Here is a 57,671-nt window from a genome sequence, read left to right on the forward strand (position 1 = left end):
TATATTGGGGCCTTAGCTCAGCTGGGAGAGCGCCTGCCTTGCACGCAGGAGGTCAGCGGTTCGATCCCGCTAGGCTCCACCAATTAAAAAACTCTAACCATTTATTATTTTATCATGGCGGCCTAGCTCAGCTGGCTAGAGCGTACGGTTCATACCCGTAAGGTCGGGGGTTCGATCCCCTCGGCCGCCATACTGAAGGACCTTTAGCTCAGTTGGTTAGAGCAGACGGCTCATAACCGTCCGGTCGCAGGTTCGAGTCCTGCAAGGTCCACCATACTTATTTATATAATATTTGGAGGAATACCCAAGTCTGGCTGAAGGGATCGGTCTTGAAAACCGACAGGCGGGTCAAACCGCGCGGGGGTTCGAATCCCTCTTCCTCCTCCATTTAAAGCACTTAAATGGTTGTATAATAATTAAATTTATAATATCATCGCGGGGTGGAGCAGTTCGGTAGCTCGTCGGGCTCATAACCCGAAGGTCGCAGGTTCAAATCCTGTCCCCGCAACCAATGGTTCGGTAGTTCAGCTGGTTAGAATGCCTGCCTGTCACGCAGGAGGTCGCGGGTTCGAGTCCCGTCCGAACCGCCATTCTTTATAATATATGAATTTATTGTGGGTCGGTAGCTCAGTTGGTAGAGCATTAGATTGAAGCTCTAAGTGTCGGCAGTTCGATTCTGTCCCGACCCACCATATTATGCGGGTGTAGTTTAGTGGTAAAACCACAGCCTTCCAAGCTGTTGTCGGGAGTTCGATTCTCCTCACCCGCTTTCCATGTAAGGGCCTATAGCTCAGCTGGTTAGAGCGCACGCCTGATAAGCGTGAGGTCGATGGTTCAAGTCCATTTAGGCCCACCATTTATTATTCCGAAGTAGCTCAGTTGGTAGTAGCATCTGACTGTTAATCAGAGGGTCGTAGGTTCGAGTCCTACCTTCGGAGCCATATGGAGAAGTACTCAAGTGGCTGAAGAGGCGCCCCTGCTAAGGGTGTAGGTCGGGTAACCGGCGCGAGGGTTCAAATCCCTCCTTCTCCGCCATATGTTTGGCCCCTTGGTCAAGTGGTTAAGACACCTCCCTTTCACGGAGGTAACATGGGTTCGAATCCCGTAGGGGTCATAAGAAAAGGCTAGAACGAGAACTAGCTGAATAACTGAAAATGGTTCTAATCATTGAAACTGATGATTGGAGCCATTTTTTTGTTGGATTATTTTCATTATCTATTAGTATTGCTAAATGAGACATCGTAGAGGTATATTTTCTGGCTCTGTGTAAATAGTTGGGGGATACAATTCTCCACCCTTATCCTATTGTGTTACCTACATCTTTATATTGAGGTTCTATACTAATTGCTTGATAACCCTAACAATTGGTATAGAACCTATTTTCTTCAATTTCCACCATGAGCGCAAATATTTTAATAGATGGGGATAATAGTATTGAAAAAGATGAACAGTTATTTGTTTTGCAAATTTTTAAGAAAATTTTGGTTGATCCCGCTTTAACGGGCAGTATGACCCCTATCCAGGATTTAGAGAGAAAGTTAGATGGGGGATTAACTGCCCGTAAAAGTCCAATTGGTTCAGCTAACCATCAGTGAGGGATGAAGAAAACCCCCACTGATGGAAGCTTCACTTTATTAGAGAATCTGATTTTATTTAGCAAATGAAATAATTGATTGAATGAAAGAAAGGACATTATTTAAACGAGGTAATTATTCAAATTGATCATTATTTTATCCCGCTTTAACGAGCAGTAAGATCCTCATTTCAAGATTTAGAGAGAAGCAAAAAAGATAGATGGGGGATCAACTGCCTATAAAAGTCCGATTGGTTCGGGCCAACAAGATGTTGGTCCCTCAGGTGTTGTCACAGGACGTGGTGTTTTTAACCTGAGTTTCTCTATTTCAGTGGGGGATGAAGAAAAATCCCTACTGATGGAGTTTCACTTTATCATTAAAACAGTGGGGAATATTTTGATACGAAAAATGTTTGACTTTAACGTTGCGTCAATCTGTATAGTGAGTTTCAGAGGGGGGTGATTAAGATGGAATATACGATTCAGCAGCTTGCTAAGCTTTCAGGTGTTACTACTAGAACACTACGATATTATGATGAAATTGATTTACTTAAACCATTTAGACTGACTGATTCAGGTTATCGCATCTATGGGGAGTGGGAAGTTCAACTCTTGCAACAAATTTTATTGTATCGTGAATTAGGTTTGAAATTGGAGGAAATCAAAGAAATACTATGTAGTTCAAATTTTGATATCAAAAGTGCTTTGCTAGAACATCGAAAAAAATTACTAAAAGAACGAACAAGAATCGAAAAGATGCTACTGAACGTGGAAAAGACAATTCAATCAATGAAGGGAGAGTATGAAATGATGGATAAAGAGCGTTTTGAAGGACTAAAGGATAAAATGGTCCAAGAAAATGAGAAACAATATGGTGATGAAATTCGCAAAAAATATGGTGAAAATGTAATAGATGCTTCGAATGCAAAATTACGTGGAATGAATGAAGAACAATTTAAAGAAAATCAAATTTTGGAACAGCGAATCATCGATTTGTTGAAAGAAGCTATGCAAAAAGGAGATATTCACGATGTGAAAGCTAAGGAGGCAGTAGCGTGCCATAAGAAGTGGTTAAAACAATATTGGCCATCTTATTCTATAGAAGCTCATAAAGGACTTGCAGATATGTATGTGGCGGATGAGAGGTTTACAGCATATTATGATCAACATCGAAAAGGGATGGCGCAATTTTTACGTGAAGCAATATATGCCAATATTTAGATGAAGATAATGAAAATTGGTGCAAAGTAAAAGTAGTATGCTGGAGAACATTCTAGCATACTATTTTTGTTTAGACAGTTAAGGAATAATCGCGTAAATCCACAAAAAGCAGGGGTATAAAAAACAAAGCCAATTTTATACATAGTTATACAAGCATTTAGGTATATATAACGATCACCTCTAATGACATAAAAAGATAGCAAAGATCATCTCATTTTTATAAATGTAGTGGAATATGTGCTTTGAAAAGAATTATTTGGGGAATAATAAGAAAGAATGGAGGTTGAAATAATGACAGATCAACAGTTACAAACATTAAAGAAAGCATTGCAGGATGAAAGAAAAAAGATTGAAGAAAGACCAGATAATGATGAAATATTTGAGTCGATGGAGCTTTCTAACTATGATAATCATCCAGCAGATCAAGCAACGGATATGACAGATTCGGCGACGGAACTGGCGATGGATAAATTTCATGAAGTTCAATTAGATAACATTGAGAAAGCTTTAAAGGCGATAGATGATGGCACGTATGGCTATTGTACTGTGTGTGGGGAAGAAATTCCTTATGAGCGTTTAGAGGCAATACCGACTGCACTAACTTGTATTAAGCACTCTGAAAGGAAAATGGGGACACAGGAGCGTCCTATAGAAGAGGGAATTTTAAATGCGACAACATCTGATCCAAGTAATTTGAAGGATTATCGAATTGACGGAGAAGACAGTTTCCTTGTTGTAGAAGAGTATGGTTCTTCTGATACCCCGTCTGATGTTGGATATGATTAGAATCCTATGTGTTGAGTGGAAGAAACTACGATAAATATTTTCCCTAGTATTTTAATGTGAATAGAACATATTGCAACAGTTTTTAGCAGATAAAGTGAAGATCGTTATAAATAGAAAAATTTATTGATATATTGAAACACAAGGCATGTAGAAATTTTTTCTACATGCTTTTTTCATACGAAATATAAAGTAAATAAGTGATGAAATTGAAAGAAAGATGTATGATAGTATAGGACATTATGGACGGTAGATAATTTTATCTCTATATCTACTGACGGAGGGAATTTTCATGAATCGTAAGTTGTCGACAACAACCGACGAACAAATTGAAACAGAAAAGTCGACACTGCAATTTTTTTCGGAAACAATTGAAGTGAATCGATTGTCAGCAATGGCATTTTTTGAAGCAGGGGAAGGATCCTTTGTAAATCAGCGATACTATTGGCAAAATCGTGAGAAAACGTTTACCTTAGTCGGTCTAGGTCATGCGTATACCATAACAAGTCAGTCAAAAGATCAGCGCTTTGACGATGTTGAGCAACAATGGAAAAGGCTGACGCAGCATATTGTAACAAATGAAAAAACACTACACCCCATTCTATTTGGTGGTTTCACTTTTGATCCTGAAAATGGTATTTTGGATGAATGGGGAGATATGCCATCGGCTTTTTTCACAGTTGCTACATATCAACTAGTTATACGCAATAACCATATATATATTAGTACAAACTATGTTGCGGAACGGGAAAACTCAGATTTATTAAAGAGACTTACTATAAAACGTGATGAGCTTATAGATAGAGCACAAGTAAAAGCATTAAAAACTTACGTAAAACCAAAAGTAAAAAGTAGTTTTGAACCCTATAAAAAAGAATATTTGGAATCTATTCATCAAGTGACATCTCTCATTCGTCGAAAAGAAGCAGAAAAAGTAGTGATTGCTCGCTCACTCGTTCTAAAATTTGAAGAAGCTGTTTCATCATCCAATATATTATCTCAAATTATCTCAGAACAGCCTGAAAGTTATTTATTTGGTTTAGAATACAAAGGTAAATTGTTTTTTGGAGCTTCACCTGAACGATTAGTGAAGGTTGAGAACTCTTATGCCCATTCTTCTTGTGTAGCGGGTTCTGTGAAACGTGGTAAAACGCCTGAGGAGGATGAAGCATTAGGAAAGGATTTACTAAATGATGCTAAAAATCGTGTTGAGCATCAATATGTTGTAGAGATGATTGGACATACATTTAAAGAAAATTGTGCAAGCTATCATATTCCATCAGAACCGCAGCTTTTGAAAATAAGAGATATCCAGCATTTATATACGCCAGTAGAAGGTCAATTAAAAGATGATGCAACCATTTTGAAATTAGTAAAAACATTGCACCCAACACCAGCTTTAGGCGGTGTGCCACGTATGAAAGCAATGGAAGTCATTCGTAAGTATGAACCTATAAATCGAGGCTTATATGCGGCACCAATCGGTTGGTTAGATACAGCTGGCAATGGGGAATTTGCAGTTGCCATTCGATCTGCCCTATTACATCAAGATGAAGCCTTTTTATATGCTGGTGGGGGAATTGTTGCAGATTCAGAGCCGCAAAGTGAATATGAAGAAACACTTGTGAAATTCCGTCCGATGATTCGTGCTTTAGGAGGACAATTACATGAATAATAAAGAGATTCTAACGAGCTATGTATATAAGCTTGTAGCGTCTTTATACCAGGCAGGAGTGAAGGATGTAGTGGTGAGTCCAGGTTCACGATCTACACCTTTAGCGTATGCCTTTGCACATACAAAAGAATTTACAATGTATAGACAAGTTGATGAAAGATCAGCAGCATTTTTGGCTTTAGGAATAGCAAAAGCGAGTGGACAACCGGTTGTTCTTGTTTGTACATCTGGTACAGCAGCTGCCAATTATTTTCCTGCAATTGTTGAAGCCAAATTAGCTCGTATACCACTAATCGTATTAACGGCAGATCGCCCACATGAACTGCGTGAGGTGGGGGCACCACAAGCGATTGCACAACCTAATTTATACGGTCATCAAGTAAAATGGGCAGTCGATTTTCCAATACCTGATGATTTTCCAAACACTTTACCATTCGTCGAGCGGCATATTGCTAGAGCAGTAGCTATCGCTAAAACCGCGCCTGCTGGTCCTGTACATGTAAATGTGCCATTTCGTGAACCATTGATGATTGACTTACAAGAACAGTTGCCAGCTGTTTCATTCAAAGAAAGCATGGTACAAGAATTTCGTCCTCATGAACATGCTATGAATATGCTGGAGTCAGTGATTGAACATGCGAAAAAAGGTATTCTGATTATCGGAGAGTTGCCACAGGATACAGATTTGAAGGTAGTTTGGAATTTTATCCGCCATTTGAGGTGGCCAGTCTTTGTAGAAAGTCTTTCTCATCTACGTGGGAATGTGCCAGATGATTGTAACGATTTCGTGATCGACCAGTATGACGCACTTTTAAAAAATGAAACATTTAAGCGTGTGGTAGCACCTGATACAGTGATTCGTTTTGGCGCACAGCCTGTTTCCAAATCGTTCCTGCAATTTTTGACGAAAGTACAACCATCCATCTATTTAGTTGTGGATGAGGATCCGATGTTCCGTGATTCTTTGGCTATTACAACACACCATATTCAAGCGGTAATCGGTAATTGGCTAGATGATGTACAAATAGCGACTGTAAATATGGATGAAGCTTATGCACAAATATGGATAGAAGCAAATTGTATGGCAACACAGCATGTGAAAACATATGTACAACAGGAATCAGATGAAGGAGCACTTACTGCTATTTTATTTGAGCATTTGCCAGAACATAGCAATTTATTTGCCAGTAATAGCATGCCTATTCGTGATGTTGATACGTTCTTTCAAAAAACAGAAAAAGACGTTCGAATCTATGCAAATCGTGGTGCAAATGGAATTGACGGTGTTGTTTCAACAGCCATCGGTACACAATTGGCGACCAAGCGAGATTCCTATTTATTGATAGGGGATCTGGCGCTTTTACATGATTCCAATGGATTGATTGCTACTCGTTACCAGCATTGTGAAATGACAATTGTCGTGATGAATAATAATGGTGGCGGTATTTTTTCTTACCTTTCACAAGCGACGGTGGAAGACCATTATGAAGAATTATTTGGCACGCCTTCTGGTTTGCAATTTGAGGATTTGGCCAAGATGTATGATGCTCAATATGAAGTGGTCCATTCAAAGCAGGACTTTATAAAAATGCTTGATGCACCTAAGAAAAAACCGCTCTGTATTATTGAAGTGATCACCAATCGAGCAAATAACGTTCAGTCACATCGTAGATTATGGAACTCAATTAGTAAGGAGTTAGATGAAAAATGGTAAGTGTAATGACATCTGTAAGAGGCATAAATGTACATTACCAGATTATCAATCCTAGAGCTGAGAAAACAATCGTTTTCCTGCATGGTTTTACAGGTAGTACTAAAACATGGGATACGGTCATTCAATCATTTCAAAAAGATTATCGTATTTTTGCTATAGATTTAATAGGGCATGGCTTAACGGATTCACCATATAGCGTTCGTCGTTATTCAATGGAAGAACAAGTTGAACTACTGCATGAGTTTTTTGAAGCTAGGCGAGTTCCATCCTTTACACTTGTTGGGTATTCAATGGGAGGGCGTGTCGCACTTGCTTTTGCTGTAAAATATGCGGGTATGATAGAGAAACTTGTTTTAGAAAGTTCTTCACCAGGACTACCAACAGAAGCAGAACGCACAGCTAGAAGGAAAAATGATCGTACGTTAGCCGAAAAAATCGAAAAAAATGGTCTAGATGCCTTTGTGAAAGAATGGGAGAATATTCCTCTCTTCGAATCACAAAAGGCATTACCAACACCAAAACAACTAGTCATCCGGCAAGAAAGACTAAATCAGCGTGCTGTGGGTTTAGCCAACAGTTTGCGAGGGATGGGCACAGGGCAGCAGCCTTCTTATTGGGACGAACTAAAAAAAATGACGAAGCCTGTTTTATTGATAACAGGTGAACTAGATCAAAAATTTCAACAAAAGGCTATTGATATGGAAGAAAAATTTTTATGCTGTGAAAATAAGACTGTCCCAGATGTCGGACATGCCGTACATGTGGAAAATCCACAAATCTTTGCTACAATAATAGAGGAACATTTAGAAACAATATAGGAGGATTTTTTAATGACTCGTGAATGGGTAACTGAACATGTCTATGAAGATATCAAATATGAATCTTATAATGGCATCGCAAAAATTACAATTAACCGTCCAGAAGTACGAAACGCATTCCGTCCCAAAACGACTGCAGAAATGATTGATGCTTTCACTCGTGCTCGTGATAATGCAAAAATCGGCGCCATTATTTTAACAGGCGAAGGTGAAAAAGCATTCTGCTCAGGCGGAGACCAAAAAATACGCGGAAATGGTGGTTACGTGGGGGAAGATAATATTCCTCGCCTAAACGTACTTGACTTACAAACATTAATCCGCAAAACGCCAAAACCAGTAGTAGCAATGGTTGCAGGCTATGCAATCGGTGGTGGACATGTACTACATATTGTATGTGACTTGACGATCGCAGCTGAAAATGCAATTTTTGGACAAACTGGACCAAAAGTTGGTTCATTTGATGCAGGTTACGGTGCAGGTTATTTAGCTCGTATTGTCGGACATAAAAAGGCACGTGAAATTTGGTATTTATGTCGACAATATAATGCACAAGAAGCACTCGATATGGGTCTTGTTAATACGGTTGTTCCGTATGAAAAATTGGAAGATACGACAGTAGAATGGTGCGAGGAAATGCTTACAAAATCACCAACAGCTCTTCGCTTCTTAAAAGCTTCCTTTAACGCAGATACAGACGGCCTTGCTGGTTTGCAACAATTAGGTGGCGATGCAACTTTGCTATACTATACAACTGATGAAGCAAAAGAAGGTCGCGACGCATTCAAAGAAAAACGTGATCCAGACTTCGGTCAATTCCCACGTTTCCCATAAAGAGAAGAGATTAACTAAATATTTTTTTGAAAAGCCAACGAATTTTGTTGGCTTTTTTTTTAGAATTTAGAGGATGAAAGAATAAGTAAAACATCAATCTATCCAATTGACCATTTGAGACTATGCCTATCTGTGAGTTAACGACGAAGTGAAATCATAATTATGCTTTTAGTTGAGGAGGAAAAACTGAATTTATAAGATTGTAGCAGAAAAGATTGACATATTGTAATAGCTTAATAAAATAATATTTCTCTTTCACTTGAATCAATTTCATAAATCATTTTCTTCTTAAAAAATACGAACGTTTAATAATAACTAATTTTGATAGTTGTGGAGCGGAAGACGGCGACTCCTCGAAAATGCATGCGCATTTCCTTCGTGCGGTGTTAGTTCAGGGAGGCTTATTCAAAGTCCTACGGGAAAAGCTTGAGCTGAAAGCCCCGCAGGAACGTTTTAAGGAACAAAGCCTAAGTTCGCCACGTCCTGTGGCAACGGCTTCGGGGTCAACGTCATGTCGACTCGAGGAGATTGAAGCCAAGCCCGTGGAAAGCGCCGTCTGGAGAGGAACAAAAATTTCTGAATATTAATGTTCATGCTGATTTGAAATGTTCGCGTTTTTTATCTGAATTTTGCATTATGAAATTGATTCACTTGTAAAGGTGTTTTTTTATATAATTAAAATATTAGTCTAGTAATATTTTGAATTTACATAGTAACTTAGATTTATTTGCTAAATTTTAATACTAATCTTATATGATTTGCTACTACTATTAAATTGAAAGGAGAGCCAACTTATCTCTCTAAAGACACATCTAAGGAGGAAAAGGTGAATAAAAAACTAAATTTCATAATTTTAGTTCTTTTCATGATAGGGATGACTTGTAGTAATATAGGGTGTTCAAAAGATTCATCTAATGATGAAGAAAAAAAATCAAGCATTGTTGGAATAGTAGCGAAAATAGAAGACAATCAGATATTAGTAGTAAGTGGATTGTCAGTTAAAGAAGTTAGAGGTTTATCTGAACAAGAAGTATTAAAGAAGGCAAAAGGAGCAGCATATTTTGAGATGAAAACAGATATAAAAAATCTAAAAGTCGGAAACAAGGTAAGAATTTTGGTAGAAGACTTAGATACTTCCAATCCTGCGCATGGAACTAGTAGTAAGATAGAAGTTTTAGATTAAATTAATTAGGGAGGAAGAACATCGAAAGAAGTTAAACTATTCTTTACTTTCATCATAAAAGCAGATCATTTAAAATCAAGAAGCAGGAATGTCACGTAAAATTTACATTCCTGCTTTTAATTTTCTGCGTTTTTGGCTATTGTCACTGACAAATCTAAATGATATAAAATTAGGATGTTTTCGAGATGATATAAGTATTTTCAAATTATAATGCGAAAATGCTAAAATAAAAGAGATGATTTTTTATATAAGGGTGACAAGCAAATGATTCCAAACTGGATTATTCAACGTTCAATGTTAACACCAGATCGTATAGCAGTACGTTTCGAGGGGCAAGCATGGACATATAAAGAGATAAATGAGCTAGCATTACAACAAGCAAGTAAATTAGTATCACTTGGGATTAAACCACACGACCGAGTAGCTATCTATGCAACGTCTACTCCGCAAATTATTTTCATGATTTGTGGATGTATGCATTTGCAATGTGAGATGGTGCTATTGAATTTACGCTTAAGCAAACTGGAATTAGCTTATCAGATTGAGGATTCTGAGGTTGTGGCAATTTTAGCAGAAGATTCTTTGCTAGAAAAATTACCAAAAGCAGAAGTGCAGATTTACCCATTTTTTAAAGTTTCGGACACACCTCCTACAAAATTCACACCAATGCTTGAATGGAGTGAAGAGGATACGTTGACGATTATGTATACATCTGGGACAACAGGTTTTCCAAAAGGAGTGCGCCAAACCGTTGGAAATCATGTATCAAACGCGACATCTTCACTTTATAACACAGGACTTATAGAGGATGATGCGTGGTTATGCGCGGTTCCACTTTTTCATATTAGCGGTTTTTCCATGTTGTGTAAATGCTTGCTGCATGGGGTTCGGCTGGAGCTTTATACAAAATTCGATGTTAAGAAAATCGTCGATCAATTGGTTGATGGCACAGTAACACGGATGTCAGTGGTAGCTGTGACACTTGAGCGTATTTTAACGGAACTAGAGCGTCGTGATAAATATGTATCCGATCGATTTCAGACGATGCTTGCTGGTGGTGGACCAGTGCCAATCGATTATTTAAAACGGGCGATCGAACGTAAAATTCGAGTTTCACAAACATATGGTATGACGGAGACCGCTTCCCAAACGTCAACTTTATCGAGTGAAGATGCACTTCGGAAAATCGGCTCAGCAGGGAAACCGCTCTTTTTTAATCAGATACGAATTGATGGTGCCAATCAACCATTTGAACAAGGGGAAATACTCATACGAGGTGCACATGTAACACCAGGATATGTTGGGCGCTTTGCTCATAAGCTCTCTCAGGAAAATGGCTGGCTGCATAGTGGTGATATTGGATATCTTGATGAAGAGGGATACTTATTTGTAGTAGATCGCCGCTCTGATTTGATTATTTCTGGTGGGGAAAACATATATCCGGCTGAAATTGAAAATGTTTTAACCTCTCATCCAAGTGTCCGAGAGGCGGGTGTTTGTGGAATAGAGGATGAAAAATGGGGACAAGTACCAAATGCTTTTGTTGTTTTGAAAAATGATGTAAATACCGAAGAGCTTGTAGTATTTTGTAAAGAACATTTAGCAGCCTACAAGGTACCTAAGAAAATCTATATTGTAAAAGAGCTTCCTCGTAACGGGTCCAATAAATTATTACGTCGTAAATTACAAGAGCTGATATTATGAAACAATTGAGGCTGGGGCAGAACTAAATGAGCATCTCCAGAAGCTGGATTATTGAGTTCTATAGGCATGGTAATAAAAAAAGAAAATCCGAACGAATGGAAAATTTCTATTAGAATTTCTATTCACTGTTCGGATTTTTCATTGGCTAAAATGCTTTTGTCCCAGCCTCGTAAGATTCCCTTCAAGACAAGGCGCTATTGAGAAAGTCAATTCATCTCTAATAACATGACAGAGCAGGATTTTTATCGATAAAAGCAGATGGATTTTCGTCTTTCAGTGGTCGCTTTCAAGACATATGGGCGAGTGCTTCCATTCTATCTACAAAAAGCTTTAACAAGAGGATAAGAGAAAATCCAATGCTTATTAAAGCTTGCTTCATTCAAAGAACATATTGGAGAGTATAGCAAATCCACATTATGTGAAATATTTGTCATAAAATTAGATAAAAGTAGAAATGGATTGGTCGATTTATCAGGAAATTTGTAGAATTAAATATTTCCTCGGAAATAATTGGACGTTTTTTATGAACATAGCTATTGAATCCATTCCATACAGGCTATATCTATAAGGGCAAAGACAATCTTAATCCATTCTTATTTAAAAATCCAATTTAGATAGTCATAAGATTACGGCTTGCTCCATAATCTATTAATGGGAGCGGTCAACTGTATTTCGATAGAAAGCATTGAGGGATGAACTGTGATGTGATCTGTTTAAAAAATAAGCAATTGTCATTGGAGGAGATTCTATCATTAAAAAAATATTCGAATTTCGAAATGAGTTATCTGTACTTGTAATAGGGGCAACCATTCTACTCTTCACAATTATAAAAATCCATCAAATTAGTGCAGCCATCATTTTAGCTACGATTTTCTTGATGATTGTGAACTATATCTGTTTAATAATGGTTCAATCAAAGTATTCACGAGTGAACCTCGAAATCCAAAGCTTTCTTGCCGCTTTTTCCTTCTTTTTATATATTCCGATTTTCACGACCTCAGCAGAATATTTAGTTTATCCTACCCTATTTTACTTTATAAGATTTTGTGCAATCGTTGAACTCTCTTTTGTGCTTGTGACCGTATGCGTTATCTGTGCTGTGAACTATCAGTTTAGAAAAAATCATCTAGCGAAAGAGTCGGATGATGAGATTTCAGACTATTAAAGTGAAAGAGCTATCCGAAAGATAAAAGGGATGAGACTGTGGGATATAAGCCGAGAACTAATTAATTTTAGTACAAATCTTGAAAATAAGACCATATGAAAACAAGGTTTATAAATCTTATTTCATATGGTTTATTTATTTTAAGAAGGCTTTGCTCCAGTCTCGTTTTTTGCTTTTTCGATAGTTACTGTTTTGGGTGAGCATTTTTGGTAGATAACATCTTTTCAATACTTAAGAGTTCGTGAGGGATGAAGAAACTGTTACTGAGTGAAATTTCACTTTACCCCGCTTTAGCAGGCAGTAAGACCCCTATCTCAAGATATAGAGAGAAACGAGAAAGATAGATGGGGGACAACTGCCCGTAAAAGTCCGATTGGTTAGGGCCAACAGGATGTTGTTTCCTCAGGTGTTGCCACAGGACGTGGCGTTCTTAACCTGAGTTCCTCTATTCTAGTGGGAGATGAAGACCCCCCTGATGGAAACTTCACTTTATATAAGCAAGATCATTTAGTAATTGCTCAGAACCCATTCTTGTAAAAAAGGGATAAATTTTTTACTTGAAGGGGAGAGACTTTGGATAGGTGCGTTCGCAAGAATACCGAGACTTCGAACATAATTGCCTTCAATGGGTCTTGCGCAAAGTTCTGTTAGATGTTCTTTAATGAGCAATTCAGAAAGCAAACTAATACCTAGCCCATTTTTAACCATCGCAATAATGGCTTCATCTCCACGAATTTGGTAGGCGATATTAGGGGAGATTTTTTCTTTTTTAAAGATAAATTGTACATCATGATGCGAGTCCTCATAGGGCATAATACAAGGCTCTGTTGTAAAAGCTTTAAGCGGTACTGAGTCAAGGCTTGCTAATGGATGTTCTTTCGGAAGTATAGCGAGCATTCGATCCTGCATTAAAGGGATGAAATGAGGATTTTGATTGACTTGTGTTGTTCCAATGCCAAAGTCGATTTTCCCGCTTTCTAACCATTGTTTAATTTCTTGAGAATTTCCTTCATATAGTTGAATATGAATTTTGGGGTATTTTGAGTTAAATAAACTCAAGACAGTCGGCATCCAGTGAACGCAAACACTTGTATAGGCACCAATCCGTATAGTTCCAATCTCCATACCATTAATTTCATTGACCAATTCCTTCAGAAGCTGAGAGCGTTTCAGAAGATCCTGCATCGCCGGCAAGAGAGCCAATCCATTATCTGTAGGGATTACTCCAGATTTTCCCCTTATTAATAAAGAAAATCCAAAGTCATCCTCTAAACTACTAATCATATGACTAATGCTTGGTTGCGTATAATCAAGTTTTTCGGCAGCCTTTGTTAAACTTCCATATTCCACAGCTGTTACAAATGCTTTTATTTTGTTCATGGACATCATATTCACCATCTATAAATTTTTTCTATAGTTATCATTTAAAACATTCAATTTACTAATGATAAAAATAACATTACAATGGCAACAAATCAATCATGTTGTTAGGAGAAATAATCGTGGGATATGTTATTCAATTTATCATAGGTGGCACTGTGATGATGCTCGCCGCCATGTTAAGTAAATCAAAATACTTATTTTTATCAGGTATCATCACACTTTTACCGATTTTGACCCTAATGAATTTAAATTTACAAGTTCATCATATGACACCTGAAATTTTCCATATTACACAACGTAATGGGATTATAGGTGCGCTAGGTATGGTCGTTTTAGTAGGCGGAATCTATATGCTCACCAACTGGTTCAGGCCAGGCCCATCTGTGCTAATTGCTTTCGGTATATATATCGTGTTTATGGTAGGTTCTAGATATTTAATGCTCTAAAGTGGATTGTTAGTACAATTTTTAAAGATAGATGCACACAGCGCACAGCGTAAATTATGCTTTTTCAGGCAATGGATCCCGGCCGATTTTGGCTCTGCACGTGATGTGTTGAAAGGGAGATTTTCCAGGTAGTGTATCTTTTTCTTTATACTTGTATTTTGAAATGAAGGATATAAAAGAGATTGAGGAAACTTTTGGTTTTCCAATCTTTTTTTGTGAAAAGTGAAACTTCAAATGGGAGGATCTCGTATATGTATAAAAACAAGGAGGCGTTTAAATGCTGGATAAAATTTTTCGTTCTTTGATGAATAATAAGTCGCGCTATCATGGTTCTAGTAGTCGTCGTTATTCCAATCATGATCAATATCATGGTCACAATTATTACAAAGGGAACCGCCACAAGAAAAGTTCCCGTAGTTTCTTTAGTTCCCGTAGTTTTTTTAGCTAATGGATATTCAAAAAAATTGGAACCAATATCGTGAGAAGCACTATGAAATTGTATTTATGCGTTATATTGCAGAGCAGACACCATATAGAGTCATCCGTAAACTTGGCTATGGCTCGTATGGGATTACCTATTTGTTGGAAGAGCGGAAAAGTGAAAAGAAAGTCGTGATGAAAAGATTACGGGCAAGGGGAAAAAAGAAAAGAAAAATACGAAATCACTTCTTTTTTGAAATCGCTACCCTTCAGCATCTAGCAGAGGAAAGTTTTCCAAAGGTGTTCTGTGGAGGCCAAATCGAGGATATTCCATTTTACATCATGGAATATATGGATGGTCAAACATTTGAAGAACTTATTCTTCAGGAAAACAAGCCATTTACGATAAATGAATCGCTAAAAATTGTGGAAGAGCTTTTTGAAATTGTCTCAAAGATTCATAAAGCAGGATATGCACATCGAGATTTACGAATCCCTAACATTTTATCTGTTGATGGCAAACTGCGAATTATTGACTTTGGTTTAGCAGCTCCTCTCCAAAAAAAAGACAAACAACTATGGCGTCATCCAAAGCGATTAAAAACACCTCAAAGTGATCTCTATGCAATAGGCCACTTTTTACTATTTTTGTTGTACTCAACCTACCATCCAACAGAGTCAAAAGAAAGATCTTGGCAAGAAGAATTAAAACTACCTTTTGACATCGAAAACTTTATCGAGAGACTACTGGGCATCAAAGAAATATTTCAAAATATCTCAGAAGCCCAAAACAAACTAAGCCAAATAAGAAATCATTCTATCCAAGCATCCAGAGCGATGTAACAAGAGAATGTAATGTATGGAAAAAGCTACTTCGGAAGGGGTGGCTTTTGGTTTTTGAGAGAAGAAGCCCACTTAGTCTAAAATTATCATTAAAAATTCAAATAATTTCAAATAATGGATTAATAGATATGGTAAAATGTGATTATAAATGGAATATTTTATTAAGATTCTTAGTCATAAAAATAATTTTGTGCTAAGAATTATAGTCATTCTAAAAAACGTACATAAAAAGATAGATCGTAAGAATGGGATGCAAAAACAAAAAGGATGCATCGGCTTAAATATATCAATGCATCCTTCGTAGTTCCACATAGTTTAAGTAAAATTAAAATAAACAGATAATTTACATTCCACATAGTAAATTTATGTTCATTATAGCATATTTCTTTTAATTTCAAAATAAATTGTTGAAAGTATTGACAAATAATGTTCTTTGTAAAATAATTAAACCATATCTATTTATTTTAATAAAAGGAGGTGAATCCATTGAATTTGTTAATTGTATTTCAGCCTGCAAAACTTCCAAAACAGTATAATTTTATGTTTACAAGTATAGTCAAAGCGGCTTTAGAGATTTCCTCACCTGAAACAATAAAAGAATTGTATAGCTATGGGGAAAAGGTAAACAAAAAAGCAAAATCATTTACAGGAAGTATTTTTCTGCAAGATTATGTAATTGAAGAAACTGAAATAAAAGTAAATGGTGAAATAAGAGTGACTATCTCTTCACCAAATCCTGAATTTATTCTGTATCTTTACAATGGGATTGTTCAAAAAAAGATATTTCGATATCAAGCTTATGAAGTGCAGCTTGCCTATGTGAAAGTCTTATCTGAGAAACTTCCAACGAAACGGAAGGTGTTATTTAAAACCAATTCACCTATTGCTGTCAAAAATAAGGAAGGGCGTTTTTTAGATATAAACGATCTATCTTATAGTGAGGATTTTAACTATATTGCCAATGTCATTGTAAAAGCAGTAGCAGGAAGAAATTTGCTGGAACCTTTATCGTTCACACCTGTAATCATGAAGAAAAAAGTCGTCCAATTAAAACACCATTCATTTGCTAAGTTGAATAAGGAATCCATACTATTTGTTAATTGTTTTGAAGGTAGCTTTATGCTAGAAGGGGCTGTAGAGGATTTAGCTATTTTGACGAGTAGCGGTTTGGGAGTTAGAAGATCACAGTTTTTTGGCAGTATACAAATGTTACAAGAATAGGAGGTGTGAACATCAAATGATCAAAGTTACATTAAATGACTTTCTCTACAACAGTGGGATTTTAGGTCTAATTCGAATTCTTGACCATAGCGGAATCAATTATCAAAAAGAGGGAAATCAGTCTATTCTTTTTGAGGAGTCCGCACTTGAAAACTTTGAAAATCATTACTTCAATTATTTAATTGATAAGTATGATTATGATACAAGCTATTCCAAAATGCTGAATTATGAAAGCTTCTTATTGAACTATAAGCAACATCTTAGTGATGATAAGCAGTTGGAACATTTCAATGAAATCATTGACAATATGAAAAGATGGTTGACTTCCAATAGCTATACAAATACGTATAGATTTTTAACCGAAATCGATTATTTTTTTGAAGTAACTGCCAAATCATTAAAAAAAATATCTAAAAAGAAAAACGAAACATTTGAGGATATTGCTGACCAGGTAAAAGAAACTTCTGAAAAATTGTTAACCTGTATTGAAAACTTAAAGCATCCCCAAGCTAGACATTATTTAGTAGCACGTACATTAAGCTATCAAATTGTACAAGGATTTTGGACAAACGTTGCATTCTTAAATAGTACAGCTAGTAAAAAGGATTTATATATAGAATATAAAAATTACTTTACAGATGCTGTTCAAAACTATTTAGAAACGAAAAAGAATGAAAAAAAATACGCTAAAAATAAGTTTCAATGTGCAACCTGCGATAATACAATGGGAAAATTGAATGAAGCATTTGACCTTACCTGGTTGCAAAAAACAGGTGTGGATGCAGCACGAAAGTCTTCACATTACTGGGATCATCAACGTGATATTTTTATTTGTCCCGTTTGTAACTTAATTTATAGCTGCGTGCCGTTAGGATTTACTCTTGTTAAAGGAAAAGGGATTTTTATCAATAATAATCAGTCAATTGAACAATTGATTTCAGCAAACTTAATTCCACTGCGTGATGGTGAAAACGAGTTAACGATGAATGAATTAGAAGAGAAAGCCTATTATCGAATTTTAGATGTTATGGATCAAAACGTTGAATCGAAAAAGCAATTAGAAATCGACAATATCCAAATTGTTAAGTTTGATAAAAATAACGAATCAAGGCCATACACGTTTAATATTCTTTCAAAACAAAAAGCAGCTCTGATCGTAAAAGCGAAAAAGGATTTGAATTATTTAGTAGGCAAGTATTTAAAAGAAGGTAGAGAATATACAGATCTTTACCAAGAAGTAATCAAACGGATTTACAACGGCCAATCTTTTTATGATTTGTTGAATAAATTGATGAAATTATATATTTCAGGAGATTTCAAAAACCTAGCGGCTATTTATAGGATCCTAAATATTACTAATATTCAATTTGAAGGGAGCGTGCATTTTATGAGACAAGTTGAACTTCAAGAAATAAGAAATTTTGGTGAAAAATTAAGGGAGATATATGTAAATGAAAATCAAAAAAATAAGATAAATGGAATATTATATCGTTTATTAAACGCTTTAAAAGTCAAAAATTCAAATAAATTTTTGGAAACATTGATTCAAGCTTATAGCTATAAAAAGATAGAGATTCCAAAAGTTTTTGTAAAAGCATTAAGTGATGAAAAAGTATTTCAAACAATTGGTTATGCATTTTTATTAGGATTTAGTAGTAATAAGCAATCTATAAATAAAGGGGAGGAAAAATAATATGCTAAAAAAAGGATTAACAGTAAGCATCATTTTTGAAGCCGAAAGTGCCAACTATGGAGAAGGGGTAGGGAATGTCGCTTCTTTGAAAAAAATATCTCGTGGTGACCATGAGATGTATTCCTATATTTCAAGACAAGCCCTTCGCTATAACATAGTAGACCAAATGGAAGCTGCAACAACACCAATCGGTAATGATAAAAAGGTGCTACAATTCCACCCAGATGCATCAATTGCAGATTATGCTGAAATTGATTTATTCGGATATATGAAAACAGCAAAACCAACGAGAACAAGAGCAGCTGTTGTGCGCTTATCAAATGCAGTATCTCTTGAAAGCTATAATACAGATTTAGAGTTTTTAACAAATAAAAATTTATTTGATCGTTATAAAAAAGCAACTGGCCAACAAGGTGATGAAATCAGCGGTGGTAATATTGCACAAAGTGAAATTCATAAATCATTTTATGCCTATACAGTAGCAATCGATTTAGACAAAGTTGGCATTGATGAAAATGATGGTGTAGAAATTCCACCTGTCGAACGTGCAAAACGTGTTAATATATTACTTCAAACATTAAAATTCCTTTATCGCGATATTAAAGGACGCCGTGAAAACTTAGCTCCAATATTTGCTATTGGTGGAGTCTATGATATTAAAAATCCATTCTTTGAAAATCGTTTAAAGCTAAAACAAAATCGTCTATCAGTTCAAACCATCCTAAATGTACTAGAAGAAGATACAGTTATTAAAGAAAATACAAAAGTAGGGCTTATTAAAGGAATTCTTGAAAATGATGCGGAGATTGAAGCACAATTACATGCAACATCCATTGCAGAATTCTTTCAATCTTTACAATCAGCAGTTGAATCATATTACCAACAAGCGGGTGAGTAAATGAAGGGAATTCGATTAGAGGCTTATCAGAACTTAGCGAATTATCGAAAACCAACTAGCTTTCAACTAAAAGAATCTTACCCATTACCACCTTATTCAACGGTGATAGGGATGATTCATGCAGCATGTGGATTTACAGAATATGTACCCATGCAAATTAGCATTCAGGGAAAATATCATTCAAAAGTCAATGATCTTTGGACAAGATATGAGTTTGCAGGAAACTCATTTGAAGAGGGAAGACATCAACTGAAAATTGAAGATACAAATGGGAAAACGTATGGTGTTACGAGAGGAGTATCAACGGTTGAATTATTAGTGGATGTTGAACTTGTTATTCATATAGTACCAGAAGATGAAAACTATATTTCGGTCATTCTTCAAGCCCTTCAATCACCAGCAGAATATCTATCACTCGGTAGAAGAGAAGATTTATTGCAAGTTAAAAAGGTGAAAGTGGTGGAGATACAAAAGGAAAGAACGAAGAAAGATATGGTTGAAATTCCTTATGATATTTATGTTCCAATGGACTCAATAATAGAAGATAAAAAATTGTATCAGTCAATTGGGACATACTATAGCCTCAATAAAACATATGAGTTATTTGAAATTGCTAAAGGAAAGACAATTCGACAATGGAAGAAAATCAAAGCCTTCCATATACCTGCAACTAATAATAATAGACTGTTTGCTAGACATATTGTTCAATTCGATGAAGATGATTTGATCGTTTTTCTTGCATGATAATGAAGGAATGGGAGCGATCCCATTCTTTTTTTAGAAAGGAGTAATCAGTGATGTTCAAGGAATTATTAGCAAAATCAAAACAAAAAGATAAGGCTGCTGAAACGATTAAAAAGCATACAGATGAACTTCTATCAAGGCTAGAGATTTTAAAAGAAATGTATCCTAATGCCTTAACTGAACGGGAATGGATATTATTGGGAAAGGCTTGCTATTATCATGATATCGGAAAAGCTAATACGAAATTTCAAAATAAAGTTCGTCCAGTTTCTTTAAGAATAATGGATGAGTTTGAGAATCTGAAAGAAGTATCACATGGATATTTAAGTTGTGCCTATATTCCGATTGATGAATTAGAAGAAGAACTTTCTTATCAAGAATTATGTACCTTGATGAAAGCTGTGTACTATCATCATGAAAGAGAAAAAGAAGATTTTACTGTTAGTGAAACGATAGTAGAAAATGATTTGCCTAAGTATATACCTCTACTTGCAAAGCAAGATTTTACTGTACGAAAAGAACTTGTATTTGACTATGGTGAATTTGTGGATAAGTATTTTCCAGATGATCAATCTTTCTATGATTTTGTGAAAATAAAAGGATTTCTCAATAAAATTGACTTTACGGCAAGTGCTCATACAAAAGTTGAAATAGAACCAGAAAATTTAGTAGAAAAAGTAGATCACTTTTTAAACGAAAATAAACATGATCCCAATGATTTACAAAATTATTTAAAAGAACATCAAGATGAAAATCATGTCATTATCGCATCTACGGGAATTGGAAAAACGGAAGCTGCTTTGTACTGGATAGGTCAAAATAAAGGGATTTTCACGTTACCATTGAAAGTTTCGATTAATGCCATTTATGATCGTTTAACAAACATACTCAACCTAAACAATGTAGGGCTTTTGCATAGTGATACAGTTTCAGAGTATTTAAAGCGATCTGAAGAGCAAGATAATGAGTTCGATCTTAAATTTGTGGAGCAAACAAAGAAATTTTCCAATCCATTAACTGTTTGTACACTCGATCAAATTATTGATTTTGTAGGTTTGTATCCAGGTTTTGAGATGAAACTCGCTATTTTATCTTATAGCAAGTTAGTTATTGATGAGATTCAAATGTACAGTCCAAAATTAGCAGCTTTCATCATTTTAGGGTTAAAACATATTACAAATGTAGGTGGAAGATTTTTAATTATGACAGCTACATTTCCACCACTTTTGGAAGAAGAAATGAAACGATTGAATATTCCTTTTCATAAGCGTGAGGAGCCATTTTTAAAATTAGATGAAAATGGGCAAGTCATGAAGCGACATTATATGAAGATAAAAGAACAAGATATATCAGCGGCAGATATTGTGCAAGAAGGAATTGCTGGAAAAGTACTGATCATAGTAAATACAGTTACAAAAGCACAGAAACTTCAAGATGAATTTGATCATCTAGAGATCAAAACGAATCTTTTACATAGCCGATTCATCAAAAAAGACCGTGATGAAAAAGAAGAGGCTATTAAATTTTTAGGAAGAGAAGACGTGCATGAAGAAGGAATATGGATTACTACGCAATTAGTTGAAGCAAGTGTGGATATTGATTTTGATGTATTATTTACAGAATTATCAGAAGCTACTGGTCTATTCCAACGAATGGGGAGAGTTTATCGTAAGCGAATCTATAGAGATGAAAATCCTAATGTTTTTGTCTATACAGGCAATCCCTATCCTTCAGGAGTATCAAATTCTACAAAATCCGTTGTTGATTTTGATATTTTTAATAAATCAAAGGAAGTTTTGCTGCAATACGACAATCAATTGTTATCTGAACAACACAAAATGGATATCGTCAAGAAAATATATACAACTGAAGCATTAAAAGGTTCAAATTACCTTTCTGAATTTAAAAAAACAATCCAAAGATATTCGCATTTATTGGCTTATGAGGATGATCAAAAGCCATCCCTTAGAGATATCCAAAATGTCAATATCATTCCAACATGTGTTTATGCTGAAAACGAGGCGGCAATTCTCGATATTGTAGACAAGCTTAAGAAAGAAACAAATTGGACGAAAAAGATAAAGTTTTTAGATCAAATCAAAGAATTTGTTGTAGCCATTCCCCATTGGGCGTTTATAAATGCAACCAAAAAACATTTAATAAGTGACCCAGTTCAATTAGATCGAAATAATAAGTATCCGATCATTGCTTTTAAGTATACAAAAGAACGAGGTTTAATCTATGATATCGATTTTGATGCAATGTTTATGTAAAAAATAATAGTTTAAATCATTGAAGAAAAATCAATCTTAATATAGTTATCTATTTTAAAAGAATGGAGGAATAGTATGGTGAGACGATTTGATGAAATGCGAGCAACAGGATTGCAAGTACAGTATTTAAAAGTTTGCAAAAGAAAGCTTTGGCTATACTCTCATCAGATCAATTTTGAAGATGAAAGTGATACGGTATTACAAGGAAAAATATTGCATGAAAATTCTTATAAAAATGCCAAAACAAAAGAATTATTGATAGATGATTTAGTGAAAATTGATATTGTAGATTCACAATATATTGGCGAAGTAAAGTCTAGCAGCAAAATGAGAAATTCAGATGTTGCGCAATTGCTGTATTACCTTTATGTGTTGAAAAAGATGGGCATTGAAAGAAAGGGAAAGCTTCATTATCCAAAAGAAAAAAAGACAGAAGAAATTGAACTAACTACTGAAATGGAAGAAGAAATACCTAAATGGCTGGCAGAAATACAACAAATACTTTCTCTCGATAAGCCACCAGTTAAAGTAAAATATCCCTATTGTAAGAAGTGTTCTTATTATTCCTTTTGTTGGGTGGGTGAAGAATAATGCGAGATCGATATTTGTTTAATAATGGAAGACTTCAGCGTAAAGATTCAACAATCTATTTAATCAAGGAGGATGGAACAAAAAAAGTAGTACCTATTGAACAAATTGAAAATCTGCATGTTTTTGCGGAAATGGATTTTAATACAGCATTTTTTAATCTGTTAAATCAAAAAAATGTGAATCTACATTTTTATAATTATTATGGTTACTATTCCGGAAGTTACACACCAAGAAAGAAAAAGGTTTCTGGATTTGTTGAGATTAAACAAAGTGAGCATGTATTAAATCTAGGGTATCGTTTATATATTGCACAGCAATTTATTTATAGTGCGGTTCATCATATGCTTAGAAATTTAAGGCGGCATAAAGAATATACGGCAGAAATTATTGATGCCATTGTTAAATTAAGAAGTATGATTTCATCAGCATCAGACATTCAAACGCTTATGGGGATTGAGGGGAAAATCAGAAACTATTATTATCAAGGTTTTAACGGAATCATTCGTAATGAAGATTTCTATTTTGAAAAAAGAGAAAAACGACCTCCAACAAATCCGATTAATGCTCTGATTTCTTTTGGCAATAGTTTGATGTACACAGCTGTTTTATCCGAAATTTATAAAACGCAGCTTAATCCGACCATTAGTTTTTTACATGAGCCAGCCGTTCGAAGATTTTCTTTATCTTTGGATATAGCAGAGATCTTTAAGCCACTGATTATGGATAATCTTATTTTTTCTTTAATTAATAATCGAATGATTCGATTAGAACATTTTGAATTTGTTGAAGAAAATGTTTGTTTATTAAATGATACTGGACGAAAAATCTTTATAAAAGAATTTGAAAATAAAATGCAAACTACTATTAAACACCGAAAACTAAAAAGAAACACATCTTATCGATTTTTAATACGATTAGAATGCTATAAGCTGATCAAACATTTCTTGGCGGATGAAGATTATAAAGCTTTGAAAGCATGGTGGTGAAATAGAGGGGGACGAATGTATATGTAGCTATAAAGAATTGAGTCAAACTATTTTCTAATAAAGAAAAGATTAATGTTGAAAGTGAAATTATGGATTAAAATGGAAAGATAAATGTATGAGCTAGGATTCTAAAGGATTAATAGAGAAATATGGAGGTTGGGGATGAAAAATGTATGTATTGGTTGCATATGATGTGGATGTAAAACGTGTATCAAAAATACACAAGATTCTGAAAAAATACCTTTCATGGACGCAGAATTCCTTATTTGAGGGAGAAATAACAGAAGGAAAATTAAAACAGTGTTTAGCTGAGATTGCAAAGAAAGCAAACCCAAACATTGATTCTATTTATGTGTATAAAATTCCAAATCCTAAAAATATCAAAAAAGTCGTCTATGGGATTGAAAAAGACTATGAGAGCATGTTTTTATAGTTTGCAGTGAGGTACAAAATCAGGATATCTAGCATAAAGACCGCCATATCAAGATTTCTATAGGTTTTAAGGATTTTTCAAAAACACATTAGAGGATCACTGCAATTTTTGAAGATTGGTTTTAACTAAAAGTGCCCCAAACCCTTGAAAAATAAGGAGATTTGTGTAGGATAAAAGTAGGGTTATTCATTAACTATGAGGAATGTAAATTTTAAAGTGTCTACACCTCCCGACTCTGTGAATTTGTTATTCATTAACTATGAGGAATGTAAATTTAATGGAATTTGAAGCCATAGACGAGATAATGGACGTTATTCATTAACTATGAGGAATGTAAATTTATTTAAGTCGACTGAAATGCGTCGTAGAACCCCGGTTATTCATTAACTATGAGGAATGTAAATTCATATAATTCCGCCCCCTGTACCGCAAAAACCGTACCAGTTATTCATTAACTATGAGGAATGTAAATTCAATTTTCTTTTATATTGTTTCTGCAAAAATCGTGTTATTCATTAACTATGAGGAATGTAAATAAATCGACCGTCACAGTCACATTCGTTTCGGTATTTTGTTATTCATTAACTATGAGGAATGTAAATCAGGTTGAGGAATTAGAAGCTATATACGAACTATACGTTATTCATTAACTATGAGGAATGTAAATTACGAAGTAACGTAAACCTTCCTCTTCTAAGCGTTCTTCGTTATTCATTAACTATGAGGAATGTAAATGCGTTCCCGCTGCCTTTAATCCCGAACAAATTTTTGTTATTCATTAACTATGAGGAATGTAAATGAATATCAATAGATACTTATCATTTAAATCTTTTCTTGTTATTCATTAACTATGAGGAATGTAAATTTATTTTTTATTTACATAGGTGGCGGATCATCTTCATGTTATTCATTAACTATGAGGAATGTAAATTTTATCAAAGATGCGCAAAAATTACAAGAAACAACTGTTATTCATTAACTATGAGGAATGTAAATTTTATTTCCCCAAATTCTATTGACTTTCCCCTACCCTGTTATTCATTAACTATGAGGAATGTAAATGTGTGTCGCTAACAGTGACATAAAAAACGTTTTTCGTTATTCATTAACTATGAGGAATGTAAATTCGATAAAAAATAAATGCCCCATTTATCTGCGACCTCCGTTATTCATTAACTATGAGGAATGTAAATAATTCAAATAAAAAATAAATCACCAAAGTCGTAACGTTATTCATTAACTATGAGGAATGTAAATAGAAAAAATGACTTGTCTCCTTTCGGTAGATTTTTTGTTATTCATTAACTATGAGGAATGTAAATTTTATTTACCGCCTCCCCGTTATTCGTTTAATGAGCGTTATTCATTAACTATGAGGAATGTAAATTTGCGATACAAATAATATTCAACATTAGAATTAGCGTTATTCATTAACTATGAGGAATGTAAATACGCTTTGACAACGGAGCATCAGCAATCGAACAACCAGTTATTCATTAACTATGAGGAATGTAAATCAATTTTGCAGACGGGACGGCTTTGTAACCCGTCCCGTTATTCATTAACTATGAGGAATGTAAATACGCTTTGACAACGGAGCATCAGCAATCGAACAACCGTTATTCATTAACTATGAGGAATGTAAATACGCTTTGACAACGGAGCATCAGCAATCGAACAACCGTTATTCATTAACTATGAGGAATGTAAATAAATAAATCAAAATAGCTTCAATCATTAAAACACCGTTATTCATTAACTATGAGGAATGTAAATAGAATATTGAGGAAACTAATGATTATCAAGAACAAGTGTTATTCATTAACTATGAGGAATGTAAATGTTGAAGCCGAAGTTGTCTCTAAAGTAATTTCTCGTTATTCATTAACTATGAGGAATGTAAATGTTTTGTTGGGAGTGGAAAATCTTTTGCCGCAACGGGTTATTCATTAACTATGAGGAATGTAAATATGATAATACCTGTCACAACTTTAGTAACAATGTCCCGTTATTCATTAACTATGAGGAATGTAAATTAGCGTAATAGCGTCAATCTCGGATTCCACAATAAAGTTATTCATTAACTATGAGGAATGTAAATCAAAGTTGGCTTTATATGCTTTTGCGTCCTTAGTTCCGTTATTCATTAACTATGAGGAATGTAAATTGATTTTTTATTATGATGGAATATTTTGTTCGTTGGTTATTCATTAACTATGAGGAATGTAAATACAAATGGCGGTCTACAAGATGTGCTATGCATCGAATGTTATTCATTAACTATGAGGAATGTAAATGATGTAACGCAAGATCAAAAATATCAAGAATTTATGGTTATTCATTAACTATGAGGAATGTAAATCACACTAACAGGGGGGCAGGCTGTACAATTAAAAACGTTATTCATTAACTATGAGGAATGTAAATTATAAAAAAAGCTAAAATCAACAATAAGACAGCAAACGTTATTCATTAACTATGAGGAATGTAAATGAGAAACATGTAAATTATCAAGCAAATCACGAATCTTTGTTATTCATTAACTATGAGGAATGTAAATCTCGAAAAGGATGAAAATGGTCGGTGGAAAATATCAGTTATTCATTAACTATGAGGAATGTAAATTTTAGAGTGTCGAAAAGCATTCCGTCAGCATGATATAAGTTATTCATTAACTATGAGGAATGTAAATTACTAAGGAGGAAACAAATATGTTATACGGAAATATAGTTATTCATTAACTATGAGGAATGTAAATCTTGGTGCGGTTGGTTCATCTTCTAAAAATGTTGTATTGTTATTCATTAACTATGAGGAATGTAAATCGTTATAAAGATATAAATGAACTCCCGTCGGATGTGTTGGTTATTCATTAACTATGAGGAATGTAAATGTGCGAATTGTATTAGCCGATGAGGTCGACCGTTTTCCGTTATTCATTAACTATGAGGAATGTAAATCAGATTCTTGGTAGACTTTCGAGTGCTGTTGTTACTGTTATTCATTAACTATGAGGAATGTAAATCATTATGTGCGAGTTCTGATTTTTTCTTCCACAATACGTTATTCATTAACTATGAGGAATGTAAATGAAAGAGTATTGAATTTATTAGAAGTAAACCGTAAAGGTTATTCATTAACTATGAGGAATGTAAATAGGGGTAAATAACAAAGGAAAAGATTACGATTTTGCGTTATTCATTAACTATGAGGAATGTAAATAAATTAACTCGATTTCGAGTAATAAATTTTGTTTTTCTGTTATTCATTAACTATGAGGAATGTAAATATTTTTCGAATTGGACGAGTGGACTAAGCGGATCTGTTATTCATTAACTATGAGGAATGTAAATACTAAACTCCCAGTTAAATCATTATTTACTCATGGGGTTATTCATTAACTATGAGGAATGTAAATGGATGGGATGAAAGTATAGGTGATGTTCCTGGATCATGTTATTCATTAACTATGAGGAATGTAAATTAGGTACCTGGACCAATTCTTAGATGAATTACTTCGTTATTCATTAACTATGAGGAATGTAAATAATAAAACAATAGCAACAACACCGACAGCCGCTAAGTTATTCATTAACTATGAGGAATGTAAATTATATAGACGGTATTACTAGAAGGACTTATCAACCTGGTTATTCATTAACTATGAGGAATGTAAATTCTGCTAGAACCAATACATCTTGTAATTGGATTGCAGTTATTCATTAACTATGAGGAATGTAAATTCAATTGCTTTTCTACTTGTAAAGACTGACACATACCGTTATTCATTAACTATGAGGAATGTAAATTCTAATGCGATTCCATATTTAGGAGCAACTTTGTTTCCGTTATTCATTAACTATGAGGAATGTAAATGAGCCAGCAAGTATCAAGTTAATGGAAATGCCCCTTGGTTATTCATTAACTATGAGGAATGTAAATAATTCGAAGGTAAACAATTTCCAAAATTCAAATTAAAGTTATTCATTAACTATGAGGAATGTAAATGATGGTGGCGAGATTTTCTTAATGGTGCTGGAAAATGTTATTCATTAACTATGAGGAATGTAAATTTATATTCGATTGTTAAAATAGAATTAAAGAGTGGAGTTATTCATTAACTATGAGGAATGTAAATCTTTCTAAGATTTATAGATATGATTTACAGCGTTCTGGTTATTCATTAACTATGAGGAATGTAAATCGGGAAATGGATTGTAGTGCAGTCGGTTGCAAAAAATGTTATTCATTAACTATGAGGAATGTAAATTTAAATAAAATCGTAGAAAAAGATAAACCCATATCGTTATTCATTAACTATGAGGAATGTAAATCGTCATTGGCTATGAAAGTGTTTCAAACGAATTATCGTTATTCATTAACTATGAGGAATGTAAATTTACTCAAATAGATAACGAGATTGCTAACAACGAGAGTTATTCATTAACTATGAGGAATGTAAATTTTAAAAATGAGGGAGAGCAGCAAGCGGACTTTATCGTTATTCATTAACTATGAGGAATGTAAATGAAAATCCGAAAGAAGGAGACCTGTGGTTTGTTTATAGTTATTCATTAACTATGAGGAATGTAAATAAAAGAACTTAACAAAATGATTGAAGGGCTTAGTGATGTTATTCATTAACTATGAGGAATGTAAATTGATAACCGCTGTACCAAATTATCACAATATCATCGTTATTCATTAACTATGAGGAATGTAAATCCAGACCATCGCGACAATTCTTTTTTATTTCGGTCGTTATTCATTAACTATGAGGAATGTAAATACTCCTTTTATGTCAAAACAAGAGCGAGGAGTTTAAGGTTATTCATTAACTATGAGGAATGTAAATGAGCAAGCTCGGCGAGTGGCTACATGTTTAACTAGTTATTCATTAACTATGAGGAATGTAAATGTTCGGCAAGCCAAAACGCTACGCTGGCGACGCGGGTTATTCATTAACTATGAGGAATGTAAATGAATTGACTGGTAGTTACAAGACTGGTTGGGCATTTAGTTATTCATTAACTATGAGGAATGTAAATTTTTAACATGGGAACCAAATCCAGCTGATTGCATAATTGTTATTCATTAACTATGAGGAATGTAAATGGAAATGTTGCAACTAGTTTTGCTAAGGAGTCAACGTTATTCATTAACTATGAGGAATGTAAATACAGGATACTAGGCTAGCGTCAAAATGACGTTTAGCGTTATTCATTAACTATGAGGAATGTAAATAAGTCAGAGAAATTTGCGTTATGCCAAGAAATCAAACAGTTATTCATTAACTATGAGGAATGTAAATAAAATTAGAGCCATCCGAAAAATCAACACGAGCAACAGTTATTCATTAACTATGAGGAATGTAAATTCACATAAAGTATTAGATGATTTATTTATGTGGGCAGGTTATTCATTAACTATGAGGAATGTAAATAAAAATGTCAAGACTCGTAAAGGGTTTAAGACTCTCAGTTATTCATTAACTATGAGGAATGTAAATGAGCAACTTGGCATTAGAAGTGTCGGAGCAAAGATGCGTTATTCATTAACTATGAGGAATGTAAATATGATAAGAAGGGAGAAGGAAGTCATATGAGCAACTTCGTTATTCATTAACTATGAGGAATGTAAATGCGTACTTTATTTCGCTACATTCTTCAAGCCAAACAAGTTATTCATTAACTATGAGGAATGTAAATTTCGTGAATTGATTCTTTGGATTGCCACGGTAAGGTGTTATTCATTAACTATGAGGAATGTAAATTTATAAACGAAGTAACTGTCAATATTTCAGTAAAAGTTATTCATTAACTATGAGGAATGTAAATCACGCTTGTCTTTGTCAAACTTGACTGCTTTGTAAGCGTTATTCATTAACTATGAGGAATGTAAATTTGAACGCATGGGATGACGACAAACTACGAGAAGCTTGTTATTCATTAACTATGAGGAATGTAAATCAAACATCCGAGGGCATTGTATTGAGCGGCGAGTAGTTATTCATTAACTATGAGGAATGTAAATTAGACTTCTGAACGTCTTAATCCAGCAGTGATCATTGTTATTCATTAACTATGAGGAATGTAAATTGCTTTAAAAAATGAATCATATCTTTAAACTTAAAAAAGTTATTCATTAACTATGAGGAATGTAAATCGTGGCTTTGACATCTTCAAACGCACCAGTGATAGCGTTATTCATTAACTATGAGGAATGTAAATAGTACAAAATTGAACGGTATAAAAGGCGCAAACATTGTTATTCATTAACTATGAGGAATGTAAATGATCTTGAATCGTTTATCGAATCTCGGTCAAACCTTGTTATTCATTAACTATGAGGAATGTAAATGAAAAATATAGAGATAAAAAGTAGGTGGAATATGTGGGTTATTCATTAACTATGAGGAATGTAAATTGCATAACAGCTTTAGCAAACTCATCAGCGTTTAGGTTATTCATTAACTATGAGGAATGTAAATCTTGTTCAGTCTGCTCAAGATTTGACTGAACGCTTTCGTTATTCATTAACTATGAGGAATGTAAATTCTTTAACAATCATGACTTATTTACCACTCCAATCAGTTATTCATTAACTATGAGGAATGTAAATCAAAACAGGCTACAGCTATCAACGGAAGACGGTTCGGGTTATTCATTAACTATGAGGAATGTAAATATACTCATAAAATATCTCGAATTGTTCTAAAGCATCTAAGTTATTCATTAACTATGAGGAATGTAAATCTAATGCCTGCAATTTTCCCTTTGTCCGTATACTGGTGTTATTCATTAACTATGAGGAATGTAAATATGGCTACTTACTATGCAGTACGTTTACCAATAACTGTTATTCATTGACTATGAGGAATGTAAATCGCAACCCATATACGACCATTCGCTAATCCGTTGATTGTTATTCATTAACCATGAAAAATGTAATTTCGAGTAAATAAGTATTCGTCATCAATTTTAAAAACAAATCATGAATTAGAGACGATACCACGATGGATTTAGGAGAACTAAAGCAGAACTAAAGCAAAAAAGGAATCCTTGCATATGATGAGGTGAACAGTTGAATCGATGCAGGGAGGATAGTATGCATTGGATTACGATTATTTTAATCGGTATCGCAGCGAATTTAGATAATTTGGGGATTGGGCTTGCTTATGGCGTGAAAAAGACGAAGATTCCCTTTTCTTCTAATCTAACCATCGCAGTGGTGTCGATGATCGTTACTTATGTATCGGTAGTGATCGGCAGTATATTGATTGAGTATATAACACTTGAAAAGGCAAACTTTGTGGGGAGCCTTTTGTTATGCGTAATAGGAGCCTATACGATCGTGTTGCACATATTTTCCTGTACAAAGTCCATTAAAAATTTAGAGGGCATTGATAAAGATCGCAATAATGTTATTTCGATTCGAGAGGCTGTTGTTTTAGGTCTTGTCTTATCTATGAATTGCTTAGGGGGAGGCATTGCCATAGGGGCAAATGGAATTTCAGCCATTTGGACAGTGCTTTCGATCGGTATTTTCTCCATTGTCACATTTAGTATTGGTGGCCGTTTTGGACTGTTGCTTTCCGAAACGTTTATTGGAAGATATTCGGCTGTTATTTCAGGGATAATCCTTATTTTTATAGGGATTTTAGAAATGCATATATAACAAAATCATTTTTAAATCGTATAAATAGGTAGCTCTTTACATCAAAATCAGGAGCAACTATTGCATTTAGCTTGTCAAGGCATCACACGAAAAGAAGAAATCAATTGGCTACTAGCTTAAGATTCCGACTAGTTTAACTTCACACAATTTGGGAAAGAAACTCCATGTTGTGTGAAGTTTTCTTTTTAGACAGAGTGGAGAATATTATGGACAAATTTCAAATTTTGGATTTCTCGGCACTTTTCAAGTTGACAAAATGTTTAGCTTATAGTGAAATGGGAATAGTAAGAAAGAGTAAAATAAACTAGAACATAGTAGGAGTGTGGTTCTTTATGTCAAATTTACAAAAAGAATTAAATCAACTTGTTGCATCATGGTCTGTATTATACACAAAGCTTCATAATTTTCATTGGTATGTAAAAGGACCTTCCTTTTTCACATTGCATATAAAATTTGAAGAACTTTATAATGAGGCAGCCTTAAATTTAGATAATATCGCTGAACGTTTATTAGCTTTAGGTGGACAACCCGTTGCAACGTTGAAGGAACATTTAGAAATATCAGAGATCAAAGAAGCTGAAGGTCATGAAACAGCTGAGCAAATGGTTGAAACTTTGATCCAAGATTTTGATATCGTTAAGAAAAATTTAAGAAGTGGTATGATTGAAGCTGCTAATGAAAATGATGATATGACACAAGATTTATTAAATGCGATCAATCAAAGTTTGGAAAAACACGTATGGATGCTTAAAGCGTTTATCTCATAAGCAAGCGAAAAGTATTAATTAAGTAATTCCTATTATTTTTGAACAACATAGAAAGTGTCGAAATCTGGAGGTCACTGAAAAAATCGGCTTATCCTGATAAGAATCAGTTTTTTGGCTCTGAAAAGATGGGTTTTTATTATAAACAGAATAATGTTATTGTCTTATTGGCCTTTAAAATACTCTTTCTCCGGTACTTTATATCAATAAAAGCAGTTGGATAAGAAAGATCTCTTTCTTTCATCCAACTGCTTTTTTGATGGCTTATTTTGTTAGGGCTTTTTCAAGTATTTGAATATTCTTATGCATCAATGTAAAGTAATCATCATTGTTTTGGATATTGTCATTTGTTAGCACACTTAAGTTGTTTAAAGTAAGGGCCTCGGCGCCAATATCTTTTTCAACTACTTTGGCAAGATTTGATGATACATTTTGCTCAAAAAGGATGTAATGGATATGATCCTTCTTTGCCTGTGCGACGATTTTTGTAAGTTCTTTTTGGGATGGCTCATCTTGCGAGTTTAGACCGGCTACTGAGATTTGCCTTAGTCCGTATGTTCCTGCAATATAGCCAAATGCTGCGTGAGAAACGAAGAATGTTTTCTGCTCCGTCTTATCTGCCATTGTTTTAAAATCACTATCCAAGTCTTTCAAATCTTTAATCAGTGATTGGTAGTTTTTTTCGAATTCTTTTTTGTTATCAGGTTGTGTTTTTACAAGTGTATCTTTTATAGAAAGAGCTAGATCTTGGCTAATGATGGGTGATAGCCATACATGTGGATCGAATTGAGAATCATGATGATGTTCCTCTTCTGCTCCATGTTCTTCATCTTCATCATGGTCATGCCCTGTACTGACAGAAAGCTTATCTTTCGATACATTAGCTGCGGTTTCAACGAATTTGACGTTTTCGCTTTGTAATGATTTTTTTGCATTTTCAACGAAGCCTTCAAGACCAAGGCCAATATAGAAGAAGTAATCTGCATCAGCTACTTTCATCATATCTTGTTGAGTAGGTTCAAAAGTATGTTCATTTGATCCTGGTGGATAAATTGAAGACACTTCTACATGTTTGCCACCAATACGTTGTGCAAAATACTCAAGTGGATAGACAGTTGTATAAATTTTTAGTTTGTCATTTTTGCTTTTGGTTGTTCCAGTTTCTTTGCTTGCACCACAAGCTGTAGTAAAAACAGCTAGGAGGGTGATTAGAAAAATGGAAAAGATTTTTTTCATTTTTTCACCTCGTAAATAGTAACTATTACTATTTATTTTTAGACAATAGTTACTATACAAGATTTCTATGAAAAAAACAATAGAAAAACCTTCGAAAATTATTTCTTTTTCGAAGGCCATTCTTCAGGAACAGGATCATATCCACCTTTGCAAAAGGGTTGGCAACGCAGGATCCTTTTAATGGTTAGGTATCCGCCTTTTAAAACACCATGCTTTTCAATCGCTTCAATCCCATAGTTGGAACATGTAGGATAGAACCGGCAACTTGGGGGTTTTAAGGGTGAGATCACTTTTTGATAGAAACGAATAGGGAATATGAATAGCTTTTTCATTTCATTTCTTCTCTTCCTTTTTAGAATCATCATTAAAATTCTCAGTTGGTTTTGGGTCGATTGTTTTATGTGAATTTTTCTGATTGTTTTTAGCTACAAAGTATATTAATACAATCGCTAATACGATGGTCAGTATGACAACCGGCATAATTGCAATCCATGCGACGGACATTTTATTCACTCCATTATTGAATTATCTTTATTGTACTAAAATTTTATTGATAGTTATAGTATAGTGCTTCACGAAGAATAAGAACTGTGAACGTTTCATGACAGCTCTTTAGCTGGTCGCTTCGAAATGATCCTGAAAGATGGATTTTAAAGTGGATATGTTGATGAGGTGAAAATTAAGATGAATGTTTGGCATAACCAAAAAATCCTGTATTTTTAGCAATATCTAAATCAATTTCATAAATTACTTTCTTCTTAATTCTGCATTATGAAATTGATTCATATATGGATTAGGGAGAAAAATTGTTCAAGTCTTGTAGAAAAGTAATCTCTGACAGAAATTAGTTGAGGATACCTACTTTATTGGATAAAATTAGATGAAGAACATATGTGATTGTTCATACATATTTTAATTTGAAAACTGGAACAGTGAAATGAGTTTGATGGAAAAAGAAGGCGTATTTGATGAAAATAACAAAATCACTAATCGCTAGTTGTCTAAGTTTTACATTATTATTGGGAGGGGTTGATCAGGTAATGGTTCCATCGACAACTGCAAAAGCAGCAACCATACAAAAGGTCGAAAAAACGTTGAAGGCAACGGCACAATTGAATATTCGTAAAGGTGCTGGGGTAAAATATTCAAAAATCGGTCAAATCGATCCAGGTGTTTTTGTAAAATCAACGCAATTTTATAAAGGGTGGTACAAGATAAGTTATAACGGTCAAATAGGTTGGGCTTCTGGAAAATATTTAAAAAAAGCACCTGCTCATTATAAAGAAGCTGGATTGGTAGAGTTGACTGAAAAGGACGGCTTTGTGATCGACTTACAGTATGCTACAAAGAAAAATTTTATGGGCTATCGATTATATCCTAAAAAAGCAAAAGCATTATTAACCAAATCAACAGCCAAAAAATTGAAAAAGGCAAATAAATTGGCCAACAAAAAAGGCTATAAAATAAAAATTTGGGATGCTTATCGTCCACTTAGTGTGCAATGGGAGATGTGGTACAAAATTCAAAACCATATGTATGTAGCATATCCATTATTGGATTCAAAACACAGTAAAGGAGTAAGTGTAGATGTAACGCTTGTTGACCAAAAGGGCAAAGAGCTCACAATGCCAACAAAGTTTGATTCCTTTTCTAAAAAAGCAGGTCGCAGCTACAAAAAGAATTCCAAGAAAGCACAAAAAAATATGGAACTTTTAACAAAAATCATGAAAGAGGCTCATTTTACAACCATTGATTCTGAATGGTGGCATTACAATGATAAAAATGATGATTATCCGACGCTTGATGTGCCATTGAAATAAGATGATGAATACCTTTCTTTCTAAAATAATCGAATTGCTTAGTTTAAATTTATAAAAACGGGGAATACATAAGCAGAGCCGAAAGAAAGGAAGTTGATTTTTATGTTCAGTTTCATTTGGTTTTTAATAATCGGAGGTATTTTAGGATGGTTAGCCGGACTTATATTAGGTAAGGATATTCCGGGTGGTATAATAGGTAATATTATCGCAGGTATTATTGGTGCTTGGATTGGTAGTTTATTATTAGGCTCATGGGGACCAAAAGTCAGCGATTTTTATATAATACCAGCTCTAATAGGTGCGATTATATTGATTTTCATCATGAGCTTTATCCTAAAAGCAATGAAGAAATAAGGCAAGCGCGAATTCCTGAATAGTAGGGATTCGCGTTTACAATTTTAAGCTTTGTTATTTTTGTGCAAAAAATGTTTTCTATAGATTTATCCCGCTTTAACGGGCAGTAAGACCCCCCATCTCAATATTTAGAGAGAAACGAAAAGATAGATGGGGGATCAACTGCCCGTAAAAGTCCGATTGGTTCAACTAACCATCAGTGGGGGATGAAGAAAACCCCAACTGATGGAGTTTCACTTTATATCCAAAAATACGGTGGATTTTGCCATGCGTCATAAAAATTTTTTTAGACTGTTAAAGTGGTGTCTTTTGAAATTTTGGTTATGATTTCTTCTGCGATATTATGCGCTAACTCCAATTCAGATGTGAATCCGACGCATGAACAATTCATTTCGCCAAGGATATAACAGTCATTCTCCAATTCATCTGTATCAAGGATAAAGTCTGCTGTCCAGATTAATGGCAAATCATATCCGCCTAAAAGCTTCATGATTTCAGGAAGTTGCTGAAGAAATGTATCGACTAATTCTTTCCAGTCTTCTGGCTTATCATAGCGATAATTTGCACCAGAGAATAAGGTTGCACTAAATGCCTCTTCACTATCAGCTGGTTTTTTGTGTACAACATTAATGGGGTGATTATGTAACATAAACAAACGAATTTCCCCCTCTTTTATACGTGGAAGGAAGCGCATATCAACAAGCATGCCATTGTCACCTACAATATACTGCTCACAGAAGTTCATAAAAGCACCCAGTTCAAAATATTCCACATGATTATCTTTTGCTTCTGTGCATTTAACTTTTGCAGTAAGGGGGACTTGCGTTACTTCTGACGGTAGCTCATCTACTACCTGAACTCGCCAAATTCCCTCACCTGTCGATCCACGATTTTGTTTTAACACGCGAATGCCATGTGTCAGCGACTTTGGAAAATTATTCTTGAATTCTTCAATTGTATAATAAGCATACGTATCACTAGGTACAAGAGAAGTATCCGTTAATTTTACTAAAGCATCCTTTGCTCCATAACCAATCATTGCGTCAGGGTGAGGCATCCCGATAATGCCTTCTTCACAGAGCTGACGCAGCATAGAAAAATAAGCCGACTCATCTTTTAAATTTCCAGGGTTAATACGAGAGACATAAGCAATTGCATGATTTTTTACATAGTCGAAAATCTCTTGTTGTTTTGCTACATCAAAGAAAATCACTTCTGCCTCTTGACCACGTTGTTGCAAAGCGTTGACCATCGGCATTGTATCTTTTCTATAGCCGTCTGGACCTTTGTCACTGCCGCCTTTTACTTCAAAAAATATAACCTTCTTCCCCATAAAGCTCCTCCTTTGTCTGAATGGATTCTAATCATATAATACAACAAAAGTAATATGTGTAAATGAAATAAATGTATATAATTTGTGAATAAGTAATTAATTTTTTTATTAAATTTATATTTTTTTATAATAAAATAGTATTTTTCTGATTTTGTGTAAAATGACAAAAAGGCGATCATACCATATGTAAAATTATTACAATATGTAATTAAAAATAAAACATTGATAACATAATTTTATCATTGAGTATTCATTTTTGTCTCGCAAAAAGGTAGAAATAATTAGCGCTTTAAGGTTTCGCCAAAATATATACTTGCTGCTGAAATGAAGTATGTTGAAAACTTGAAGTAATAAAACCGCAAAAAAACATTTTTTACTTTATGAACTGGAATGGATAAAATCGCATCATTAAGATACCTAGCCATGTCAAAATAGAAAATGTGCTTTTTTAATTAAATAATTCCTTTTGCATAAATTATTTTGAATGGGTCATTATAAAAAAGAATTATTTGAATGTCCAATAAGACAAAACGTTATGCTTCGTTAGGAGTGAAATGCATCATGAAACTGAATACCCTATTAGAACGCATAGAAAAAAATGCAAATGACCCCATTCACAATTTGGATATCGATGGAATTTCTACTAACTCCTCTGAGGTGCGACCGAATGATCTATTTGTCGCCATAAAAGGTTATCGTGTAGATGGTCATGATTTTATACAAAAGGCTATTGAAGCGGGAGCGCAGATCATTATTGGAGAGAAAGATCTGCCGAAATTATCTGTTCCATATATTAAAGTAGAAAACAGTCGTCGAGCATTGGCAGAAATAGCTTGTGAATTTTATGGCAACCCTTCACGAAATAAGAAAATGATCGGTATTACGGGTACAAATGGTAAAACCACGACTTCTTATATGCTTAAGCATATTTTAGAATCGGCTGGAAAGTCTTGCTCATTATTTGGCACGGTTAAAAATGTAGTAAATGGACAATCTTTATCTTCAACAAATACAACTCCTGATGCCCTCGAATTAAACAAGCAGCTTGCCTTGAGCGAAGATGAATATATCATTATGGAAGTTTCCTCTCATGGATTGTCACAATATCGAGTTCACGGTGTGGAATTTGATTTTTGTTTATTTACCAATTTAGACCAAGATCATCTTGATTATCATCGAGATATGGAAGAATATTTTTCAGTGAAAGCAGGTCTCTTTGATCAGATGAAGCCAGATGGCAAAGCGGTGATTAATCATTACAATAGTTGGGGGCAAAAACTAGCGGAACAGTTGAAAGCTAAAAACTGCACCATTCACGTTATGGGTGATCAGAGCCATCATGACCTGCGAATCGATCAATTGAAATCCGGGAATTCAACGATTATTTTTGACCATAATGCCAATCTAAATTTAAATATCAATATTTTAGGAAAGCATAATATTTTAAATGCGGCAATGGCATTTTTAACAGCAAGTAAAATGGGCTTGCCTACAGAAGAAATACTGGAGGCGTTAGAATTGTTTCCGGGAGTGCCAGGCAGATTTGAAATGTTCCAACATCCCAAAGGAGCAACTGTTGTTGTAGATTATGCACATACAGCGGATGCGTTTAATCATTGTCTTCAAACGGCTAAGGAAGAAGGGGCAAATCGTATTTTTCACATCTTCGGATTTAGAGGCAATCGTGACGTGACGAAACGTGGAGGAATGGTCAATGTGTCAAAGGAAATCAGTGATGTTCACATACTTACATTTGATGATCTAAACGATGTCACCTATGAAGAAATGGAAGAGGCCCTGCGTGTATTAAATGAAGGTGGTTACATCATACCCGACAGAACTTTAGCGATTAAGCAAGCGGTTGAACATGCTCAACCGGGTGATTGGATTTGTATTACAGGTAAAGGCGCAGAAGAATATCAGCAAAAGTTCGAATTACCAACAAGTTCTGATATCGAAACTGTACATTTTTTGTTCAAACAAATGGAAATGTAGCGGTTTCTTCTGATGAAGTCGATGAACCCTGTTAACATCTTCTAACACTTATCTTAAGTGCTGGAGATTTTATATAGATGCCCCATAAATTGAGCTGATCATTTTGTGGGGTTTTCAATCTTGTATCAGGTGCAATGATTGCATAAAAAGCGGAGATCTTCAAATGAGGATCTCCATTTATCCCGTATATAGGCAAGTAAAATTTCCTTCATCAAAATTCAAGTAAAAATAGCGGATAAGCGCAAATCAGCTATCGTTAAAAAGCTCGATGGATTCAATAAACACTCAGTAAGATGCAAAAGATTTCTACTGTGTGAGGACTTACTTTATTTTAAAAGAAATAAAAAAGATACCATACCACAATGGATAAAATAATCCCTATATAAACAAATTTTGTCCAGGAAGCTTGAATTCCAAACAAAGATAAGAAGAGAGCTGTTGTATATATGCCTAAGCTAAAAAATCCGATGGCCTCTCCAGTTATGTTATCGATTAAAAGGCCGAGGATAAACAAAATAATAGCTAACACAAAGATGATCGTCATTCTGTTATTATGCTTCATCTTCCTTGAAAATAAATAGATCAACGTATTGAAAATCAGCCCTAATAGCAATCCAGCAATATACATATGAGAATACAGATGCATGAATCCTCACCGCTTTCACAAATTTCAAGATTCACATCAGGTGTGCTGAGGAGAACTAAGAATAGATATGAAGCAAAAACACGAAAATCACTATATTTTCCAATTTTATCAAGGCAGATAAAACAGGATAATCAGCACACCTGAATTCATAATATACATTATATGAGAGGGCTTTCGTACAGTTCTAATGAAATTGCCTAGGGACAAGATATTCATGATCATAATCTCTATTTCAGAGAAAACAAAATGGGTTATTGTAGACAAACTAGAGAATCAACACACATACCAATATCTATTCAGTTATTCAAGCGTTGGATGATCTAGCGTGTACAAATTTCTATAGCGAGCACTATTTAAAAATAGTTCTTGATGCGTTCCTTCTAAGTGAATTTTTCCTTCTTCAATGAAAATGATTTTATCCATTTTTTCCATGCCTGCTAGGTGATGCGTGATCCAAATAATCGTTTTTCCTTCTAATGCTTCAAAGATGGTTTGGATTAAGGTTTGTTCAGTAATGGCATCGAGGCCAACTGTTGGTTCATCGAGGATGACGATAGGCGTATCTTGCAATAAAATACGTGCCAATGCGATTCGTTGCCGCTCTCCGCCTGAGAAACGCTCTCCAAGCTCTTGCATGCGCGTATGATAACCTTCAGGTAATGACTCAATATAATCATGCATCTGCACCTTTTTGGCGGCTGCCATCACTTCTTCGTCTGTAGCATGGATATTTCCTAAACGAATATTATTCATCACTGTCGAGTCAAATAAGTGTGGTTTTTGTTCAAGAACGCCAACAATTTCAGCCATGTCATCACTAAGCAGAGAAGCATTTAGATCATTTAGTTGGACTGTTCCTTTTGTTGGTACAATCGCACCTAAAATGAGCTTAGCTAATGTACTTTTACCAGAACCTGTTTTCCCTAAGATAGCTATTTTTTCACCTTGATGAAGTTGTAAGCTCAATTGTTGTAAAATAGATGGCTCCGTATGATCGTATTCAAAATACACATGATCAAACGTAATAGTGATAGGTTGTTTTTTAAGCATGTTTACGGATGCTTGTGTAGATGCATCTTTTTGGGGACTCGATAATTCGATCTTTTCTAAACGATCTAAAGACGTTTCATAATTCGGCAAATGGCTAATTGCATCTGAAACAGGAGCAAAGGCTTCTGCCAATGGGAATACGACTAATACAAAGGCCGCGATCCAAATATGCGCGAATTCTCCATGATCAGCACTGATCCCTGCGAAAGCGATCATCATCAATGTGATGACTGCCACTATTGATTGAAACAATAGATTGCGTCTACGATTAAAAGTGTCCATTTCATATTCTTGATCATCTTGTTGTTGCTCGATTTTTTCATAGGCGTTTAAAAATTCTTGTTGTTTTCCGCTGATTTTCCAATCATTCAACCCCATCACGGCATCGGTCAAAGAGGCATATAGCTTCTCACGGATCATTTTCATCTTCAATAGACGCTTACGATTGGCTAGTAATGATACAAGTGGGATCAGCACTACAAGTACAAGCAATAACAGTGCCATCAATAAGGCAAATGGAATAGAAAAAAATCCTAAAGCAACAACGGCAATCATGTATAAAATAGCGGCAAAGATACTAGGGAAAATGGTTTTTAAGTATAGATTTTGTAAATGTTCCAGATCATCAGCCAACACCCCTAGTAGATTGCCCGTTGAAAAACGATTTGTGAGTGTCAGTGCTTGTGATTCTAATTTTTGATATAAACGAACACGCATTTTAGAAAGAATTTTCAAGACAAATGAATGGCTGTATAATTTTTCTACATAGTTAAATACTGGACGAAAAATACCAAATGTACGCACAAGCACAATTGGCACATATACTAATAAGATATTTTCAGGATGAGTAGCAGATTTTGAGATTAAATACCCTGATGTGAACATTAATGCGCTTGCACAAATAAATGCCATTGTTCCAAGAAATGATACAAGCCATAATAATCGACGATTTTGTTGTAAATATGGTCTTACCCATGCATGTTGGAGGATTTTGGATGATTTTGTTGTCACGATATTAAGCCTCCGTTCCATGTGATTGTTGATCAATCAAATCATAGTAATAACCTTGCTTTTCCAGAAGTTCTTCATGAGTTCCTTGTTCTACTATTTTTCCATGATGCATGACCAATATCCAATCCATATCTTTCATCCAGTGAAGACGATGAGTGGCAAAGAAAACGAATCGCTCCTTCAATAATGGCAGCATCCGTTGTTTAATCTCCCATTCGGTTTCAATATCTAAATGAGCAGTGGGTTCATCAAAAAGCAAGATCTTTCGAGAATCTTCTAAGAATGCTCGTGCTAATGCAATTCTTTGCTCTTGACCGCCACTTAAAGATCGACCTGTTTCACCGATCATTTCGTCATAGCCGTTTGGTAGTGATTCAATCACATCTGTTAAACCAGCGCGTTCACAAGCCCTTTTTATTTGTTCATCTGTAGCTTCTTTTGTATAAAAAGCGACATTATGTCGAACGGTATCATGGAATATATATGGATGTTGAGGAATATAGTAAATTTGTTTTTGCCAATCCTTGTTGGCAAAAGACTGAATCGTTTGATCATTTATTTGAATTTCTTCAGCATTAGTGTTAACGAAACCACTTAGTGCATGGATCAGCGTGGATTTACCAGCACCACTTGCACCAATAATCCCTATTTTTTGATACCCTTTGATGGAAAAGGATACTTGATCTAAAAGGGGAGCGCTTGCACCAGCAACTTGAACGGTCATATTTTTGATCTTTAAGCTAGCGTGCTCATCCCATGCTGGAAGCTTCGTCTGGTCTTGAGTATATATAGGCTTTTCTAAAATAGCAGAAATCGCTGTAAAGGCATTTTTCCCATCAAGTGTCGCGTGATAATCTGAGCCAAACTCGCGAATTGGCGCAAAATATTCCGGTGCCAGGATTAAAATGGTCAATGATGGCAGTAATGTCAATGTGCTATTAATGAGCCCTAAGCCCAAAAATAGAGCAACGATGGCAATTGAAATACTTGTAAAAAACTCTAATGCAAAGGTAGAAAGAAAGGCAATAGCCAACGTGTTCATAGTCGCTTTGCGATATTGTTCACTGACTTTGCGGATATTGCGATCATATTTTTTACTCAAACCTAGAAAACGCAAAGTTTTTAATCCACGCAATGAATCCACAAAATGATTAGAAAGGATTTGATAGGATTCATATTGTTTATCTGCTCTTGTCCTTGCAGCAAACCCTAAAAGGATAAGGAAAAAAATCAATACAGGGAGAACTAAGAATAGGATAAGCGCTGATCTGCCATCAAGCATGAAGATATAAATGAAGATCAAAATAGGAACGATCATCATATTCATCAATTTAGGTAAAAATAATTGAACATATTTTTCAACATTAGAAATACCTTCTAGTGCCATCGTCACCATGTTTCCTGAACCGGTCGTTGCGGTAATGTTGGGCCCAAGGTGAAATAGTTTCGTTGTTAGCTTCTTCCGTAACGCGGCACCTGTTTTTATTGAAAAATGGGTCATATATTTTTCTCTAAAGTAAATGACAATATGCTTAGCGATAAAAAAGATAAAGAATAATGACATAGGGAGCAACTGATCAGCCAGTTGCTCCTTATGGAATAGATTTGTAATTGTAGTCGCTAGATAAATCGCTTGGAGTATTGTGAATATGCCTTGAAAAATGGCCATTATGAATAAGAATACAAGTGTTTTGGTGATTCCATTAAGTTTAAATAGCGCTTGATCAATCATTTATGTCACCTATTTCTTAGGACTAATACGTTGACGGAATACGTAATAACTCCAAATTTGATAGCCTAATACGAATGGTAGTAAGGTAAAGGCCACTTTTGTCATAACTGATAATGTGTAATGACCACTAGCCGCATTATGAATGGTTAAGTTAAAAGCAGGGTCGATAGAGCTAATCATCACACGAGGGAATAGCCCGATAAATAGCATTGCTACAACAAAGGCTACAGCAAGACCAGAGAAAGTGAATGCATAACCTTCACGTCCCTTATTGGCATATAGCATGCCTAAAACAGTTGCTACAACAGTTAGTCCTAATAATACAGGAGTAGCTACTGGACGTACATCAAAAAGATCTGTTTGGAAGTAGGTCAATACGGCAAAGATCACTTCTCCTACAAACAATACAATGTAAACTTTGTTTAATAAGCTTGTTGCTCTTTCATGGATATCACCAGTTGTTCGTAACCCGATGAATGTTAACCCATGGACCAGTGAAAGTAAAACAACAGCTAGTCCACCAACTAATGAATAGATATTGACGAAATCAGCAAATGATCCATATAGATGCATCTTTGCATCGATCGGCATACCGCGAACAAGACTTGTGAATAGCATTCCTACTGAAAATGGTGCTACTAAGCTGCCAATAAAGAATAACCAATACCAGAAATTTTTCGTTTTATCTGTTTTTGCATGATGACTATATTCAATACCGACACCACGAATGATTAACGCAAGTAAAAGAATGACGAATAATGTGTAATAACCTGAGAACATCGTAGCATACCAGCTAGGAAATGCTGCGAATAATGCACCGCCTGCCGTGATCAACCATACCTCATTGGCATCCCAGAAAGGTCCAATGGTTGTGAGAATTTGTTCACGTTCATGTTTGTTTCGAGCAAGCAGACGTGTTGACATGCCAACGCCAAAATCAAATCCTTCTAAGAAGAAGAAACCAATAAAGAGGACAGCGACTAATACAAACCATAGTACTTCTAAACTCATTTTTCAAACGCCTCCTTGTCCATCAAATCGACTTTCGTATCTAGTTTTTCCTTTAAAAGAGCATCTGGTCCTTCTTTGGCTATGCGCGCCACCATCATGATCATAATGATCGTTAGAATAACATAGGCACTACTGAAAGAAATAGTTGAGAATAAGAGTTGTCCTTTTGAAACGTTCGGTGAAACTGATTGTGCAGTCGTGTAATAACCAAAGACTGTCCATGGTTGACGACCAATTTCAGTCATGATCCAACCGGTTGTATTGGCGATAAAAGGTAGTACAATGGCGCCGGTCATTGAACGTAAGAACCATTTTTGGTTTGTGATTGTTCCGCGATTGGCAAACCATAAACCGATCAATGAAAGAAGTACCATCAAGCCTCCAAATCCAGCCATGATACGAAAACTCCAGAATACGGTTTTCACTGGTGGAATATAGTTGATGTTATCACCATATAGCTTTTCGTATTTTGCTTGAAGAGTTTTTAAGCCTTCAACGGAACCATCGAATTCACTATAAGCTAAATAGCTTAATAAGTAAGGAATATTGACTTCCCATTTATTTTCCTTCTTATCGGTATCGATGCCACCAATTAGAGTCCAAGCTGCTGGATCACCAGAATCTTCCCATAATGCCTCGGAAGCAGCCATTTTCATTGGTTGAGATTTCATCAAATGTTGTGCTTGGGTGTGACCAGAGAAGATAAGCCCAAAACCTGCCACACAAGCAACAACCATAGCATAGTTAAATGATTTCTTGAAAAACTCTATATTGCGTTTTTTTAATAAGTTGTAGGTACTAATGCCGCCGATCACAAAACCACCTGTTGCAAGTGCGCCAAAAATTGTATGTGGATATTCCACTAACAACTGAGGATTCGTGAGTAAAGCTGTAAAGCTTGTTAAAATAGCTTTGCCATTTTCAACTTTAAATCCAACGGGTTCTTGCATAAAAGAATTGGCTGCTAAAATCCATAGAGCCGATAATGAAGTTCCTAATGCAACCAGCCAAGCAGATAATGCAATTGTCCATTTAGGCAACTTATTGCGTCCAAACATCCAGATCCCTATAAAGGTAGATTCCATAAAGAACGCAAGTAAGGCTTCAACGGCAAGTGGTGCACCGAAGACATCCCCCATAAATCGAGAGTACTCAGACCAGTTCATACCAAATTGAAATTCTTGCAAAATACCTGTTACAACACCAATAGCAAAAGATATTAAGAAAATTTTACCCCAATAGAGAGACATATCTAAATAGATCTTCTTCTTTTTCCATACATACATCGTTTCGAATATTGCCACTAAGAAAATCATGCTAATAGAAAGCGGAACGAAAAAGAAATGGAAAATGGTAGTGATTGCGTATTGGATTCGAGCTAGAACCAAAACATCCATTTGAACTTCCTCCTAAGAAAAAAAGAATTATTTTGAATTTCTCCTTCAGTATACGACCAATTTTTCTTAATGGAAGAGCTAAATTAGTACAAAAGTGTCACGAAGTTGTGAGGTTATTGTGAAATTTCTCTTATTCACATAGTGGAAACTTTTTCAATAGGGGAAAAACCTCAAAGTTTATCATTTTTTTTATGATGGTGTTTATTTTAAAACAATTGTACTAAAAATAGATAAATTAGTAGTGATTTTGGTATATTATTTTGGAATATATATTAATATAAAAAGCGTGAAAAAGAGAATATAAAGACTCTTCAAAAGCTTATAAAACACCGCAGAGGTTTATATTTTACCCTTGGAAAGCAATGAAATTTTATTATATGAAATATCGTAATCAAGACTTTTTACCTATTTTTATTTCAATGTTAAAGGAGCCTTAAAAATCAGAAGAGAATGCTTGATCAATATTAAATTTATACGATATTTGGTATTTTAACAAAAGGTAAATAAATAGAGGCACAAGTTTGTTTGATTGAAAGAAATAAAGATAAATATTGAATGTAAAGAAAATTCCCATTGTGTAAAATTCCACTTTAGAATTATCGATCCATACCCGATATTAGAGTAAAGGAGTGATCGATATGGATTTGAATGCCATTATGGCGACACAGCTTTCAGATCTTCAGCAAACTGTTCAATTAAACGTTTTACAAAATGCGATGAATATACAAACGACTACGGCTGTTCAATTGTTAGAACAACTACCAGAGCAACCACAAGCTGTTCATCCATTCAAAGGTACTACGATTGATATCCAAGTCTAAATTTCAAAAAGAATTGTTTAAAAAGTCTCGCTTAACAATATAATACTTTGACTAATGAATAAAAATCTGCTCAATCTAATGAAAGAAATGAGCAGATTTTTTTGATAGGAGTAGAAATTTTTCGTAACGAAGGTGAAATGAATTTTACTCTTTTAATTTTTCGTACAGTTCTTTCTTTTTTGTATAAAAATTTTTCAAATAAACCAAGCTATTGATAAAGTGAAGCTGCCATCAGTGGGGGATTTCTTCATCCCCCACTGGGCTAGAGGAACGGAAGTGAAAAGCGTCACGTCCTGTGGCAACACCTGAAGGACCAACATCTTGTTGGCCCAAACCAATCGGACTTTTACGGGTAGTTCATCCCCCATCTATCTTTCTCATTTCTCTCTATATCTTGAGATGGGGGTCTTACTGCCCGTTAAAGCGGGATAAAAAGGAGAATTTAAATGTCTGATAACGTCGATGTATATGTGTCTGTCATGCACCAATATTATAATTTTTCGCCTCATGATGCTCCTTGGGAATTTCATATTAATGTAGATCCATCCATGTTAAAAGTATTTGATCTATTGTTTGAACAACTTACGAGTTGGGATCATAACGGTATGTGGAGAGCACAGCTTCCTGCCGTACCATACCACTTTGATGAACAAAATGATGAAGTCGATAAACGTTTAATGAAGTTATATGCACTAATCCATGAGTATGGAGATCAGGATACAAAAAAATTCATTGAACAAATGCCTTACTATAGTTGATTTCCACATTACCGTTACGTAAATTTTCAAAATGTAAAAGCATGTCGTTTATAAAAAGTACAAGCATAAAAATAAACCAGTCCCCCAAAAAGTCCCCCAAATTGAATAAAAAATTAAAATGTATCATATTGAAGCGCATCTTTAAACGCTTCAAGTGTTACATTTTTTTTATCTTTAGAAGCATGAGCATATACTTTTAAAACCATTTCAGATGAATCGCCAAGTCGGTCAGCTACAGTTACTACATCAATGCCATTTGCAATTAATATAGAAGCATACGTGTGACGTAAAATATGTGGATGAACTCTAAAACGCAGTTTTTTACTAACTGTTTGGAAATTATATCTTACCGATGAAGTTCCCAGAGCATTTGGATTTTTTTTAGAAATAAAAACAAATGAATCTTCTTTTAAAGTAATCCCATGGGAAAGTTTAATTTCTTTACAATAAGTTTTATACCGTTTAAGAATAGAGATTAAAGTATCATCAATAGCGATTTCTCGATAGCTGTTTAAAGTCTTCGGTGGTCCCGACGGCAACGTGTCATAAAAACTTTGAGGATTTATGCCAAGCGATTGCGAAAGTAATTGCTGCAGAACTTGGATACAAGAAAAAAGTGACAACAGCTAGTAAATCATCTTCAAAAGCAAAATCATATTACAGGAGTGGTACAGGCTTATATCGCATCAAAAAAGACTGTTATGCTTATAAATCAGTAAAATTTGACAAGGACAAGCGTGTAGAGGTATGCCGAAAGGGTTTCAAGTTTACGATTGTTGATATTGTTAAATATAGCGGCGCATATCGTTTAAAAACTAAGAGTGGATTGTATATCACTGCTAATAAAGAGTTTGTTGAAAAAATATAAAAAAGCCCCTCTGCTGTTTTAGTAGAGTGGTAATTTCTTATTTAATAAAGTTAGCTATCATCCACTTTACCATCCTAAATAGTAGTAGAAATTGAAAAATAGATTCATTTAATACAACTTATATGCAAATTTTCTGTATTAAATTACATTTTTAAAAGTAAAATATTTACTTTTTGATAATCATATGTTATATTTTAAATGTATTTTATTGTAAGAAGTGCACTTTTATGAATAAAAATTTGTATAGTTTTTTAGTGGCTTGTTTATGCAAGTAATAGCCAAAATAATTTTATTAATATTCTTTTAACAAGAACATTAATTTTTTCCATATTACTAATCTTTCTTTATGATATTTATAAGAAATAATAGAAAAGGAGAGTGTATTATGTTTAAAAAATCTATTGTTTTATTGACTTCTAGTGCTTTAGCGTTTTCTATTTTCCTGCCATTTGGAGGTTCAGAGTTATATGCCAAAGCTAGCAGTAATAATGATGTAGCTGTAGAAGTTAGTAAAAATGATGAAAATTTAAAAACTTCAGTGATTGTGCCTGAAATTGAACAACCATCAATCACACCTGAGGTTGGACAACCATCAATTGAACCTTACGGTGTCAAGTCAAAAGCAGTAGTTAAAGTGGCTCAGTTACTTAAAGCTGGTGGAGATGAAGTAATTGATTTAGCTAAAGCTTTCAATATTATTGATAATGCAACTGCAAAAACATTCAAAAATAATAGTAAAAAGATTGGAAATTATTTAGATAAATTTGAAAATGCCGGCGATGATGCAGCGAATATGGTTCGAACTCAACTTCCAGTATGGCTTAAAGAGAATACGCGAATGAGCAAAGGTGTAGCTGAGAATATCTCAATTGCAGTAGCTTGGGCTATTCGTGGAGCAGATTGGCTATTTTTCTAGGAGGTAAAAAAATTGGGAAATGAGACAGTGACTGATTGGTTAGCTAAAAATATGATTAGTGATGAGAATATTAACTTTATTGAGACAGTTTTGACGTTTACTTCTTCCGTAAAAATGCTTGCAGAGAAGCAAACTCTCATAAATAGAAATTTACAATCATTGTTTCCGAATAAAAAAGCAATGATAAAACCTGATTTAACTTACCAACAGTTTACACAGATTTTAAAGGATAATGATATTGAAGTTAATCCAGTTGAATTACTTAATAAGTATCGTTCCCAAGGTGTATGTGTTGAACTTTGCGATGAGTTATTAATTCAGGTAAAATAATATTACTTTATTACTAATTTTATGAAGTGATTCAAGCTAAATAAAATTATATATAATAGAAAATATTGTAAGCTTCAACGATGAACAGAGAAAAAGACAGCCCTTTAAGGGTTGTCTTTTTTAATGAAAGCAGTTTTTTGTGCTAAAAGAAAAATTACCTTATACAACACTATTGTGTGTACTGTAAAGTGTTTTTGAAATTTCTCCATTATATTTAGGGGAATGGAATATTTTACTGTTTGAGGATAGAACGAGCGTTCTCTATAATATATATAAACAAATGTTCTTGTTTTAGAGGGAGTGACACAATGAAAGAACAGTTAATAAAAGCAATGCAGTATAAGCGGTTAGTAACGATTATGTACATTTCTAAATCAGGTGAGATCGCTAAGCGTCGAGTTAAAATATTGAAAATGGAAGGCGACAAGTTCCAGGCATATTGCTTCGCGCGTCAAGCTAAACGAACTTTTATTATCAATAATGTTCTTGCTGTGTTGCCAATTATCGGAAAGGAAAAGAAAATAATATGAGTAACTACGAAGATGAATTGATAAGAGAAATTAATTCTGGAAGAGTCAAAGACCGCGGTAGTAAAAAGTGGTCTACTTCCATGATGTTGATTGAGCATGTTGCGACTTTAAAGAAATGGAAAGAGGAAGAAAACTATATCCCGAAACCGCAGTTGGCGGAATGGGAATTAGAGGATCTTCAGCACAACATGAAAGTGGGGTTAAAATCAAAGTTAGAATTGGAATATATTATCTGGACAGACGGAAGGTTAGTGATGCATCGCGGCGTTATTACACGTATAGATTTAGATACCCAACAATTTTATTATATCGATCCGTTTGATAAACAGCGTGGACCATATTCTTTAGACGACGTAGTGAAAATAAATTCGATCGCATTCTGTGAAATTCTTTAGAGACGGGGATAAGAATGAATATTAAAAGAGCTGGCTGCATGGCCAACTCTTTTTTAGTTGTTGAATATTTTATGTATGAAGAACAATATTAATTGTTGATGAATAGAAATGTGGATCTTACGAATGCTAGTGGTGTGATTGTAGTAAAAAATAATCAAGGAGTGATATAGCCTGCCGTTATTTTTATTAAAGTCCCCCAAGTCCCCCTGAAAGTCCCCAATTCATGATGTGATAATGAACTTTATTAAAATTGATAAATAATAACATGTTGCTGATTAACGCTACTATGATGACGTTGAATTTCATTGAAATAGCAATACACTTTGATGAACAAAATAATGAAGTCGATAAACGATTAATGAAGTTATATGCACTGATCCATGAGTACGGAGATCAGGATACAAAAAAATTCATTGAACAAATGCCTTACTATAGTTGATACTTGGCGTTGCCTTCGCTACACTTATGTTAGTAAGGAGTGAGCGAAAATATGTTTTCATATACAGATTTAAATGGTAATGGCTGTGAATTATCTTTCAAAAAGAATGCATTTAGTATTGAGCCACAGCACGTGCTTGTATTGGCTAAGTACAATGGCAAGTGGTTGCTTACAAATCATCCAAAGCGTGGCTATGAATTTCCGGGAGGTAAGGTTGAACAAGGTGAAACATTAGAAGAAGCAGCTGCAAGAGAAGTATACGAAGAAACGGGAGCTAAAATTGAAAATATAGAATGGCTTGCAACTTATATGGTCCAAGAACAAATACCTTTTACAAAAGCAGTTTTTACTGCAATCGTACAATCGGTCAATATGGATCATCCGAATCTAGAAACAAAGGGTGTTCTATTATTGACTGAAGATGAATTATTAGCAAATGAGCATTTAAGCTTCCATATGAAGGATTTAGGCATGAAAAAGATCCTTGAAAAGGTGAGTGAACGTGAAGATAAATGGGGAAATTGAACATTTAAGAGATTACCCATCGCCAAATCCACATGTGACCTTAAAGGAAATAACTTATTGGTCAGATGGTTTACGAGTAAAAGGATTACTTGCTTCACCTATTGTTTATGCCGCTTATGAAGGGATCCTATATTTACGTGGAGGTATGCAGGGTGTAGGAATGGTACGCCCTGCGAGAATTGCCCAACTTGCTTCGCATGGCTTTGTTGTATTTGCACCCTATTATCGAGGAACGCGTGGTGGAGAAGGAAGAGATGAATTTGGTGGTCAAGATCGCTTGGATGCGATAAATGCAGTGGACGTTTTGAAACGATTTTGCAAAAGCGAACGGATTCATCTTTTTGCTTTTTCAAGGGGCGGTATAATGGCGCTATGGACGGGAATATTGCGCGATGATATTACTTCTATTGTGACATGGGGCGGCGTATCAAACGTGGAATATACGTATGAAGAAAGAATCGATATGCGAAGAATGATGAAGAGAGTTCTAGGCGGCTCACCTCAAACAAATCCTATTGCTTATGAAGAGCGGACACCAATGACACAGTTATCCCATATTCATGCACCTATTTTGATCATCCATGGAATGCGAGATGAAAACGTTGGATTTAAGCATGCACAGTTTTTAGAAAATAGTTTAAAGACTTATAATAAGCATGTGGAAACCTGGTATTATCCTGATTATACACATTTTTTTCCGAGCGATATCAATCGAAAAGTTGTGGATGATGCTTGTCAATGGATGAAGTTACAGCAATCGTAATGGGGTGAACATGGTGGGGTATATTAAAGCAAGGGTTAATCCTGAAATGCTAAAAAATAAAAAATTGGGATTTGATGAGAAATATTCCTATTGGCAAGAATTGTGGACCAATTATACGGAACCATATACAGAAGTTCAAATTCAGAATTGGAAAGAAGAAAAGCAGGTTATTGAAGAGTTAGAACAAATCAGCTTTGTGTCTCGGGATGAAGGGCTTGTCAAAATCCAACTAATCATGTTAGAAGATGATACTCGAAACTATTTTAAAAACAAACCACATGTAGAGGGAAAACTTAAATGGTTTTCCATCCTCTTTCATGATGATGAGATGAGGGAAGGAATCGAAATCCGTAATTATGGAGAAGAGGTCTTCTTCAATCAAGTAACAAAGGATGAAGCCGAACCAATTGTTGAGATGTTTGAACAATGTCAATTGATCGTAGAATTTGTACCGGATGATACGGATTAAATGCGCACTGCAACTTTTGTTGTGGTGTGTTTTTATTTTGAAATAACTGGTCCTCGTTCATTAAGTCTCTTCTATTTATTTTTTGTATAAAAAGTTAATAAGGATAATGGTATGAAACGAAAATATCCTATTTAAGAGGTGAAATAGGCTTTTTTCATACTAAATGATAGCGGCATGAATTTGACTGCCATGTAGCTTTTTTTGTATAAAAAATTTGTCAGAAGCAGATTGGTTGGGCAAGTTGTTTCTGAAAGTTTACTTTACATGCATCTTAAAGTGAACCACACAGTTTGTTTATATAAATCAAAAACTCGACCAATTCATTGAAATTGGTCGAGTTGGATACGATTTTGGATTACTCATAGGTTTATGATGGGACTACTAAGCGAGTGGTGCCCCTTTTTTAGCAATATCTTCAGCGACTGAACCGAATTTTTTAAAGTTTTCATGGAACATACCAGCTAATTCAGTTGCCTTTTTATCATAAGCTTCTTTATCAGCCCATACATTACGTGGATTTAAAAGTTCTGTTGGAACATCTTCAATAGCTGTTGGGATTGCAAGACCAAAAATTGGATCTTTGTCAGTAAATACATCATTGATTTTACCGTTGATAGCAGCGCGGACCATTGTACGAGTATAAGAAAGTTTCATACGGCTACCTTCACCATAGCTACCACCAGTCCAGCCAGTGTTGACTAAGAAAACATTTACTTGGTGTTCATCAATTTTCTTTCCTAACATTTCTGCATACACTGTTGCATGAAGTGGGAAGAATGGAGCACCGAAACAAGTAGAAAATACTGGTTCTGGTTCTACAACACCGCGTTCTGTACCAGGGATTTTAGAAGTGAAGCCTGATAAGAAATGATACATCGCTTGTTCTTTTGTTAGTTTACTGATCGGAGGTAAAACGCCAAAAGCATCAGCTGTTAAGAAGATAACTGTTTTTGGGTGACCTGCAACAGATGGATCAACGATATTTTCGATATTTTGAATTGGATATGCAGCACGAGTATTTTGTGTTAGTGTAGCATCATCGTAATCAGGAACACGACTATCAGCATTGACACCTACATTTTCAAGTACAGTACCAAAGTTGATCGCATTATAAATTTCTGGTTCTTTTTCAGCAGAAAGGTTGATTGTTTTTGCGTAGCAACCACCTTCGATATTGAATACCCCATTATCAGACCAACCGTGTTCGTCATCTCCGATTAGTTTACGATTACCATCAGCAGATAATGTTGTTTTACCAGTACCTGATAAACCGAAGAATAGAGCAACATCACCTTGTTCACCAACATTTGCTGAACAGTGCATGGAAAGAATGCCTTGTTGAGGTAATAAGTAATTCATAATACTAAAGATTGATTTTTTCATCTCACCAGCGTATTCAGTACCGCCGATCAAAATAATATGTTTTTCAAGAGATACGATGATAAATGTTTCTGAAGCTGTGCCATCAACTTTAGGATCTGCTTTAAATGTTGGAGCAGATACGATTGTGAAATCAGCATCATGAGTTTTAAGTTCTTCATCAGTAGGGCGGATGAATAATTGGTGAGCAAATAGGTTATGCCAAGCATATTCATTAACAACTCGGATTGCTAGGCGAGAGTCTTTATCTGCACCTGCAAAGCCTTTAAATACAAAAACTTCTTCTTTTTGCTTTAAATAATTGATAACTTTGTTATATAATGAATCAAATACTTCTGCGGAAATTGGTTGGTTAATTTTTCCCCAGTCAATATGATCTTTAGAAGATTCTTCAACTACCATAAATTTATCTTTAGGTGAACGTCCTGTATATTTGCCTGTTACTGCACGAACTGCACCATCAACTGTTAAGATTGCTTCACCGCGTGAAGTTGCTTTTTCCACTAATTGTGGGACTGAAAGTTGCTCTAAAATGTTTTGTCCTTGTAATAAGTCCTTCAGTTCATTCGCAATTTCTACTGAATTCATCTTGGTTCGTACCATCCTTTTTTTATATTTATTATATGCCCTTCTGAAAAGGGGATCTGGTTATTCATTTCGAGAATTAGTATAACACATTTGAATGAATAGTCTATACTAATTATTAATTATTTTTTTAAATTTGACTTTTTTCGAAATCAATAGAGAATACGTTTGACTTTCGGAACAATATCACTTACTATAAGCATTAGAACGGATACTCTTATCCCGAGCTGGTGGAGGGTCAGGCCCTATGAAACCCGGCAACCTGCATTATTTTTCACGTAATGCGTTGGTGCTAATCTGATGCAAGGAACATTCCTTGAACGATAAGAGTGAAAGGTGCTTACGAAACATATCCTTTCCTCATTGTTTTTCGATGAGTGAAAGGTTTTTTTTTTCAAAAAATAGAAGCAAATCTGATTTGTTTCATTATTATATGCGATTTGTGGCATTCTATTTATACTATGTACTGGCACTTTCTATATCCTCGTGTTAAAAAAGCAGCTTACAGCGGGCTTGTCGTTTAGTGTAACTGTTTAAACGGACATGGGTAATGAGTACCGTATCTTTTTTCGAGAGGATCTCGTTATAATAGGAGGAAACCAAATGACAAACAGACGATTATTCACATCAGAAAGCGTAACAGAAGGACATCCGGATAAAATCTGCGACCAAATTTCAGATGCAATTTTAGATGCAATTATTGCAAAAGATCCGAATGCGCGTGTAGCATGTGAAACAACAGCTACAACTGGTCTAGTACTTGTAGCTGGTGAAATTTCAACTACTACATATGTAGATATTAAAGGTATTGTACGAGATACAGTGGCAGAAATTGGCTATACTCGTGGCAAATACGGCTTTGACGCCGAAAATTTAGCTGTGCTTGTAGCGATTGGTGAACAATCACCTGATATTGCACAAGGTGTTGACCAAGCATTAGAAGCTCGTGAAGGCTCTATGACAGATGCAGATATTGAAGCCATTGGTGCAGGGGATCAAGGTTTAATGTTTGGCTATGCTTGTAATGAAACACCAGAATTAATGCCATTGCCAATAAGCCTTGCCCATAAATTGGCACGACGCTTATCAGAAGTTCGTAAATCAGGCCAATTATCTTACTTACGACCTGATGGTAAAACACAAGTGACGGTCGAATATGATGAAAATAACCAACCTGTACGAGTAGACACTATCGTGATTTCAACTCAACATGATGAAGAAGTATCATTAGAACAAATCAAAAAAGACCTAAAGGCGGAAGTGATTGCGAAAGTTGTCCCAGCTGAATTACTTGATGACAATACCAAATACTTTATCAATCCAACAGGTCGTTTCGTAATTGGCGGACCAAAAGGTGATGCAGGTCTTACTGGTCGTAAAATCATTGTTGATACCTATGGCGGCTATGCTCGTCATGGTGGCGGTGCTTTCTCAGGAAAAGATGCAACAAAAGTTGACCGTTCAGGGGCATATGCAGCTCGCTATGTTGCGAAAAATATTGTCGCAGCAGGTCTTGCAGAACGTGCAGAAGTTCAACTTGCTTATGCTATCGGTGTTGCACAACCAGTATCAATTTCAGTCGATACTTTTGGCACTGGTAAAGTAAAAGAAAGCGATCTAGTAGAAGCAATTCGTGAACTCTTCGATTTACGTCCAGCAGGTATCATCAAAATGTTGGATCTACGTCGCCCTATTTACAAGCAAACAGCAGCATACGGACATTTTGGTCGGACTGATTTAGATGTTCCATGGGAAAAAACAGATAAAGTAGTAGCATTGAAAGAAAAATTTGCTGTAAAAGCTTAGAAAATCAATTACCAAATCAAAAAGGTCATTCGCCATGATGATGGTGGATGACCTTTTGTTTTGTGTAAAATGTTGAAGTAAATTATCGAGGTAGCGGGTTGTTTTGTACAGATTTATAATATTGACCTTTTTCGTAGTATTCGTTTAGGATACGATCCATATCTTTTTTGTCTTCCTCTGTTAGTTCACGAACCACTTTTGCAGGACGACCGAATGCAAGTGTATTTGGTGGGATTTTCTTTCCTTGCGTAACCAGACTACCAGCACCAATAAATGCGCCTTCACCAATTTCAGCACCATCTAAAACGATGGAAGCCATTCCTATTAGTGCCCCTTTTTTTATATGACAGCTATGAAGTGTTACTTGATGGCCAATGGTGGCTTCATCTTCTATAATTAGCGGTGCAGCTGGACTTTGATGTAAACAACAGAGATCTTGAATATTTACTTTACGACCAATAA

49 protein-coding genes, 12 tRNA genes, 1 CRISPR repeat array and 1 riboswitch (1 of these 63 cut by a window edge) are annotated in these 57,671 nt (G+C 34.9%); of the genes, 48 read left to right on the forward strand and 13 right to left on the reverse strand.

Annotated features, from left to right (window positions below; genetic code table 11):
- The first annotated feature begins 6 nt into the window (after window positions 1-6).
- From FEU33_RS02735 to FEU33_RS02835, 21 genes are all read left to right on the forward strand, one after another.
- A tRNA-Ala gene (locus tag FEU33_RS02735) sits at window positions 7-82 on the forward strand.
- Window positions 83-116: 34 nt separating this feature from the next.
- A tRNA-Met gene (locus FEU33_RS02740) sits at window positions 117-190 on the forward strand.
- A 7-nt stretch (window positions 191-197) separates the two neighbouring features.
- Window positions 198-274 (forward strand) — tRNA-Ile (locus FEU33_RS02745).
- 20 nt (window positions 275-294) lie between these two features.
- A tRNA-Ser gene (locus FEU33_RS02750) sits at window positions 295-387 on the forward strand.
- Between the two features lie 47 nt (window positions 388-434).
- Window positions 435-511 (forward strand) — tRNA-Met (locus FEU33_RS02755).
- A 2-nt stretch (window positions 512-513) separates the two neighbouring features.
- Window positions 514-590: transfer RNA gene (locus FEU33_RS02760), tRNA-Asp, on the forward strand.
- Between the two features lie 26 nt (window positions 591-616).
- A tRNA-Phe gene (locus FEU33_RS02765) sits at window positions 617-692 on the forward strand.
- 6 nt (window positions 693-698) lie between these two features.
- A tRNA-Gly gene (locus tag FEU33_RS02770) sits at window positions 699-769 on the forward strand.
- A 10-nt stretch (window positions 770-779) separates the two neighbouring features.
- Window positions 780-856: transfer RNA gene (locus FEU33_RS02775), tRNA-Ile, on the forward strand.
- Window positions 857-864: 8 nt separating this feature from the next.
- Window positions 865-941, forward strand: a tRNA-Asn gene (locus tag FEU33_RS02780).
- Between the two features lie 3 nt (window positions 942-944).
- Window positions 945-1,035 (forward strand) — tRNA-Ser (locus FEU33_RS02785).
- 7 nt (window positions 1,036-1,042) lie between these two features.
- A tRNA-Glu gene (locus FEU33_RS02790) sits at window positions 1,043-1,114 on the forward strand.
- Window positions 1,115-1,397: 283 nt separating this feature from the next.
- Window positions 1,398-1,595 (forward strand): hypothetical protein, encoded by a 198-nt coding sequence (locus tag FEU33_RS02795; RefSeq protein WP_146547910.1) that lies wholly within the window; start codon window positions 1,398-1,400, stop codon window positions 1,593-1,595.
- A gap of 446 nt (window positions 1,596-2,041) precedes the next feature.
- Complete coding sequence (locus FEU33_RS02800) at window positions 2,042-2,794, forward strand: MerR family transcriptional regulator (protein WP_146547911.1); 753 nt, start codon at window positions 2,042-2,044, stop codon at window positions 2,792-2,794.
- 291 nt (window positions 2,795-3,085) lie between these two features.
- Window positions 3,086-3,580: a TraR/DksA C4-type zinc finger protein gene (locus tag FEU33_RS02805; protein WP_146547912.1), complete on the forward strand. Its 495-nt coding sequence runs from the start codon at window positions 3,086-3,088 to the stop codon at window positions 3,578-3,580.
- Between the two features lie 289 nt (window positions 3,581-3,869).
- Complete coding sequence (locus FEU33_RS02810) at window positions 3,870-5,252, forward strand: isochorismate synthase (protein ID WP_146547913.1); 1,383 nt, start codon at window positions 3,870-3,872, stop codon at window positions 5,250-5,252.
- Window positions 5,245-6,966 (forward strand): 2-succinyl-5-enolpyruvyl-6-hydroxy-3-cyclohexene-1-carboxylic-acid synthase, encoded by a 1,722-nt coding sequence (gene menD, locus FEU33_RS02815; protein ID WP_146547914.1) that lies wholly within the window; start codon window positions 5,245-5,247, stop codon window positions 6,964-6,966. The genes FEU33_RS02810 and menD overlap by 8 nt, the downstream gene beginning before the upstream one ends.
- The gene (gene menH / locus FEU33_RS02820; protein WP_244950968.1) at window positions 6,960-7,784 is read left to right on the forward strand and encodes a 2-succinyl-6-hydroxy-2,4-cyclohexadiene-1-carboxylate synthase; all 825 of its coding nucleotides are present in this window, start codon (window positions 6,960-6,962) and stop codon (window positions 7,782-7,784) included. Before menD ends, menH begins: the two co-directional genes overlap by 7 nt.
- A gap of 12 nt (window positions 7,785-7,796) precedes the next feature.
- Window positions 7,797-8,615, forward strand: coding sequence for a 1,4-dihydroxy-2-naphthoyl-CoA synthase (menB, locus tag FEU33_RS02825; protein WP_146547915.1), 819 nt, complete (start codon window positions 7,797-7,799; stop codon window positions 8,613-8,615).
- 826 nt (window positions 8,616-9,441) lie between these two features.
- A complete protein-coding gene (locus tag FEU33_RS02830; RefSeq protein WP_146547916.1) occupies window positions 9,442-9,798 on the forward strand; it encodes a DUF3221 domain-containing protein in 357 nt (118 codons plus the stop codon).
- 264 nt (window positions 9,799-10,062) lie between these two features.
- Window positions 10,063-11,502, forward strand: coding sequence for an o-succinylbenzoate--CoA ligase (locus FEU33_RS02835; RefSeq protein WP_146547917.1), 1,440 nt, complete (start codon window positions 10,063-10,065; stop codon window positions 11,500-11,502).
- Between the two features lie 1,672 nt (window positions 11,503-13,174).
- Here FEU33_RS02835 and FEU33_RS02840 read toward each other — a convergent pair.
- Window positions 13,175-14,053 carry a LysR family transcriptional regulator gene (locus FEU33_RS02840; protein ID WP_146547918.1) on the reverse strand — a complete coding sequence of 293 codons (879 nt, stop codon included), beginning with the start codon at window positions 14,051-14,053 and terminating at the stop codon, window positions 13,175-13,177.
- Between the two features lie 116 nt (window positions 14,054-14,169).
- Here FEU33_RS02840 and FEU33_RS02845 point away from each other — a divergent pair, with 116 nt between their 5' ends.
- The 13 genes from FEU33_RS02845 to FEU33_RS02900 all read left to right on the forward strand — a co-directional run bounded on the left by FEU33_RS02845 (window position 14,170) and on the right by FEU33_RS02900 (window position 33,042).
- A complete protein-coding gene (locus FEU33_RS02845) occupies window positions 14,170-14,496 on the forward strand; it encodes a GlpM family protein (protein WP_146547919.1) in 327 nt (108 codons plus the stop codon).
- A gap of 277 nt (window positions 14,497-14,773) precedes the next feature.
- The gene (locus tag FEU33_RS18630) at window positions 14,774-14,944 is read left to right on the forward strand and encodes a hypothetical protein (RefSeq protein ID WP_186731295.1); all 171 of its coding nucleotides are present in this window, start codon (window positions 14,774-14,776) and stop codon (window positions 14,942-14,944) included.
- Window positions 14,944-15,759: a serine/threonine protein kinase gene (locus tag FEU33_RS02850; RefSeq protein WP_146547920.1), complete on the forward strand. Its 816-nt coding sequence runs from the start codon at window positions 14,944-14,946 to the stop codon at window positions 15,757-15,759. Before FEU33_RS18630 ends, FEU33_RS02850 begins: the two co-directional genes overlap by 1 nt.
- Window positions 15,760-16,245: 486 nt before the next feature.
- Window positions 16,246-16,980, forward strand: coding sequence for a CRISPR-associated endoribonuclease Cas6 (cas6, locus tag FEU33_RS02855; RefSeq protein WP_146547921.1), 735 nt, complete (start codon window positions 16,246-16,248; stop codon window positions 16,978-16,980).
- 16 nt (window positions 16,981-16,996) lie between these two features.
- Window positions 16,997-18,673: a type I-B CRISPR-associated protein Cas8b1/Cst1 gene (gene cas8a1, locus FEU33_RS02860; RefSeq protein ID WP_244950969.1), complete on the forward strand. Its 1,677-nt coding sequence runs from the start codon at window positions 16,997-16,999 to the stop codon at window positions 18,671-18,673.
- Window position 18,674: 1 nt separating this feature from the next.
- A complete protein-coding gene (gene cas7i, locus FEU33_RS02865; protein WP_146547922.1) occupies window positions 18,675-19,571 on the forward strand; it encodes a type I-B CRISPR-associated protein Cas7/Cst2/DevR in 897 nt (298 codons plus the stop codon).
- Window positions 19,572-20,315 (forward strand): type I-B CRISPR-associated protein Cas5b, encoded by a 744-nt coding sequence (gene cas5b, locus FEU33_RS02870; RefSeq protein WP_146547923.1) that lies wholly within the window; start codon window positions 19,572-19,574, stop codon window positions 20,313-20,315. It abuts the gene before it with no gap.
- Between the two features lie 53 nt (window positions 20,316-20,368).
- Window positions 20,369-22,588, forward strand: coding sequence for a CRISPR-associated helicase Cas3' (gene cas3, locus FEU33_RS02875; RefSeq protein WP_146547924.1), 2,220 nt, complete (start codon window positions 20,369-20,371; stop codon window positions 22,586-22,588).
- A gap of 78 nt (window positions 22,589-22,666) precedes the next feature.
- Window positions 22,667-23,179 carry a CRISPR-associated protein Cas4 gene (gene cas4, locus FEU33_RS02880; protein ID WP_312753939.1) on the forward strand — a complete coding sequence of 171 codons (513 nt, stop codon included), beginning with the start codon at window positions 22,667-22,669 and terminating at the stop codon, window positions 23,177-23,179.
- Window positions 23,179-24,165 carry a type I-B CRISPR-associated endonuclease Cas1b gene (gene cas1b, locus FEU33_RS02885; protein WP_146547926.1) on the forward strand — a complete coding sequence of 329 codons (987 nt, stop codon included), beginning with the start codon at window positions 23,179-23,181 and terminating at the stop codon, window positions 24,163-24,165. The genes cas4 and cas1b overlap by 1 nt, the downstream gene beginning before the upstream one ends.
- 169 nt (window positions 24,166-24,334) lie before the next feature.
- Complete coding sequence (cas2, locus tag FEU33_RS02890; protein WP_146547927.1) at window positions 24,335-24,598, forward strand: CRISPR-associated endonuclease Cas2; 264 nt, start codon at window positions 24,335-24,337, stop codon at window positions 24,596-24,598.
- Window positions 24,599-24,779: 181 nt separating this feature from the next.
- Window positions 24,780-31,550: a CRISPR direct-repeat array (repeat unit 29 nt; unit sequence GTTATTCATTAACTATGAGGAATGTAAAT).
- 131 nt (window positions 31,551-31,681) lie between these two features.
- Window positions 31,682-32,275 carry a manganese efflux pump gene (locus FEU33_RS02895; RefSeq protein WP_342355260.1) on the forward strand — a complete coding sequence of 198 codons (594 nt, stop codon included), beginning with the start codon at window positions 31,682-31,684 and terminating at the stop codon, window positions 32,273-32,275.
- Between the two features lie 332 nt (window positions 32,276-32,607).
- Complete coding sequence (locus FEU33_RS02900) at window positions 32,608-33,042, forward strand: Dps family protein (RefSeq protein WP_146547929.1); 435 nt, start codon at window positions 32,608-32,610, stop codon at window positions 33,040-33,042.
- A gap of 261 nt (window positions 33,043-33,303) precedes the next feature.
- Here FEU33_RS02900 and FEU33_RS02905 read toward each other — a convergent pair whose 3' ends face one another.
- From FEU33_RS02905 to FEU33_RS02915, 3 genes are all read right to left on the reverse strand, one after another.
- Window positions 33,304-34,275, reverse strand: a complete 972-nt coding sequence (locus FEU33_RS02905; protein ID WP_146547930.1) for a metal ABC transporter solute-binding protein, Zn/Mn family — start codon at window positions 34,273-34,275, stop codon at window positions 33,304-33,306.
- 98 nt (window positions 34,276-34,373) lie between these two features.
- Window positions 34,374-34,607: a membrane protein insertion efficiency factor YidD gene (yidD, locus tag FEU33_RS02910; RefSeq protein WP_208220725.1), complete on the reverse strand. Its 234-nt coding sequence runs from the start codon at window positions 34,605-34,607 to the stop codon at window positions 34,374-34,376.
- Window position 34,608: 1 nt separating this feature from the next.
- The gene (locus FEU33_RS02915; RefSeq protein ID WP_146547931.1) at window positions 34,609-34,779 is read right to left on the reverse strand and encodes a DUF3267 domain-containing protein; all 171 of its coding nucleotides are present in this window, start codon (window positions 34,777-34,779) and stop codon (window positions 34,609-34,611) included.
- 464 nt (window positions 34,780-35,243) lie between these two features.
- Here FEU33_RS02915 and FEU33_RS02920 point away from each other — a divergent pair, with 464 nt between their 5' ends.
- Both FEU33_RS02920 and FEU33_RS02925 read left to right on the forward strand, forming a co-directional pair.
- The gene (locus FEU33_RS02920; RefSeq protein WP_146547932.1) at window positions 35,244-36,095 is read left to right on the forward strand and encodes a M15 family metallopeptidase; all 852 of its coding nucleotides are present in this window, start codon (window positions 35,244-35,246) and stop codon (window positions 36,093-36,095) included.
- A gap of 102 nt (window positions 36,096-36,197) precedes the next feature.
- Complete coding sequence (locus tag FEU33_RS02925) at window positions 36,198-36,449, forward strand: GlsB/YeaQ/YmgE family stress response membrane protein (RefSeq protein WP_146547933.1); 252 nt, start codon at window positions 36,198-36,200, stop codon at window positions 36,447-36,449.
- Window positions 36,450-36,735: 286 nt separating this feature from the next.
- Here FEU33_RS02925 and FEU33_RS02930 read toward each other — a convergent pair whose 3' ends face one another.
- Window positions 36,736-37,782 (reverse strand): Cj0069 family protein, encoded by a 1,047-nt coding sequence (locus tag FEU33_RS02930; RefSeq protein WP_146547934.1) that lies wholly within the window; start codon window positions 37,780-37,782, stop codon window positions 36,736-36,738.
- 561 nt (window positions 37,783-38,343) lie between these two features.
- Between FEU33_RS02930 and FEU33_RS02935 the strand changes: the two genes are divergently transcribed.
- Complete coding sequence (locus FEU33_RS02935) at window positions 38,344-39,777, forward strand: UDP-N-acetylmuramoyl-L-alanyl-D-glutamate--2,6-diaminopimelate ligase (RefSeq protein ID WP_146547935.1); 1,434 nt, start codon at window positions 38,344-38,346, stop codon at window positions 39,775-39,777.
- Window positions 39,778-40,108: 331 nt separating this feature from the next.
- On the opposite strand, the gene FEU33_RS02940 is transcribed toward FEU33_RS02935, so the two are convergent.
- The 5 genes from FEU33_RS02940 to FEU33_RS02960 all read right to left on the reverse strand — a co-directional run bounded on the left by FEU33_RS02940 (window position 40,109) and on the right by FEU33_RS02960 (window position 46,624).
- The gene (locus FEU33_RS02940; RefSeq protein ID WP_146547936.1) at window positions 40,109-40,423 is read right to left on the reverse strand and encodes a hypothetical protein; all 315 of its coding nucleotides are present in this window, start codon (window positions 40,421-40,423) and stop codon (window positions 40,109-40,111) included.
- Between the two features lie 300 nt (window positions 40,424-40,723).
- Window positions 40,724-42,463, reverse strand: a complete 1,740-nt coding sequence (cydC, locus tag FEU33_RS02945; RefSeq protein WP_146549882.1) for a thiol reductant ABC exporter subunit CydC — start codon at window positions 42,461-42,463, stop codon at window positions 40,724-40,726.
- Between the two features lie 25 nt (window positions 42,464-42,488).
- On the reverse strand, window positions 42,489-44,216 hold the full coding sequence (cydD, locus tag FEU33_RS02950; protein WP_146547937.1) for a thiol reductant ABC exporter subunit CydD: 1,728 nt from the start codon (window positions 44,214-44,216) through the stop codon (window positions 42,489-42,491).
- A gap of 9 nt (window positions 44,217-44,225) precedes the next feature.
- On the reverse strand, window positions 44,226-45,227 hold the full coding sequence (gene cydB / locus FEU33_RS02955; RefSeq protein ID WP_146547938.1) for a cytochrome d ubiquinol oxidase subunit II: 1,002 nt from the start codon (window positions 45,225-45,227) through the stop codon (window positions 44,226-44,228).
- Window positions 45,224-46,624 carry a cytochrome ubiquinol oxidase subunit I gene (locus FEU33_RS02960; protein ID WP_146547939.1) on the reverse strand — a complete coding sequence of 467 codons (1,401 nt, stop codon included), beginning with the start codon at window positions 46,622-46,624 and terminating at the stop codon, window positions 45,224-45,226. The genes cydB and FEU33_RS02960 overlap by 4 nt, the downstream gene beginning before the upstream one ends.
- Window positions 46,625-47,262: 638 nt before the next feature.
- Here FEU33_RS02960 and FEU33_RS02965 point away from each other — a divergent pair.
- Both FEU33_RS02965 and FEU33_RS02970 read left to right on the forward strand, forming a co-directional pair.
- Window positions 47,263-47,445, forward strand: a complete 183-nt coding sequence (locus FEU33_RS02965; protein WP_146547940.1) for a putative motility protein — start codon at window positions 47,263-47,265, stop codon at window positions 47,443-47,445.
- A 446-nt stretch (window positions 47,446-47,891) separates the two neighbouring features.
- Window positions 47,892-48,203, forward strand: coding sequence for a transposase (locus FEU33_RS02970; protein WP_146547941.1), 312 nt, complete (start codon window positions 47,892-47,894; stop codon window positions 48,201-48,203).
- 113 nt (window positions 48,204-48,316) lie between these two features.
- On the opposite strand, the gene FEU33_RS02975 is transcribed toward FEU33_RS02970, so the two are convergent.
- Entirely contained in the window at window positions 48,317-48,826 is a 510-nt protein-coding gene (locus FEU33_RS02975) for a tyrosine-type recombinase/integrase (RefSeq protein WP_186731296.1), read from the reverse strand.
- Between FEU33_RS02975 and FEU33_RS02980 the strand changes: the two genes are divergently transcribed.
- From FEU33_RS02980 to FEU33_RS03015, 8 genes are all read left to right on the forward strand, one after another.
- Window positions 48,820-49,071 (forward strand): DUF5776 domain-containing protein, encoded by a 252-nt coding sequence (locus tag FEU33_RS02980; RefSeq protein WP_186731297.1) that lies wholly within the window; start codon window positions 48,820-48,822, stop codon window positions 49,069-49,071. The two genes, FEU33_RS02975 and FEU33_RS02980, sit on opposite strands and share 7 nt — an antisense overlap.
- A 385-nt stretch (window positions 49,072-49,456) precedes the next feature.
- Window positions 49,457-49,987, forward strand: coding sequence for a hypothetical protein (locus FEU33_RS02985; protein WP_146547944.1), 531 nt, complete (start codon window positions 49,457-49,459; stop codon window positions 49,985-49,987).
- Window positions 49,988-49,999: 12 nt separating this feature from the next.
- Window positions 50,000-50,317 carry a hypothetical protein gene (locus FEU33_RS02990; RefSeq protein ID WP_146547945.1) on the forward strand — a complete coding sequence of 106 codons (318 nt, stop codon included), beginning with the start codon at window positions 50,000-50,002 and terminating at the stop codon, window positions 50,315-50,317.
- Window positions 50,318-50,625: 308 nt separating this feature from the next.
- Window positions 50,626-50,847 (forward strand): WYL domain-containing protein, encoded by a 222-nt coding sequence (locus FEU33_RS02995; protein ID WP_146547946.1) that lies wholly within the window; start codon window positions 50,626-50,628, stop codon window positions 50,845-50,847.
- Window positions 50,844-51,242, forward strand: coding sequence for a YolD-like family protein (locus FEU33_RS03000; protein ID WP_146547947.1), 399 nt, complete (start codon window positions 50,844-50,846; stop codon window positions 51,240-51,242). Before FEU33_RS02995 ends, FEU33_RS03000 begins: the two co-directional genes overlap by 4 nt.
- Window positions 51,243-51,732: 490 nt before the next feature.
- Entirely contained in the window at window positions 51,733-52,206 is a 474-nt protein-coding gene (gene ytkD, locus FEU33_RS03005; protein WP_146547948.1) for an RNA deprotection pyrophosphohydrolase, read from the forward strand.
- Window positions 52,184-52,969: an alpha/beta hydrolase family protein gene (locus FEU33_RS03010; RefSeq protein ID WP_146547949.1), complete on the forward strand. Its 786-nt coding sequence runs from the start codon at window positions 52,184-52,186 to the stop codon at window positions 52,967-52,969. The genes ytkD and FEU33_RS03010 overlap by 23 nt, the downstream gene beginning before the upstream one ends.
- Before the next feature lie 13 nt (window positions 52,970-52,982).
- On the forward strand, window positions 52,983-53,438 hold the full coding sequence (locus FEU33_RS03015; protein WP_146547950.1) for a hypothetical protein: 456 nt from the start codon (window positions 52,983-52,985) through the stop codon (window positions 53,436-53,438).
- Window positions 53,439-53,819: 381 nt separating this feature from the next.
- On the opposite strand, the gene pckA is transcribed toward FEU33_RS03015, so the two are convergent.
- The gene (gene pckA, locus FEU33_RS03020; RefSeq protein ID WP_146547951.1) at window positions 53,820-55,406 is read right to left on the reverse strand and encodes a phosphoenolpyruvate carboxykinase (ATP); all 1,587 of its coding nucleotides are present in this window, start codon (window positions 55,404-55,406) and stop codon (window positions 53,820-53,822) included.
- Window positions 55,407-55,617: 211 nt separating this feature from the next.
- A riboswitch (SAM riboswitch) is annotated at window positions 55,618-55,733 on the forward strand.
- Between the two features lie 273 nt (window positions 55,734-56,006).
- On the opposite strand from pckA, the gene metK reads away from it, so the two are divergent.
- Complete coding sequence (gene metK / locus FEU33_RS03025; protein WP_146547952.1) at window positions 56,007-57,209, forward strand: methionine adenosyltransferase; 1,203 nt, start codon at window positions 56,007-56,009, stop codon at window positions 57,207-57,209.
- An 82-nt stretch (window positions 57,210-57,291) separates the two neighbouring features.
- Here the strand turns inward: metK and FEU33_RS03030 are convergent, their stop codons facing one another.
- Window positions 57,292-57,671, reverse strand: partial view of a gamma carbonic anhydrase gene (locus tag FEU33_RS03030; RefSeq protein ID WP_146547953.1) — the 3' portion only. It continues 148 nt past the right edge of the window; the window shows 380 of its 528 coding nt (coding positions 149-528); its start codon lies beyond the right edge, outside the window; its stop codon occupies window positions 57,292-57,294.

The sequence above is a fragment of the Rummeliibacillus suwonensis genome, assembly GCF_007896435.1.
Lineage (GTDB): Bacteria > Bacillota > Bacilli > Bacillales_A > Planococcaceae > Rummeliibacillus > Rummeliibacillus suwonensis.

What these genes read in the sequence shown, in the direction of transcription:
- FEU33_RS02800 (WP_146547911.1), top strand. Translation starts at nt 2,042, where the DNA reads ATGGAATATACGATTCAGCAGCTTGCTAAGCTTTCAGGTGTTACTACT.
- FEU33_RS02995 (WP_146547946.1), top strand. Translation starts at nt 50,626, where the DNA reads ATGAAAGAACAGTTAATAAAAGCAATGCAGTATAAGCGGTTAGTAACG.
- menB (WP_146547915.1), top strand. Translation starts at nt 7,797, where the DNA reads ATGACTCGTGAATGGGTAACTGAACATGTCTATGAAGATATCAAATAT.
- FEU33_RS02805 (WP_146547912.1), top strand. Translation starts at nt 3,086, where the DNA reads ATGACAGATCAACAGTTACAAACATTAAAGAAAGCATTGCAGGATGAA.
- yidD (WP_208220725.1), bottom strand. Translation starts at nt 34,607, where the DNA reads ATGAAAAAGCTATTCATATTCCCTATTCGTTTCTATCAAAAAGTGATC.
- ytkD (WP_146547948.1), top strand. Translation starts at nt 51,733, where the DNA reads ATGTTTTCATATACAGATTTAAATGGTAATGGCTGTGAATTATCTTTC.
- FEU33_RS02925 (WP_146547933.1), top strand. Translation starts at nt 36,198, where the DNA reads ATGTTCAGTTTCATTTGGTTTTTAATAATCGGAGGTATTTTAGGATGG.
- menH (WP_244950968.1), top strand. Translation starts at nt 6,960, where the DNA reads ATGGTAAGTGTAATGACATCTGTAAGAGGCATAAATGTACATTACCAG.
- FEU33_RS02935 (WP_146547935.1), top strand. Translation starts at nt 38,344, where the DNA reads ATGAAACTGAATACCCTATTAGAACGCATAGAAAAAAATGCAAATGAC.
- FEU33_RS02970 (WP_146547941.1), top strand. Translation starts at nt 47,892, where the DNA reads ATGTCTGATAACGTCGATGTATATGTGTCTGTCATGCACCAATATTAT.
- FEU33_RS02940 (WP_146547936.1), bottom strand. Translation starts at nt 40,423, where the DNA reads ATGCATCTGTATTCTCATATGTATATTGCTGGATTGCTATTAGGGCTG.
- FEU33_RS02900 (WP_146547929.1), top strand. Translation starts at nt 32,608, where the DNA reads ATGTCAAATTTACAAAAAGAATTAAATCAACTTGTTGCATCATGGTCT.
- FEU33_RS02915 (WP_146547931.1), bottom strand. Translation starts at nt 34,779, where the DNA reads ATGTCCGTCGCATGGATTGCAATTATGCCGGTTGTCATACTGACCATC.
- FEU33_RS02795 (WP_146547910.1), top strand. Translation starts at nt 1,398, where the DNA reads ATGAGCGCAAATATTTTAATAGATGGGGATAATAGTATTGAAAAAGAT.
- menD (WP_146547914.1), top strand. Translation starts at nt 5,245, where the DNA reads ATGAATAATAAAGAGATTCTAACGAGCTATGTATATAAGCTTGTAGCG.
- metK (WP_146547952.1), top strand. Translation starts at nt 56,007, where the DNA reads ATGACAAACAGACGATTATTCACATCAGAAAGCGTAACAGAAGGACAT.
- FEU33_RS02810 (WP_146547913.1), top strand. Translation starts at nt 3,870, where the DNA reads ATGAATCGTAAGTTGTCGACAACAACCGACGAACAAATTGAAACAGAA.
- FEU33_RS02985 (WP_146547944.1), top strand. Translation starts at nt 49,457, where the DNA reads ATGTTTAAAAAATCTATTGTTTTATTGACTTCTAGTGCTTTAGCGTTT.
- FEU33_RS02840 (WP_146547918.1), bottom strand. Translation starts at nt 14,053, where the DNA reads ATGTCCATGAACAAAATAAAAGCATTTGTAACAGCTGTGGAATATGGA.
- FEU33_RS02920 (WP_146547932.1), top strand. Translation starts at nt 35,244, where the DNA reads ATGAAAATAACAAAATCACTAATCGCTAGTTGTCTAAGTTTTACATTA.
- FEU33_RS03000 (WP_146547947.1), top strand. Translation starts at nt 50,844, where the DNA reads ATGAGTAACTACGAAGATGAATTGATAAGAGAAATTAATTCTGGAAGA.
- cas2 (WP_146547927.1), top strand. Translation starts at nt 24,335, where the DNA reads ATGTATGTATTGGTTGCATATGATGTGGATGTAAAACGTGTATCAAAA.
- FEU33_RS02835 (WP_146547917.1), top strand. Translation starts at nt 10,063, where the DNA reads ATGATTCCAAACTGGATTATTCAACGTTCAATGTTAACACCAGATCGT.
- cydD (WP_146547937.1), bottom strand. Translation starts at nt 44,216, where the DNA reads ATGATTGATCAAGCGCTATTTAAACTTAATGGAATCACCAAAACACTT.
- FEU33_RS02930 (WP_146547934.1), bottom strand. Translation starts at nt 37,782, where the DNA reads ATGGGGAAGAAGGTTATATTTTTTGAAGTAAAAGGCGGCAGTGACAAA.
- FEU33_RS02905 (WP_146547930.1), bottom strand. Translation starts at nt 34,275, where the DNA reads ATGAAAAAAATCTTTTCCATTTTTCTAATCACCCTCCTAGCTGTTTTT.
- FEU33_RS02965 (WP_146547940.1), top strand. Translation starts at nt 47,263, where the DNA reads ATGGATTTGAATGCCATTATGGCGACACAGCTTTCAGATCTTCAGCAA.
- pckA (WP_146547951.1), bottom strand. Translation starts at nt 55,406, where the DNA reads ATGAATTCAGTAGAAATTGCGAATGAACTGAAGGACTTATTACAAGGA.
- cas3 (WP_146547924.1), top strand. Translation starts at nt 20,369, where the DNA reads ATGTTCAAGGAATTATTAGCAAAATCAAAACAAAAAGATAAGGCTGCT.
- cas8a1 (WP_244950969.1), top strand. Translation starts at nt 16,997, where the DNA reads ATGATCAAAGTTACATTAAATGACTTTCTCTACAACAGTGGGATTTTA.
- cydB (WP_146547938.1), bottom strand. Translation starts at nt 45,227, where the DNA reads ATGAGTTTAGAAGTACTATGGTTTGTATTAGTCGCTGTCCTCTTTATT.
- FEU33_RS18630 (WP_186731295.1), top strand. Translation starts at nt 14,774, where the DNA reads ATGCTGGATAAAATTTTTCGTTCTTTGATGAATAATAAGTCGCGCTAT.
- FEU33_RS02960 (WP_146547939.1), bottom strand. Translation starts at nt 46,624, where the DNA reads ATGGATGTTTTGGTTCTAGCTCGAATCCAATACGCAATCACTACCATT.
- cas7i (WP_146547922.1), top strand. Translation starts at nt 18,675, where the DNA reads ATGCTAAAAAAAGGATTAACAGTAAGCATCATTTTTGAAGCCGAAAGT.
- cas1b (WP_146547926.1), top strand. Translation starts at nt 23,179, where the DNA reads ATGCGAGATCGATATTTGTTTAATAATGGAAGACTTCAGCGTAAAGAT.
- FEU33_RS02850 (WP_146547920.1), top strand. Translation starts at nt 14,944, where the DNA reads ATGGATATTCAAAAAAATTGGAACCAATATCGTGAGAAGCACTATGAA.
- cas5b (WP_146547923.1), top strand. Translation starts at nt 19,572, where the DNA reads ATGAAGGGAATTCGATTAGAGGCTTATCAGAACTTAGCGAATTATCGA.